The sequence below is a fragment of the Bradyrhizobium sp. HKCCYLRH3059 genome (assembly GCF_051168035.1).
In the GTDB taxonomy this organism is placed as follows: Bacteria; Pseudomonadota; Alphaproteobacteria; order Rhizobiales; family Xanthobacteraceae; genus Bradyrhizobium.
This window is the reverse complement of record NZ_JBNPUF010000002.1, coordinates 618,956-675,378: the sequence shown is the minus strand read 5'-3', so window position 1 is coordinate 675,378 and position 56,423 is coordinate 618,956. Positions and strand designations below refer to the sequence as shown.

Here is a 56,423-nt window from a genome sequence, read left to right as displayed (position 1 = left end):
CGCCGACGATGATGTCGCCCGACGTCGCGGATTCGTGGCCGGCGATCATGCGCAGGGTGGAGGTCTTGCCGCAGCCGGACGGGCCGAGCAGACAGCAATAGGAGCCGGCGGGAATCCGCAGGTCGATTGCGTCGACGGCGGTGACGTGACCGTACATCTTCGTCACCTTCACCAGTTCCAAGCTCGCGCCCGCCGCCATCCGCCCTCCGTCGTCCTGTCCCGTGTCGGTCATGATCGCAGCTCGCTCCGTCGGGCGCCCGCGATCCGGCCCGTCTGATGTCTGCAACGGATATGCCAAGGGTCGCCGTGGGCGCGGAGCAGCGCGTGAAGATTGCGCGCTGGATGAGATGCGTATGCAACGCTCGAAAGGGCATTCCCCGGTCCCGGCGTCAGTCCGCTCAGATGGGCCGCCGATCCGGCCAAACAGCCGCGCCCACGCCGATGTGGAGGCATTTTGCCCTGTCCTTTCGTGCTCCGGGCGTGCTCAGCGATAGGCTACAATCGATGGTGGAAGAGCGGGGCGCATCCTCGCGCCGCGGCAGCGATGAGCTGCCGGTGTTGTCCTTGCTCGACCGATCCGTCCCTGATTGCTGCCGAAGTCGCACTTTGCCTGAATATTAGGCATCGTTGTCCTCCCGAGGCAAGGCAGCTTGATGAGCGACAAGGCGGCGCAGGCTACCTCGCATGCAGGCCGGGCTGGCGGGACGCTAGATCCGCCGTGCCCGCGATCTCGCCTGCGCGGCGGCCACCAGCATGCGCTCGGCAATGCCGCGCAGCTCGCTGACCGCGATCGGATCAGAGGCGGCGAACGCGTCATAGGAGTCGGCTGCGATCGGAAACCAGCGATAGAAGCAGGCCTCCTCGTAGAGCACCCGGACAGCGGCATCGATTTCGGCCGGCGTTGTTGCGAAATATTGCATGCCCATCCATCCGCCGGCGGATCAGTGATGATCGTTGTGATCGGGCAGGGTGAGGCCGAAGACTTTGACCAGATCGTCGACCTGCTGCGGCGAAAGATGACGCGGGTTGAGCCCGCGCAGCAGCAGATAGAGCTTTGCGGTCTCCTCGAGCTCCTCCATCGCGAACACGGCGGCTTCCAGCGTGTCACCGGACACGACGGGCCCGTGATTTGCGAGCAGCACCGAGGCGTATTTGCCGGCGAGACCCTTGATGGCATCGGCTACCGCGGAATCGCCCGGACGATGATAGGGCACCAGCGCGGTCTGGCCGCAGCGCATCAAGTAATAAGGTGTCAGCGGCGGCAGCGCTGCGCGCGGATCGATCTCCGGCAGCATCGAGATCGCGACCGAATGGGTCGAGTGCAGATGCACGACGGCGCGCGCGGCGTCGCGCGTCTGGTACAGCGCCGTGTGCAGCGGCACCTCCTTGGTCGGTGCATCGCCCGAGACCAGTCGCCCTTCGGCATCGAGCCGCGACAAACGGGCCGGATCGAGGAAGCCGAGCGAGGCATTGGTCGGCGTCACCAGCCAGCCGCCATCATCGAGCCGCACGCTGATGTTGCCGGACGAGCCCGGCGTCAGTCCGCGCTCGAACAGCGAGCGGCCGAACCGGCAGATGGCCTCGCGAATCGCAGTTTCCGCCACGGGTCTTTCCTCGCATGTCGCTGTTTTGCCGCTTTGTCTCACGCTTTGGCAACGCGGCCAAGCCGTGATACCCAGGGTGCAGTCCGGGGCAACCGGACATTCTCCGGGAAACGCTTCAGGGATCTGCCGCATGCCGTCGCCATCGCAATTGAACGTCGCCGTGATCGGGCTTGGCTCGATGGGATTCGGCATGGCGACCTCGCTGAAGCGCGCAGGCTTCGAGGTGACCGGATGCGACGTCTCGGCGGACGCGGTGGCGCGTTTCGTGGCCGACGGCGGCAAGGGCGCGACGACTCCCGCCGAGGCGGCTGATGGCGCCGATATCGTGGTCAGCGTCGTGGTCAATGCGGCGCAGACGGAAGCCATCCTGTTCGGCCCGGGCGGTGCTGCCGAAACCATGCCGAAGGACGCCGTGTTCGTCTCCTCCGCGACCATGGATCCTGACGTTGCGCGGCGGCTGGCGAAGCAGCTCGAAGCCACCGGCCGGCACTACCTCGACGCGCCGATCTCCGGCGGCGCGCAGCGCGCCGCGCAAGGCGAGCTGACGATCCTGGCCTCGGGCAGCGCGGCGGCGTTTGCCAAGGCGCGGCCGGCGCTCGATGCGATGGCGGCCAAGCTCTATGAGCTCGGCGATGCCGCCGGGCAGGGCGCTGCGTTCAAGATGATCAACCAGCTTCTCGCCGGCGTTCACATCGCTGCCGCCAGCGAGGCCATCGCCTTCGCCGCCAAGCAGGGTCTCGATATCAGAAAGGTCTATGAGGTCATCACCGCCTCGGCCGGCAATTCCTGGATGTTCGAGAACCGCATGCCGCACGTGCTCGACGGCGACTACACGCCGCGCAGCGCGGTCGAGATCTTCGTCAAGGACCTCGGCATCATCCAGGACATGGCACGCAGCCATCGTTTTCCGGTGCCGGTCTCGGCCGCCGCGCTGCAGATGTTCCTGATGACGTCGGCCGCCGGCATGGGCCGCGACGACGACGCCTCTGTGGCGCGGATGTATGCGCAGGTCACCGGCACGACGCTGCCGGGCCCCTCCAAGTAGCAGCACGACGAGTCTTCACGCCATGCCCCGCTTCGCCGCCAATCTCTCGATGATGTTCACCGAGCATCCGTTCCTCGACCGCTTCGCGGCCGCCGCCAAGGCCGGCTTCACTGCGGTCGAATTCCTGTTTCCGTATGACCATCCGGCCGAGGAGGTCGGCCAACGGCTGCACGGCAACGGCCTGACCCAGGCGCTGTTCAACCTGCCGCCCGGCAATTGGGATGCCGGCGAGAGGGGCTTTGCGGCGCTGCCGGAGCGCTTCGACGATCTGAAGGCGAGCCTCGAGACCGCGCTGCCCTATGCCATGGCGACCGGCGTGAAGCGGCTGCACATGATGGCGGGGATCGCCGAGCGCAGCGATCCGAAGGCGGTGGAGGCGTACTACAAATCGGTCGCATGGGCGGCCGAGTTCTTCGCGCCCCACGGCCTCGACGTCGTGATCGAGCCGATCAATCCGCGCAACGTGCCCGGCTACTTCCTCAACGATTTCGGCTTCGCCCGCGATCTGGTCCGCGAGCTGAAGATTCCGAACCTGAAGCTGCAGTTCGACATCTATCATTGCCAGATCATCCATGGCGACGTCACGATGCGGCTGCGCGAGATGATGGACATCATCGGCCACATCCAGATCGCCAGCATTCCCTCGCGCAACGAGCCCGACGGCGAGGAGCTCAACTATCCGTTCCTGTTCGCGGAACTTGACCGGCTCGGCTATGCCGGCTTCGTCGGCTGCGAGTACAATCCGCGCGGCCGCACCGAGGACGGGCTCGGCTGGTTCGCGCCCTACAAGGGAGTGAAGCCGTGAGCCTGAAGCTCGGCTGCATCGCCGATGACTACACCGGCGCCTCCGATCTCGCCAACACCCTGACCCGCGCCGGCCTGCGCACGGTGCAGACCATCGGCGTACCGGCTGATGACCTCACGCTGCCCGAGGTCGATGCCGTCGTGGTGTCGCTGAAGAGCCGCTCGATCGAGGCGTCGCTTGCCGTGGCCCGCTCACGCGAGGCCGACACATGGCTGCGCGCACGAGGCGCCGACCACGTGCTGTTCAAGATCTGCTCGACGTTCGATTCCACCGACGCCGGCAATATCGGTCCTGTCATGGACGCGCTGGCGGGCGATGCCGGTGAAACGATCGTGCTGGTGACGCCGGCGTTCCCGGAAACCAGGCGGACCGTCTATCAGGGCAACCTGTTCGTCGGCGGCGTGCCGCTCAATGAGAGCCCGCTCAAGGATCATCCGCTCAACCCGATGCATGACGCCAATCTGGTGCGCGTGCTCGGCCGGCAGAGCCGACGGAAGATCGGTCTGGTCGATCTCGCCACCGTGGTGCATGGGCCCGAGGCGATCGGCCGCCGGCTGCAGGAACTGGCCGGGCAGGGCATGGGTGCCGCGATCGTCGACGCCGTGTTCGATGCGGACCTGACCGCGATCGGTGCGGCCGCCTTGAAGAGCCGGGTCTCCGTCGGCGCGTCCGGCATCGGGCTCGGTCTGGCGCGCGCTTTGGTCGAGGCCGGGCGCGTGCATTCCCACGGCTTGGCGCATCACGCCGATGCCCCCGTCGGCGGCTTGGCCGCCTGCCTCGCCGGCAGCTGCTCGCAGGCGACGTTGCAGCAGATCGCGCAGGCCGAGACCATCATGCCGGTGCTGCATCTCGATGCGGCGGGTCTGGTCGCCGGTCCGGACGAGGCGCAGCGCGCGCTCGCCTGGGCGCGTGAGCGCATCGCCAAGGGGCCCGTGCTGATTGCCTCCAGCGCGACGCCGGATCAGGTCAGCGCGCTGCAATCCAGGCACGGCCGCGAGGCGGCAGGGCACGCGATCGAGCAGGCGATGGCCGATCTCGCCGAGGGGCTGATCCAGGCCGGCGTCCGGCGGTTGATCGTCGCCGGCGGCGAGACCTCGGGCGCTGTCGTTGACCGGCTGGGGATTCCGGGCTTCCTCGTCGGTCCGGAGATCGCGGCCGGCGTGCCCGTGCTTCGCACGATCGGCGCCGACGCAGGCGACATGCTGCTGGCGCTGAAGTCCGGCAATTTCGGCGGGCCGCAGTTTTTCGCCGACGCGCTCGGGCTGATGCGCTAACTGCGCGTCAGCCGACTCCCGGCTGCGTCGGCCCGTGCCGGATTTTGGAACGACGTGCTTGGCCTCGGTCCCGATCTCATCATCTGCTTAGTTTGTGAGCCGTCGCTCGGCGCGGCAGCGCCGTCGTGCCGCCATAAGCATCGGGACGCACACTGAAAAAGCAGAAGTTTTTTGCGTGTAATGCCCGATAACTCCCGTAAATTAACGGTCTCTAGGGACCTCACCGCTATACCTCCAGTACGGACCGTCGCGTGACGCGTCCCTCTGTGGGTAGGGCAATGAAACTGAATCGGATCGGCTACAAACTCGGGCTCGCTGGCGCCATCGGCGCATCTCTCGCCGTCGGCATGATCGCTAACCAGTTGATGGCGGAAAGAGCGGTCAACCACGCCAATCAGCAGGCCGAGCGCGCGCGGCGCGTCGTCGAGAGCGTGCTGTCGGCCAGCATCAACATGCAGCAGACCCAGCTCGGTGGCCGTTCGGCGCGGCTGGCGCGTGCGCCGGCCGAGGCAGAGAAGGCAGCCGCCGACATTCAGCAGTTCTCGACCGGGATGGTGACCGACATCGACGCCGCGCTCGCCAACGTGTCGACCGCCGACAATCGCGCCCGGCTGACCCGGATCAAGGAGCTGATGACGAGCTATGCCGCGGGAGCGGTCGATCTCGCCGAGGCGCAGAAGAAGTTGCTGACGCAGATCGAAAAGCGCAGTGCTGTCTCCAACGACTGGAACACCAGCCTGAAGGCTCTGCTCGCCTCGCCGTCGCTGCCGAAGCTCGCCTTCCGCGAGCGGGTCGAGCGCCAGCTTCACGCTGCCGATGCCAAGTTGAACTACATGCGGTCGCAGGCCTGGCGGTTCGGTATGACTGGCGATGCCGCGACGATCCTGACGGTGAAGCAGACGGTGCCGGGGCTGAAGAGCTCGCTGACCGATGCCCGCATGCTGGCCGACGACCGCGAGATCCAGGCCACGATCACCAAGCTCAATGGCCTCGCCTCGGACTTCGTCGCCGCGAACGACGAGGTGGTGAAGACCGAGGGGATCAAGGAGGCCGTGCTGCGCGACCGCACGCTCATCTATCTCGGCGAGGCCGGCGAGCTGATGTCCTCTGCGATCCAGGACGCGCGCGCGCGCAACGCGAGCGCGCGGTTCGAGGCAGACCAGGTCGCCGCGCAGGCGAGCTATATCACGCTGTTTGTCGGATTGGCGGTTCTGTTGTCGGTGATCGGTTCGGTCGTGTTCTCGTTCCTCGGGATCGCGCGGCCGTTGACGCGGCTGAACGCGGCGCTCGGCGAGATGGCGCGCGGCCGGCTCGACATCGCCATTCCCGGCGCATCGCGGGGTGACGAAATCGGCGATCTCGCCAAGACCGTAACGGTGATCCGTGGCAATGCGGAGGAGAAGGCGCGCGCCGAGGCCGAGGAAAAGAGCGCGCAGGACGCGATCACGGCGCGCCAGCGCAAGGCCGACATGCAGCGGCTGGCCGAGCAGTTCGAAGCCGCGGTCGGCGAGATCGTGAACACCGTCTCGTCGGCCTCGAGCCAGCTCGAGCAGTCCGCCACCACGCTGACCCAGGCCGCGACGCGCTCGCAAGGCTTGACGACGGCGGTTGCGTCCGCCTCGGAGGAAGCCACGACCAACGTCCAGTCGGTGGCGTCTGCGACCGAGCAGATGGCCTCGTCGGTCACCGAGATCAGCCGCCAGGTGCAGGAATCGGCGCGCATCGCCAACGACGCCGTCGGCCAGGCCCGCACCACGACCGGGCGCGTCAGCGAGCTGTCCAAGGCTGCCACCCGCATCGGCGATGTCGTCGAACTGATCAACACGATTGCCGGCCAGACCAACCTGCTGGCGCTCAACGCCACCATCGAGGCCGCACGCGCCGGCGACGCCGGCCGCGGCTTCGCGGTCGTCGCCTCGGAGGTCAAGGCGCTGGCGGAGCAGACCGCGAGGGCGACTGGCGAGATCGGCCAGCAGATCTCGAGCATCCAGGTCGCAACGCAGGAGTCGGTCAGCGCGATCAAGGAGATCTCCTCCACGATCGAGAAGCTGTCGGAAATCTCCTCGACCATCGCAGCCGCCGTCGAAGAGCAGGGCGCGGCGACGCAGGAGATCTCGCGCAACGTCCAGCAGGCGGCGCATGGCACGCAGCAGGTCTCGTCCAACATCGCCGACGTCGAGCGCGGTGCGGCCGAGACCGGGTCGGCCTCGGCCCAGGTGCTCTCAGCGGCACAGGCGCTGTCCGGCGACAGCAACCGTCTCAAGCAGGAGGTCGCGAGCTTCCTCGGTTCGGTGCGGGCGGCGTAACGCCGAGACGCGGAAGCGGCCAACTCGGATTGCGCAGGGGATTAAACGGCCGGAGCATCGAACGCTCCGGCCTTTTGCGTTGTCTCGCGTTGCATCGACGCCGGCAAACTAACCTGCGTAGTCAATCTGCGTTTTTAACTTGTGTTAAGAATCGGCGCGTAGGGTCTGGACGTTCGCGGCCAACGCGCAGTCGAGTCCCACGGGCAGACGGCGCTTCTCTGGTTCGGTCGCATGGCACGAGACGACGCGTCGCACGGCAAGCCGGAGCGCGTTACCGATCTGGACGGGCAACGATCAGTTTTCGATCGTTGCTCCGTATTTGCACGGACATCGTCTTAACCAGACTTAATATTGGGTTCCGTAGCTTCCACGCGTGGGCTGCGGGCCCGTTTGCGTGACGACGAGGGCGAGCCCCCCGACCGTCGACGTGATCTGTCCCCGAGCGCCCCAAGCATGAGTCGCGCCCGTGGAGACTGACATGTCGTTTGCAATGCCTCATCGCCTCAAGCTCACCATCGGGATCAAGATCTACGCCCTGATCGGTCTGAGCTTCCTCGGTCTGATCGGCCTGACTGCCTTCAATTCCCGTGAGCTCGCTGCCGGCCTCAAGCAGCAGAAGCAGCTCGAGCTGCGGCATCTGACCGAGCTCGCGCTCGCCATCTTCGCCGAGGAGCATGCTGCCGCGCAGAAGGGGACGATCTCGGTCGCCGACGCGCAGAAGCGCGCTCTGGAGCGCGCCTCCCAGCTCCGCTATGGCGGCAACGAGTATTTCTTCGTCACGGACATGACCGCGAAGATGCTGATGCATCCGATCTCGACCAAGCTGATCGGGCAGGACGTCGCGGACATGAAGGATCCGAACGGCAAGAAGCTGTTCCAAGAGATGATCGACGTGGTTCGCCAGCATGGCCGCGGCTTCGTCGACTACGATTGGCCGAAGCCCGGCTCCGAGACGCCGCAGCCCAAGCTCACCCATGTCGCAGGCTTCGCACCCTGGAATTGGCTGGTCGGGACCGGCGTCTATATCGATGACCTCTCGGCTCAGGCCTGGGCCTCGACGCGGCAGTCGTTGATGGCGGCCGGGATCGTGCTGCTGATCCTGCTCGTCGTGTCGACGCTCGTCGGGCGCGGCATCACCAGCCCTCTGCATCGCATGACCAGCGCGATGAAGAGCCTCGCCGGCGGCCGTCTCGACGTCGAGGTCCCCGGCGTAGGACGCGGCGACGAGATCGGCGAGATGGCCGGCGCCGTCGAGGTGTTCAAGAGCAATGCGGTCGCACGTCACGCGCTGGAAGCGGAGCAGAAGGAAGCCGAGCAGCGGGCGCTGGCCCGCCGCAAGGCCGACATGCACAAGATGGCCGACGACTTCGAAAGCGCCGTTGGCGAGATCGTCGAGACGGTCTCGTCGGCTTCGTCCAGACTGGAAGTCTCGGCGGATACCTTGAGCAAGACGGCGGTCCGCGCCGGCGAGCTCGCAACCACGGTGGCGGCTGCGTCGGAGGAAGCGTCGACCAACGTGCAATCCGTCGCCTCGGCCACCGAGGAGATGACGTCCTCGGTCACCGAGATCGGCCGCCAGGTGCATGAATCGGCGCGCATGGCCAACGAAGCGGTCGAGCAGGCGAAGAAGACCAACGAGCGGGTGAGCGAGCTGTCGCGCGCGGCGAGCCGCATCGGCGACGTGGTCGAGCTGATCAACAGCATTGCCGGGCAGACCAATCTGCTGGCGCTGAACGCCACGATCGAGGCGGCGCGTGCCGGCGAGGCGGGGCGGGGCTTCGCCGTGGTCGCCGCCGAGGTCAAGGCGCTGGCGGAGCAGACCGCCAAGGCGACCGATGAGATCGGCCAGCAGGTGGCCGGCATCCAGGCGGCGACACAGGAATCGGTTGCGGCGATCAGGCTGATCTCCGGCAGCATCGAGCGGCTGTCGGAGGTTTCCTCGACGATTGCAGCCGCTGTCGAAGAGCAGAACGCCGCGACCAAGGAGATCTCGCGCAACGTGCAGCAGGCGGCGCACGGCACGCAGCAGGTCTCCGTCAACATCACCGACGTGCAGCGCGGCGCCACCGAGACCGGCTCGGCCTCGACCCAGGTGCTGGAGGCGGCCCAGGGGCTGTCGACAGACAGCAACCGCCTCAAGCGCGAGGTCAGCCGCTTCCTGCAGACGGTCCGCGCGGCCTGACAGGCCCGCGGCAACCTCATCAGCTCAATCAACGATCCGACCAGCGTGTCTCAACGAGTTCAAATCCCGTCATGATGGCCTTCCTTGACCTCCGGCCCCGCCACGAGGTGGTGAACCGGATGCGATCGCTCGCGACTTCCTCGGTGATCATCCTCACCCTCATGCTCACGACCTCGGTCGGTGCCGCGCCCGGCGACAACCTCGCCGTCGTGCGCGACCTCGGCGGCAGGATCGGTCCCGCCATCGGAGCGGCCCTTGCCTGCAGCGAGATCCCTCGGCCGCGGATCCAGGCCATCATCGGCAAGTTTCAGGCCGTCATCCGGGAGGCGTCGAGCGACGACGGCGATCGCAACGAGCTGACGCGCGAGTTCGACCGCTCCATCGCCGACGGTCGCGCGGCCGTGGCGAGTGGCCGCCAGGACTGCCGGCGGGCCGAGCTTCAGCTCGCAGACATCGAGCGATCGATCGGCGCGCCCGCAACGGCGGCCGGCGCGCTGCCGGACTCTGCGCCCTCCATCGCTGCGGCTGGTGCGACGAGCGCCGTGCCTGCTCCATCGGTTCGCGGCGTCACGGAGCGCGACATCACGTTCGGCAGCGTCTTGCCACTGTCGGGCGCGAACAAGGAATCGGGCCGGCTGCTCAAGGTCGGCATCGAAGCCGCCTTCAACCGCGCCAACGACGCCGGCGGGGTCAATGGCCGGATGCTCAAGCTCGTCGTCGCCGATGACGGCTATGATCCGAACCGCACGCTCGACGCCATGAAGCAGCTCTACGAAAAGGAGCGCGTGTTCGGCTTCGTCGGCAGTTTCGGGACCGCGACGGCGGCCGTCGCGATCCCATATTCGCTCGAGCGCCGGATGCTGTTCTTCAGCCCCTATACCGGTGCGAACGTCTCGCGCCACGATCCGCCGGACCGCTACGTCTTCAACTATCGTCCGAGCTATTCGGAAGAAGCCGATGCGCTGGTCCGTTACCTGGTGAAGCTGCGCCGCGTGCCGCCACGCCAGATTGCGCTGTTCGCGCAGGACGATTCGTTCGGCGATGCAGGCTTTGCCGGCGTGGCAAAGGCGTTTCGCGTCCTCGGCCTCAGCGACGCCGCGATCCTGCGCGTCAACTACACCCGCAACACCGTCGATGTGGAGCCGGCGATCAACCAGCTCAAGGCCCAGAAGGTGCCCGTCCGCGCGGTCATCATGGTCGCGACCTCGCGCGCGGCGGCGAAGTTCATCGAAAAGGCGCGCGACGCGCTTCCCGGCGTCCTCTTCGTCAATGTGTCGGCGGTCGGCGCATCGGCGCTTGCCAATGAGCTCATGCTGCTCGGTTCGCGCTACGCGGCCGGGGTCGTCGTGACCCAGACCGTTCCCGCCGTCTCCGGCTATTCGAGCGTGGTGCTCGACTACAAGGCCGCGCTGGCTCGACACTTCCCCGGCGAACCGCCGGACTACACCTCGCTCGAGGGCTACATCGAGGCGAGTATCCTGGTTCAGGCCCTGAAGCAGGCCGGTCCGCAGCTCGATACCGAGCGGCTGATCGATACGCTGGAGTCGATGCGCAACATCGATCTCGGTCTTGGCGCCTCGCTCAACTTCGGCCCCGCCGAACATCAGGCCTCGCACAAGATCTGGGGCACGGCGCTCGACGAGACCGGCGCCTATCAGCCGATCGAGCTGGAATGACGCGGCTATCGCCGGGGTGCAGCGCGGCTCCGGCGAGACCGGCTCGGCGTCGTCCCAGGTGCTCTCGGCGGCGCAAATGCTGTCCGGCGACAGCAACCGACTGAAGCTCGAGGTTGGACGTTTCCTGGACACCGTGCGCGCAGCCTGATTCCGGCGCGCAGATCCCGACCAGACCAGGGCGTGGCCGCGAGGCCGCGCCCTTTTTTCGTGGGCCGGTCGGCGCGGATGGCGGGCGAGGCAGCCGGCCAGGCGCGCGGGACCACCGATCGCCTCGGCGGGCTGTCGAAGGCCGCGACCCGCATCGGCAAAATCGTCGAGCCGATCAATATCACCGCCGGCCGAACCAACCTGCTGGCGCTCTTGCGCTTCCTGCAAACGGTTCGCACCGATTGATCCAGTTTCCTGCATCAACGGCGGCAACATGGTTGGGCCGTTCTGTCTGGCTCGTATCGAGGAGACACGCCGGCGACAGGTCTTGTGAGATTGCGGCCGTCCGTGAACGGGGTCCAGCGACCCGTATTTCAACGGTTGCGGCATTTTATCTTAGGTTAATCGGCGACTGCGACAATCGACGCATCGTTTGCAGCAAAATTAGTCATGCCGATGCCGGCATGACTCGCGGCCATCATCGTCGATTGAAAGACTCGCCATGCGTAAGAATTTGCCCGTCACCAACGTCGAGTATCCGATCACGGATGACACGCTGATCGTGTCCAAGACCGACACGAAGGGCAAGTTGACCTTCTTCAACCAGGATTTTGTCGATGCGGCCGGCTTCACCGAAGCCGAGCTGATGGGGCAGCCGCACAACATCGTGCGTCATCCGGACATGCCGCCTGAAGCTTTCGACAATCTCTGGACCACGCTCAAGGCCGGCCGTCCCTGGGTCGGAGCGGTCAAGAACCGCCGCAAGAACGGCGACTATTACTGGGTGCTGGCGACGGCGTCGCCGATCTGCAAAGACGGCCAAGTCGTCGGCTACACCTCGGTGCGCACCAAGCTGCCCGCCGACCAGCGCGCAGAGGCCGAGCAGGTCTATGCGGCGATCCGCGAAAAGCGGCCACATGGTTACAAGATCGACGACGGCATCGTCCGCCGCCGCTCGGTGTTCGACCATCTCTCGATGTTCACCGGCACGATCGCGGCAAGGCTGCGAACGCTGGTCGGATTGCAGACGCTGTTCCTGCTCGTGCTTGGTGTCATCTCGTTCGGGGAGGGCGGGCTCGCCGGAATGACCGCCGTGGTGATTGCTGCTACCGGTGTCGTGCTGTGTGGCCTGGTCGGGCTGCGCACAATGAACGTGATCGTGGCGCCGCTCGATCATGTGAACGAGACGATGGAAAGCATCACCCAGGGCAAGCTCGACACCCGCATGCACATCGAGCGCGACGACGAGATCGGCCGCGCCTTGCGTAACCTGCAGACCGTCCAGACGATGGTGCGGTTCAACGCCAGGGAGCTCGGTGAGCAGGAGCGGCGAGCAGCCGCCTCGCGCAAGCGGGAGATGTCGGAGCTCGCCAACAGTTTCGAAGGCGCCATCGGCAACATCGTCAATACGGTGTCCTCGGCCTCCAGCGAGCTCGAGAGCTCGGCCAACTCGCTGTCGAGCACCGCCGTGCGAGGGCAGGAGCTTTCCACCACCGTCGCCGCGGCCTCCGAAGAGGCGTCGGCCAATGTTCAGGCCGTCGCCTCGGCGACCGAGGAACTCACTTCGTCGGTCCGTGAGATCAGCCGCCAGGTGCAGGAGTCCGCGCGCATCGCCTCCGATGCGGTCGAGCAGGCACGCCGCACCAATGATCGTGTCGGCGAGCTGTCGAAGGCGGCGACCCGCATTGGCGACGTCGTCGAACTGATCAACACGATCGCCGGGCAGACCAATCTGCTGGCGCTCAATGCCACGATCGAGGCCGCGCGGGCGGGCGAAGCCGGCCGCGGCTTTGCCGTCGTCGCCTCCGAGGTCAAGGCGCTGGCCGAACAGACCGCCAAGGCGACCGGCGAGATCGGCCAACAGATTTCTGGCATCCAGGGGGCCACGCAGGAGTCGGTCGGCGCCATCAGGGAGATCTCGACGACGATCGAGCGGCTGTCGGAGATCGCCGCGACGGTGGCGGCCGCGGTCGAGGAGCAGGGCGCAGCAACCGCCGAGATCTCGCGCAACATCCAGCACGCCGCCGCAGGTACACAGCAGGTGTCCGCCAACATTTCCAATGTCCAGCGCGGCGCCAGCGAGACCGGCGACACCTCGGGGCAGGTGCTCAGCGCCGCGCGCCAGCTCTCCGGTGATAGCCAGCGTCTCAAGCTGGAGGTCAGCCGCTTCCTGCAATCGGTTCGCGCCGCCTGACCCAAGACAGTGACGAAGCGGAGGACAGCGGCCGAGATTGGCCGCTGTCGCATCCGATAGTCGAACGACACAGCCCTAACGATAGCCGCGGACAGAGCCGACGATGCCCCCGCGAACCACGTCGACGCTCATGCGTGCGCCGTTCGTCAGGCGGCGCCCCGCTCGACCGGATCATCCCCCACCGTTGCAGACTCCCCACACCTGATGCCCCGGCCAGAAAGGCCGTTGTCGCGCCATAATCCCGCTAAGGTGCGGAGATTAACTTGTGTTAGGCATTTATTCAACCGACGGTATATTTGAGTGGCAGGCAATGTGATTGCGGGTGGTTTTTCGCGAAGGACCCTGGTGCTATCGGCCGCGACGGCCGCGGCTGCTTTGGGTCTCGATGCGGGACTAGCCGTCGTTGCCGCCAAGCCGCACCGCCGCACTGAGGATCCCGCACGCGGCTATCGCCGGATCACGATCGGCGAGGCGGAGGTGATCGCCCTCTACGACGGCGTGTGGGAAAAGCCGCACGAGGCCGGCTTCATCAGCAATGCCAGCATCAGCGACGTGAAGGACGCACTGCGCGCCGCTGGTCTGAGCCCAGCCTTCGTCCCGGTCCCGATCTCCACCTTCGTGGTGCGGCTGAAGGGCAAGACGGTGCTCTGCGATGCCGGCGGCGGTGGTCAGGTGCAGGGCTACAATTCCGACTCGATCTTCGTTTCGGGTCGCATGCTGGACAATCTGAAAGCAGCCGGCATTCGCCCGGAAGACATCGACACCATCCTGATCTCGCACTTCCATCCCGATCATATCTTCGGCCTGCTCGGCGAGAACACCGACGCGCCGGTGTTTCCCACCGCCGAGATCATCGTGGCTGCGGCCGAGTACAAATTCTGGACCGATGCATCTCTGACCAGCCGGCTGCCGCCGTGGCGGCAGGCGCTGGCGCGCCGCATCCAGAGCGTGATCCCGGGCTGGAAGAACGTGCTGCCGGTCGAGGGCGAGGACGAGGTGGTGCCCGGCATCCGCTTCGTCAGCGTCCCCGGTCATACCCCGGGGCACACCGCGTTTCATCTCGGCTCCGGAGCGGAGCAACTGATGATCTCCGGCGACACCGCCTATGTGCCGGCGTTGTGCCTGCGCCATCCGGAATGGCACGGCGCCTATGACCAGGACGGCGCGGCTGCCGAGGTCAGCCGGCGCAGATTGCTCGATCGTATCGTTGCAGAAAAGATGTTGGTTTGTGGATCTCATTTTCCGTGGGCCGCGTTCGGTCGGCTCACCCGCGATGGCGCCCATTATGCGCTCGACCTGCTCCCCGCGTGATCCCGGACCGGCCTCGGAAGAGAGGTTCGGGATCGCGCCATGACGACGCATTATGAGGTGCTCGGCGTATCGCCGCGGGCCGATCTCGACACGATCAAGCGGGCGTTCCGCCAGGCCGCCAAGGCGCACCATCCCGACCTCCGGGGCAGCGCCGATGCGGCGTCGGAGCATCAGCTCAAGCTGATCATCGTCGCCTACAACGTGCTGCGCGACGCGGGCCTGCGTGCCGAATACGACGCCCATCTCGCCTCCGAGCGCGACCGCGTCCGCCGCGAACGCTGGGACGCCATCCTGCAGTTTACCGCGGCGACCGCCGTGCTCAGCGCGGTCCTGATCGGCCTCGAGATTCTGCTGTTGCCCTCCGCCGGTGACTGGATGAGCAGGCAGGCGACGCGCTCGATCGTGACACCGTCGCCGCAGGCCCGATCGGGGCCGCAGCGCAAGGTCGCAGGTGAGACCGTCCCGGCGCCTGCCGTCCAGGACGCGACCGGAGCCGTGCTCCCGGTGCCGCCTCCGGCGGCGGAGGCCCCCGCGCCGCCTCCGCCGGCAGAGCCGAAAGCGGCAGAGCCGGTCGTCCCGCCTGCGCCGATGACCGCCGCATCCTTGGTGAAGCGCGCGATGGACCGCAGCCGACAGGGCGATCTCGAGGGCGCCGTCGCCGATTTCGACGAAGCAATCCGGCTCGCGCCCCGCAATGCCGATCTCTATCACTACCGCGCCAAGGATCTGGTCCGCATGGGCCGCTTCGACCGGGCGCTTGGCGATTATGAGCGGGCGATCCGGCTGGATCCGCACAACCCGATGCTGTTCCACGATCGTGGACTTGCGTTCCAGGGCAAGGGAGATCTCGACGAAGCCCTTGTCGATCTCGACCACGCCGTGCGCATGGGCTTCAGCGATGCCGCAACGTACAGCGACCGGGGCACGGTGTGGCTGGCAAAGGGGCACTACGACCGCGCGCTCGCCGACTTCAACCAGGCGCTCAAGCTGGATCCGGAATTGGCGGTCGCGGCCGCCCGGCGTGACGAGGCGCTCGCGCGCAAGCGCGACCAGCAATTGGCGGGCGACGACAGCGCGCCTCCGGCGGCTGCGGAGACCACGGGCACGGTGCCTGCCAACGTGAAGCCCAGGCGAAGTGGGCGCTGAGCGCCGGCCCGTGATCCGCACTCGACATCCAGGACGCGGTGGGCAGCGTTGTGCTCACACCTGTCGGCGCGACCGTTCCATCGCGCGGCGGTTTGCGATCCAGGAGCGCGCCATGAGCGTCTACGTGTCCGTCACCGGCTTCCGCCCGCATCGCGGCCTCACGCGGCTGGCGCGATTCTGGTGGCACACGCTGCGCGCCGTCCGCCAGGCGCGTGCGGCTCCCGGAAATCTGCGCGTCGAGCTTCGTCCGGTGAATGGCATCTATCACACGCTGACGGTCTGGACCGACGAAGCCAGCATGCGCGCCTATGTCAGAAGCGGCGCGCACCGCCGCGCCATGATCGGCTTCCGCGACCTCGGCGGCGGCAGGACGCTCGGCTTCGCGGCGGAGCGCGATCCCGATTGGGAGACGGCCCATGCGCGCTGGCAGCACGAGGCGCGGGAGGTGTGAGGCGACGGAAGCGAACTAATTCGTTCGCCACTCCGGCACACCATCGGCGGCCATCGTGATCGTGCCGAGCGCGCCGACCGGCGACCTGTCCTGATCCATCAGCCGCGCCAGCGTGGCTGCGTCCTGCGCCGGCACGCGCGCCAGCGTGCGCGTGTCCTGCTCGGTGCGCAGCATCACCACGCCATGCTCGACCTCGCCGTTGCGATCGAACAGCGCGGTGAAGCTCTCGACCCTGCCGCCGCCGCCGGCCTCGCTGACGAACTCCGGCGTTGCGGCGCGATGCCGATCGGCCTCGGCCTGCACGCTCACCTCCTGCGACAGCGATGACGGCGGCTCGCGCGAGATCACCAGCGCATGATGCTTGGTGACGAAGCCGCCCTGGCCGTACAGCAGGCCGCGCCTGGCGCCGCCGCGCAGCCGCCGCACCATCGCGCAGGCGGCATGCGTCATGTAGGTGTTGAGCGGCGCGCCGAAGAAGGTCAGCCCGCCGGTGACGGTCGGCTCCACGTCAGCGCCGAGGCCGAGGATCCGCCGCGCCATCTTCGGCACGCAGGGAAAGCAGCTGTAGAGCTCGATGACGTCGAACGCCGCGCCGTTGCCGCCGACGATGTTCATTGCGGCCCGCAACACGGCGTTCTGCGGATGACTCTCGGCGAACTGATCGCGCGTGAGGTAGTCGCGCGGATCCTCCGCCGATGCGCCGCCGAGCGGATAGATCATGCGGCTGTCGGCAATGCCTGCCGCACGCGCCTTGGCCAGGCTGGTCAGGATCAGCGCCGCGCCCATGTTGACCATGGGATTGGCGACCATCAGCTTGGTGTAGGGCCAGGCGATCGGGCGGTTGTCGGCCGACGGCGTCGTGATCTCCTCGGGCGCGAAGTGCCGCTTCAGCCAGGCGTTGGGATTGTAGGCGGCAACCGCGGAAAAGCGCGACCACAGCTCGCCGGATTCCGCGAGCGCCTGCCGCGTCGTCTGGCCCCATTTGGCTGCGCTCGCGACTTCGTAGAACGGATAGACCGTGACCGGACGGAACACGCCGAGCTTCACCGCCAGCGGCTTCTGGAATGCAGCGCCGCGCTTCGGCTCCTCGACATCATGCGCGAACGGCGTCCACGGCAGGGTCACGCCGGCGCGTTCGGCCTTGGTCGCCGTCGATTGCGCCTCGGCGCCGCAGACCACGGCGACCTCGCATTCGCCGCGCGCGATGCGCAAGGCGGCCTCGTGCAGAAAGCGGATCGGGCTCTCGCCGCCGACGGGACCGTAGTGGCAGTGCGCCGGGCTCACGCCGAGCCGCTGCGCGAGAAGCTGCTCGGGATCGCGGTAGCGCCAGCTCAGGAAGTTGACGACGTCGAGCGAGCCGGTGTCCTGGATGAGCTTGGCGCCCGCGTCATTTTCCGCGCGGCGGATCGCCTGTTCGAGCAGCGCCAGCGGCTCGAGACCGTCGCCGATGTTCTTGGGGCGATCGACGATCTCGCCCACGCCGACGATCACGGGAATGCGGTCGGGGGGCAGGGGACTTGCAGCCATCGGCGTTTCCAGGAGCCGGCCCGCGACGGACCGTCATTGTTGTCTTGTCTCCGTTCTGTCATCGCAGGTTCGACCGCGCAATGCAGAAAATGCTGATGGCGCCCGCGCGCAGCGTGGCTTCCGCTCGACGGCATATGCGCCTAAAACGCTCGCTCCTGACGCTCACGCCGGAGTCTGCCGTGTCTGAACAGAACAGCTATGTGCCGCCCAAGGTCTGGACCTGGAACAAGGCCAGCGGCGGCCGCTTCGCCAACATCAACCGGCCGATCGCAGGTCCGACGCACGAGAAGGAATTGCCTGTCGGTCGTCATCCCTTGCAGCTTTATTCTCTGGGAACGCCGAACGGCGTAAAGGTCACAGTGATGCTCGAGGAGCTGCTGGCGCTCGGCCACAGCGGCGCCGAATATGACGCCTGGCTGATCCGGATCGGCGAGGGCGATCAGTTCGGTTCGGGCTTCGTCGCCATCAATCCCAATTCCAAGATCCCGGCGCTGCTGGATCGCAGCGGGCCGGAACCGATCCGCGTGTTCGAGTCCGGCGCGATCCTGGTCTATCTGGCCGAGAAGTTCGGCGCCTTCCTGCCGACCGAGCCGGCCAAGCGCGCCGAATGCCTGTCCTGGCTGTTCTGGCAGATGGGGGCTGCGCCCTATCTCGGCGGCGGCTTCGGCCACTTCTATGCCTATGCGCCGACCAAGATCGAGTATGCCATCGACCGCTTCGCGATGGAGGTGAAGCGCCAGCTCGACGTGCTCGACCGCCGCCTGGCCGAAAGCGAGTATCTCGCCGGCCCCGACTACACCATCGCCGACATCGCGGTGTGGCCGTGGTACGGCGCGCTCGCCAAGGGCCTGCTCTACGAAGGCGGCGAGTTCCTCTCGGTGCAGGACTACAAGAATGTCCAGCGCTGGACCGACCAAATCGCGCAGCGCTCCGCTGTGAAGCGCGGCCGCATGGTCAACCGCGTCTCCGGCGATCCCAAAAGCCAGCTCCACGAGCGCCACGACGCCAGCGATTTCGACACCAAGACGCAGGACAAGATCGGGCAGGGCACATAGTTGCGCGTGTAGGGTGCACAAAGGAGCGGCGAGCTCATTGCGGCGTGCAACAACCGTGGAGCGCGCCGTGCCCAACGTCGTCCCTCGCCAGCGCCGTCGGTGGGCACGCGCCGCCTGACGGCCCCGATTGCCCCCCTGCGGTTCGATGCACGATTGCTCTTGTTGCACGTGCGAAGTCTCGGCCGTTGCCGCGCTGCGATGCTATGATTGCGGACGTTCGCGGCTTTTCTCGCAGTGAGAGAATGTGCAACGATCAATTCGCAGCGGCCGTGCATGCCGCCAGATTTCGATGAGAGCCGGCGCTGATGACCGCGGGTTCCAAACGACCACTCCGGAGGGAGAGCCATGATCGACAGACGTGATCTGCTCAAGGGAGCAGGGCTGGCGGCGCTGCTGGGCGGGTTTGGCGCGACTCGCGCGCTGGCCGAGGACACCGTGACGTTGCCCTTCGCCAACGGCGAGCGCCCGCTGGTGAAGTATCCGCAGAAGCGGCCGATGATCGGCCTGACCAGCCGGCCGCCGCAACTCGAAACGCCATTCGGGGTGTTCAATGACGGCGTGATCACACCGAACAATGCCTTCTTCGTCCGCTATCATCTGGCGGGCCTGCCTTACGATCTCGATCCGGACAAGTTCACGCTCGCGGTCAAGGGGAAGGTCGACAAGCCGCTCAAGCTGTCGCTCAAGGACATCCGCAAGATGAAGGCGACCGAGATCGTCGCCGTCAACCAATGCTCCGGCAACAGCCGCGGCTTCTTCGAGCCGCGCGTCGCAGGTGGCCAGCTTGGCAACGGCGCCATGGGCAATGCGCGCTGGCGGGGCGTGCCGCTCAAGGCCGTGCTCGAGATGGCGGGCGTCCAGACGGGCGCGAAGCAGGTCACCTTCAACGGTATGGACGGCCCGGTGATCGACAAGACGCCGGACTTCGTCAAGGCGCTCGACCTCGATCACGCCATGAACGGCGAGGTGATGCTCGCCTATGGCATGAACGGCGAGGACCTGCCGTTCCTCAACGGCTTTCCGCTGCGCCTGATCGTGCCGGGCTATTACGGCACCTACTGGGTCAAGCACCTCAACGAGATCACCGTCATCGACAGCGTGTTCGACGGCTTCTGGATGAAATCGGCCTATCGGATTCCGGACACGCCGAACAATGCGATCGAGCCCGGGACCGCGCCGAAGGCGACGATTCCGATCAATCGCTTTACGGTCCGCTCGTTCATCACCAGCCTGGCCGATGGCGCGAAGCTGAAGGCGGGCACGGCGACGCTGCGCGGCATCGCATTCGACGGCGGAAGCGGGATCAAGCAGATCGCGGTCTCGACCGATGGCGGCCAGACCTGGACCGATGCCAAGCTCGGCAAGGACCTCGGGAAGTATTCCTTCCGGGAGTGGAAGCTGGCGGTGAAGCTTGCCCCGGGGTCCCACGATCTGAAGGTGCGGGCCACCAGCAATTCGGGCGAGACTCAGCCAGAGACGCCACGCTGGAACCCGGCCGGCTATCTGCGCAATGTCGTCGAAACCGTCCGCGTCACGGCCGCCTGAGGAGAATGACCATGCAACGGACGTCCTTCCTCCTCGTCATGCTGGCTGTCGGACTTGGCTGCCTTGCCGGCACATCCGTCTCCCTCACCGCAGCACCGGTCAACTACAAGGTTCCGCAGGAGACGGCGGCCTTCAAGCCGGGGCCCGATCTCGCCGTCGTGCAGGGCAATTGCGCGGCCTGCCATTCCGCCGACTACATCAAGACGCAGCCGCCGATGCAGAACAAGAAGGAGTTCTGGCAGGCCGAAGTCACCAAGATGATCAAGGTCTATGGTGCTCCGATCGATGAATCCGATGTCGGCAAGATCGTCGACTATCTCGCCGCGACCTACTGACGTTTCGCGCCGGCGGAAGCCATCGAACGCTCAGCTGGCGCCCTTGGCCGGCGGGAAATCCATCCGGTCGTCGGTGCGGCAATAGCGGTCGGCGAACATGCGCCCGACAGGATGGAACAACTCCATCTCGACCCGCATCTTCTCGGTGTCCCACAATTCGTCACGGATGTGGAAGGCGAGGCCTTCGCCGAGCACCAGCACGCGATCGCCATTGACGTCGATGAGCTGCCAGGTCTTGCACTCCATCGCGAACGGCGCCTCCGCCAACCGCGGAACGCCGATCATCCGGGACGGTGTGAGCTTGAGCCCAAGGTGATCCGGCTCGCCGATCTCGGGCGGAAAGTCGCCGCCGGTCTCGTGCATCGCCTGCGCCAGGGGCTCGTCGGTGATGTGGACCACGAACTCGCCTGAGCTGCGGATGTTGACCAGCGTGTCCTTGATCCGGCCGTCCGGCCGCAGGTTGATCGCGAACACGCACAGCGGCGGGTCCTCGCCGAGCACGTTGAAGAAAGAGAACGGTGCGGCGTTGACCACCCCGGTCTCGCCTCTCGTCGTAACCCAGGCGATCGGCCGTGGCAGCACGAAGGAGGTCAGGATCTTGTAGCGCTCGCGCGGGCTGAGATCGGTGGCGAGGTATTCCATGTAGAGGCCTCTGATGCGTCGGTTCCCCGACCGTAGTGGGCCGCGACGCGATCAGGAAGCCAATAAAGCGGGCAGGGGTGCGCACCTCGGCGTCGTCGCGGGAAATTCCATGTTTCCGGGAACGGCTCCGCCGGCGCCACGTTCGGACAGCACGGCAACTACAAATGGAGGTCGCCCATGAAGCCAATGATCGGTCTGATTGCTTGCGCATTCGTCGTCTCGGCCACGTCAGCGCTGGCGCAGGGCAGCCCACAGACCACGCCGCCGCCGAGTGCGCAGAATTCCGGAGCAGGCATCCAGGGCGCGCCTGGCAACAAGAACGGACCGGGCACTGAGACGAAAGGCGGCACCGTCGGCTCGTCCACGATCAACCGCCATAATCCGGACGTCAGCGCTCAGGACCCGTCGAACATCAAGGGCATGCCGGGGAATAAGAACGGCCCACCGGTCAAGAAACCGCAGTACTGACGCCTGCGATGGCAGCTGCGCGATTGCGCAGCTGCCATCGCACGCCAGCGCTGAGGTGTCGTCAGATCAGGGCAGGGCCGCTGCGCCGTTGGTCACGATCAGATTGTCGGTGTCTGCCGGGGCCAGTTCGCTCGTCGCATCGCCGCCGAGATATTTGTCGAGCGTCGCCTGGATCCGTTCCCGCGCCGTGTAGGGGCCGCGGTCGCTCATCCAGGTGTGCTGGAACTCGGTCTTGATGATGTCGATGCCGCTCTTCTTGTCGACATGCGTTGGCAGAACGCCGGGGTCGGTCTTGAACTGCGGATCATCCGAGCGGAACGACAGGATCTTGAGCTTGTCCCTGATAACGAAAGGAACGCGCAGATTGTCGAGCGTCACCACCTGCGAGACGATGTTCGGATGCTCCTTGGCGAAATACATCGCGGTATCGCCGCCATTGGAGTGGCCGACCAGGGTCAGGTGATCGTAGTCGGCATTCGGATGACGCTTCTTCATCTCGTTCAGCACGCAGAGGATGTTGGCCTCGCCTTTCCGGTAGACGTCGAGCCGGCCGACATAAGGCATCCCGACCTTGGTGACGAGCGGCGGATCAGTCGGAAGGTCCTGCTGGACGCTGGCGACAAGGTAGCCGCGCGCGGCGAACACGTTCGCGAGGAAGGAGTACTCGGTGTTTTTCACTGTGTTGCCGTTGCTGATGATGGCGACCGGCAGCCGCCACAGCCCGGCATTGGCCTTCATCTCGTAATCCGTGCGCACGGCCACGTCGACCGTGATCGGCCGCTGCCGCTCGGCGTCGAAAAATTCACGGCTCTCGTGCTGGATGCCCCACTTCGCAATGGCGAAATAGCCGGCCACAGTCAGGGCAGACACACAGGCCAAAACCGTCACGCCGCGCTTCATGGCTTCCTTCCCCTCGTCTTCTCCTCGTCATGTGATGAGGGACAACGCCGAGGTCACGAGGGCGTGGCAGCCCGGACAGCATTAAATTTCGGAAATCTTGGAATACGGATGTGGAACAAATCCGGGGTCGGCGGACCGGAGCACCGGCCCGCCGGTCGCTGCTGCCGGTCAGAATGCGGTATAGCCGCCGTCGATCACGAGGCAGTCGGCGGTGTGATAGGACGATGCCTTGCTCATGAGGTAGACGGCGATGCCGCCGAAATCCGACGGCTCGCCGAAGCGGCGCACCGGGATACGCGGCATGACGTTGGCAACGAACTTCTCGTTTCCCATGATGCCTGCGGTCATGTCGCTCTTGATCCAGCCAGGCAGGATCGCATTCGCGGTGACGCCGTGGCGTGCGAGTTCGACGGCGAGCGCGCGGCACAGCGCATTGATTGCCGCCTTGGTTGCCGCATAGTGCTCGTTCCGCGCGGTGCCGAACAGCGAGGCGAGGCTGGAGGTCGCGACCAGGCGGCCGAACGGATCGCCGGCTTCGGCGCGCGCGGTCATGTGCTTGGCGGCGGCCTGGAAGGCATGGAAGACGCCGTCGAGATTGGTCGCGAACATTGTGCGCCATTCCTCCTCGCTGCGCTCGATGAAGGGCTTGCGGCCGCCGCCGCCGATGCCGGCGTTGGCAAAGCAGCCGTCGACGCGACCGAAGGTGTCGAGTGTCGCCTTCATCGCCTCGTTGACGGAAGCAGGGCTTGTCACGTCGCAGACATGGGTATCGACCCTGCCGGGCCCCGCGGCCATCGACGCCGCAGCCGCCTTGTTCTTCTCGGCGTTGCGGCCCCAGATCGAGACGTTGCAGCCACTGGACGCAAGTGCCTGGGCGATTCCGAGGCCTATGCCTCCATTGCCGCCGGTGACGACGGCCACACGGCCGGTGAGGTCGAACATGCTCATGGGGTTCTCTTGGGCGTTTCCGTGATGATGTGAGCGCGCTGCGCGCCGCTTCGGTTATTGGGATGATCCAACCATGGACAAGCGAAGCGCAAAAATCAAATATGCTGACAGAACCATGCCGCGCTTCAAATTTCCGCGGCGAAGAATGCACTGACCGAAAAGCTCTTGAGAGGAAAACATGCAGTTCAAGCACGTCACGCTCGATTTCGACGGGCCCGTCGCCGTCCTCACGCTCGATCATCAGGAGGTCATGAACGCGGTCTCGATCGACATGCTTGGCGGGCTCGCCGAGGCGCTCGACGAGATCGAGGAGAAGAAGGCCGAGGTGCGCTGCCTGGTCGTAACCGGCGCGGGGCGAGCGTTCTGCACCGGTGCCAATCTGCAGGGCCGCAATGCGCAGGCCAAGCCCGGCCGCAGCAATGCGGGCGCCGCGCTCGAGACGGCCTTTCATCCGTTCCTGCGCCGCTTGCGCAATCTGCATTGCCCGATCGTGACGTCGGTCAACGGCCCGGCCGCCGGTGCTGGCATGAGCTTCGCGCTGATGGGCGACATGATCCTGTGCGCGAAGTCCGCGTATTTCCTGCAAGCCTTCCGCCGCATCGGTCTCGTTCCCGACTGCGGCTCGACCTGGCTGTTGCCGCGCCTCGTCGGCAAGGCGCGCGCGATCGAGCTGTCGCTGCTCGGCGAGAAGCTGCCGGCCGAGACGGCGCTGCAATGGGGCCTCGTCAACCGCGTCTATGACGATGCGGCCCTCAAGGAGGAAACGATGAAGCTCGCGCGCGAGCTCGCCAACGGGCCGACGGTGGCGCTGGCGCAGATCCGCAAGCTTTACTGGGACAGCCCGGAGAACTCATTCGAGGAGCAGCTCAACGCCGAATTCCAGTCGCAGCGCATCGCGGGCGGCACGTCGGATTTCAAGGAGGGCGTCACCGCGTTCCTCGAAAAGCGCCCGGCCAAGTTCAAGGGCCAATGATCGAGGCCGAGCTGTCGCGCTGCGTCGCCTCGTTCATGCCGGGGGCGACCGGCGTGCGCGGCGCCGCGAAACTCTCCGGCGGCGCCAGCCAGGAGACGTGGCGCTTCGACATCGTCCATCCCGGTGGTGATGTCGGCGCCATCCTGCGCCGCTCGCCGAAGGGCTACGGCGCCGCGCCCGGGCGTGCCGCCGGGCTCGACAACGAGGCGGCGCTGATGCGGCTCGCTTGTGCGGCCGGCGTGCCGTCGCCCGAGGTACTGCACGTGCTACGGCCGGAGGACGATCTCGGCGCCGGTTTCATCATGCGCCGCGTCGAGGGCGAGACCATCGCGCGCAAGATCCTGCGCGATGCTGAATTCGCCGAGGCGCGGCCACGCCTCGCGCGCCAGCTCGGCGGCATCGCTGCCGGCATCCACGGGATTCGACGCGAGACGCTGCCCGCGTTGCGCGAGATGAACGCGACCAGGGAGATCGCGGAGCTCGCGCGCGAATATCAAAGCTTCGACTGGCCGCGCCCGGTGTTCGATCTCGCGCTGCGCTGGCTGTCGCACAACGATCCCGGCCCCTCGGCGGAGGTGACGCTGGTGCATGGCGATTTCCGCAACGGCAATCTCATCATCGGCCCCGACGGGGTGCGCGCTGTGCTCGACTGGGAGCTCGCCCATCTCGGCGATCCCATGGAGGATCTCGGCTGGATCTGCGTCAACTCCTGGCGCTTCGGCGAGATCGACAAGCCCGTCGGCGGCTTTGGCTCGCGTGAGGAGCTGTACGCGGGCTACGAGGCCGCTGGCCGCAAGGTCGATGCCGGCAGGGTGAAGTTCTGGGAGGTCATGGGCACGTTGCGCTGGGGCGTGATGTGTTGCGGCATGATGCAGCGGTTTCGCTTGGGTCCCGACCACTCGATGGAGCGCGCCATGATCGGCCGCCGCGCGTCGGAGACAGAGATCGATCTGCTGCGGCTGCTGGCGCCGAGAGGAGAGGGCTGATGCAGGACGAACCGACGGCGACGGAGCTGGCGAAGGCGGTCGCGGATTTCCTGCGCACCGACATCGCGCCGCTGATCTCCGGGCACCCGGCGTTCAAGCTGCGCGTGGGAATCAACGCGCTCGATCTGGTGGTGCGGCAGTTGACGCAGGCTGCTCCGGCGGATGCCGCGGAGCACGCGCGGCTGAAACAGCTATTGAGACGAGACGGTGACTTGCTCGAACTGAATCGTGCGCTTTCCGAGCAGATCGCCAGTGGTGCCGTCGATCTCGGCACGCCGGGACTGAAGGACCACCTCTGGCAGACCACGCTCGACAAGCTCGCTGTCGATCAGCCCAACTACGCGTCCTACAGGCGCGAGGCGGGGAGGGGCACCAGCGATGCTTAGCTCTCCGCCGTCATTGCGAGGAGCGCCAGCGCCGAAGCAATCCAGACTGCTTCGGCGGTGGGACTCTGGATTGCTTCGCTTCGCTCGCAATGACGGCGGCGGGAGCTGGACAGGCGTTGCGATCACCTCGGCCGTCGTCCCGGGGCGCGACGCAGTCGCGAGCCTGGAATCCAGACTCCCGTTCGTGGTCACCGATTCCGGGCGCGCGCTCCGCGCGTCCCGGAATGATCACCTTGGCGATGCGCTACCGCCCCAGCCATTTCGGCGGTCGCTTCTCGGAAAACGCCTTCGGCCCCTCAATATAGTCCTGCGAGTGGATCATCGCCTGCACCGCCGCGTAGTCGCGCTGCTCGGTGATGGCCTGCTCCAGCGACACCGCGAGGCCCTTCTCGATCGCCTGTTTGGAGGCGCGGATCGACATCGGCGAGTTCTTGGCGATGGTCTCGGCCCAACGCTCCGCGGCCGCCAGCGCCTCGCCCTGCGGTACGACCTCGTTGACGAAGCCGAGCTCGTGGCCCTCGCGGGCGCCGACGTGGCGGCCGGTCAGGATCATGCCCATCGCGCGCTTCAGGCCGATCTGGCGCGGCAGCCGCTGCAGCCCGCCGGCGAGCGCGGCGAGGCCGACGCGCGGCTCGGGCAACGCGAAGGTCGCGTTCTCGGAGGCGATGATCAGGTCGCAGGCCAGCGCGATCTCGAAGCCGCCGCCCATCGCAACGCCGTTGACGGCCGCGATCAGCGGCTTGTCGCAATCGAAGCGCGAGGTCAGTCCACCGAAGCCGCTTTTGCCCCAGCCACGCGCGCCGCCGGCCGCCTGCCATTTCAGATCGTTGCCGGCGCAGAATGCCTTGTCGCCCTCGCCGGTGACGATCGCCACCCATTGCTCGGGATCGGCGGCGAAGCCGTCGAACACGCGCTCGAGCTCGTAATGCGCCTCGATGTGCAGGGCGTTGTAGACCTCGGGGCGCGCCAGGGTGACGATCGTGATCGGCCCCTTGCGCGTCACTCTCGAAAACTTCAGCTCCATCGGCCGTTCCTCCTGTTTTCTGATTGGTTGTCGCGCATCAACTTAGCGCCTGCGCAGGTGTCGCAGTCATCCAAATACGCAACGGCGCTGCGCGCCACAAGCGCGCGACGGGAGGTCGCGCCCATCAGGACCAAGAACAACAACGAAACGCACAGGGAGACACGCCATGGATTTTTCCTTGCCGAAGGAATTGGTCGCCTACCTCGACGAGCTCGATCGCTTCATCGCCGCCGAGATCAAGCCGCTGGAGCAGGCCGACGACAACATCCGCTTCTTCGATCATCGTCGCGAATGGGCGCGCACCGATTTCGAGAATGGCGGCCTGCCGCGGCATGAGTGGGAGCAGCTGCTGCGCAAGGCCAAGGATCGTGCCGACGCGGCCGGGCACCTGCGCTTTGCGATCCCGAAGCGCTACGGCGGCAAGGACGGCTCGAACCTCTGGATGGCGGTGATCCGCGAGCATTTCGCCTCGAAGGGCCTCGGCCTGCACAACGACCTGCAGAACGAGCACTCGATCGTCGGCAATCTGCCGATCGTCACCATGCTCGACCGCTATGGCCGCGACGACCAGAAAGCGATGGTCGACGGCTCGATCACCGGCAAGTACCGCATCACGTTCGGTCTCACCGAGCCGCATCACGGCTCGGACGCAACCCACATGGAGACGAAGGCCGTCCCAGCCACCCGCGACAACGTCAAGGGCTGGCTGATCAACGGCGAGAAGATGTGGACGACGGGAATGCACGTCGCCACCCATTGCGCGCTGTTCGCGCGCACCTCGGGCAATGACGGCGATGCGCGCGGCATCACCTGCTTCCTGGTGCCGGCCAAGAGCGAGGGCGTCAAGGTCGAGGAGTATCTCTGGACCTTCAACATGCCGACCGACCATCCGCGGGTCAGCTTCACCGACGTGTTCGTGCCGGAGGATGCGCAGTTCGGCGAAGTCGGTCGCGGCCTGTCGCTGGCGCAGTGCTTCGTGCACGAGAACCGCATCCGGCAGGCGGCGAGCTCGCTCGGTGCGGCCGTATTCTGCATCAATGAGAGCGTGAACTACGCGCGTGAGCGCAAACCGTTCGGGAAGGCGCTGGCCGAGAACCAGGCGATCCAGTGGCCGCTGGTCGAGCTGGCGACGCAGGCCGAGATGCTGCGGCTGCTGATCCGCAAGACCGCCTGGGAGATGGACCAGCTCACCCAGGCGCAGGTCGAGCACACACTCTCCGACAAGGTCTCGATGTGCAACTACTGGGCTAACCGTCTGTGCTGCGAGGCGGCCGACCGCGCCATCCAGGTTCATGGCGGTATGGGCTACTCGCGCCACAAGCCGTTCGAGCACATCTACCGCCACCACCGCCGCTACCGCATCACCGAAGGCAGCGAGGAGATCCAGATGCGCAAGGTGGCGGGCTTCCTGTTCGGGTATATGGGGGTGAACAAGAGGTGAGGCGGTTGTAGTTTGAAGGCGGCCATCGTGAGCGTCAGCCAGCAATCCAGACCTTGTTGTTTGGCCCCTGGATTGCTTCGGCGCAAGGGCGCCTCGCAATGACGGCGTGGAAGGAGCGTACCCTCTCTCCACGCCATCGCGAGCGTGGCGAAGCGATCCAGAATGTCTCAGCGAGCACCTCGTTCTTGATCAATTCACCTGCCGATCCTTGCCCGCCCAGTACGGGTCGCGCAGATTCCGCCGCAGGATCTTGCCGGACGGATTGCGCGGCAGGGCGTCGAGGAAGTCCACGCTCTTCGGCGTCTTGAAGCCGGCGATGCGGGTGCGGGTGAAATTGATGATGTCGGTCTCGGTGGCGCGCTTGCCGGGCTTCATCACGACGATCGCCTTGACGGCCTCGCCCCATTTGTCGTCGGGAATGCCGATCACGGCGGCCTCGGCGACATCGGGGTGGTCGCAGATCGCGCTCTCGACCTCGGCCGGATAGATGTTCTCGCCGCCGGAGATGATCATGTCCTTGATGCGGTCGTGGATGTAGACGTAGCCGTCCTCGTCCATGTAGCCGGCATCACCCGTGCGCAGCCAGCCGTCCTTGCCGAGCGTGCGTGCGGTCGCCTCCGGCAGGTTCCAGTAGCCGGTCATGTTGGAGCCGGAGCGGGTGGCGATCTCGCCGACCTGCCGCGGCGGCAGCGGGTTGCCCGAGGGATCGATGATCGCGACTTCGACGCCCGGCAGCGGCTTGCCGGCCGAGCGCATCCGCTCCAGCCCTTCGACGTGATCCTCGGGCGGCAGCGCGATGATGGTGCCCGTGGTCTCGGTCATGCCGTACATCTGCACGAAGCCGCATTTGAACACCTCGATGCATTCCTTCAGCAGCGCCGCCGGGATCGGCGAGGCGCCGTAGAGCATGTATTTGAGCCGCGAGAAGTCGACCTGCCGCGCTCGCGGCTGCCGGACCACGAACTGCATCGCGGCGGGCACCATGAACAGCTTGGTGATGCCGGACTGTTCGAAGAAGTCGAGGATCTTCGTGGGATCGAACTCGCGCGCGATCACGCCGCGGGCGCCGTGGTAGAGGCTCATCAGGCCCCAGCCGGAGCCGCCGATGTGGAAGATCGGCATCGCGATCAGCGAGACGTCGTCGGTCGTCCATTTATTCCAGTCCGGCTTCTCCTCGGGATTGCCGGTGTTGACGAGGTTGAGGAAGTTGGCGTGCGACAGCATCGCGCCTTTCGGCTTGCCGGTGGTGCCGGAGGTGTAGAGCTGCAGCGCGATGTCCTGCGGCGTGATCGCCTCGCCGGGATCGTCGGCGCTCTGCGCGTCGCGCCAAGCCGTGTAGTCCTGCCATTCCGGCGCGCCGCCTTCGGTGGTGATGATGTGCCGCACGCTCGGAATCTGGTCGCGGATGTTGCGGATCATCGTGACGAACTCGGGACCGACGAACAGGGCAGGCGCCTTGCAGTCCTCGACGATGAAGGCGACCTCGGGACCGGCGAGGCGCCAGTTTACCGGCGCCATGACGACGTTGGCCTTCATGGCGCCGACCAGCAGCTCGAAATAGATGTCGCTGTTCTTGCCGAAATAGGCGATTCGCTCATGCGGCTTGATGCCGATCGCCTTCAGCGCGTTGGCAACCTGGTTGGTCTTGCGGTCGAATGCGGCGAAGCTGGTGAGGCGGCCTTCGAACTCATAGGCGGTGGCGGAGCCAAGCGCTTCCGCCTGCCTGCGCACGACGTCGACGAGCGTCGACGCTGCCGTCGTGACGGACATGTTTCCCCTCCGATTGCGTCTTGTTCTTTGTTCGATGTCTTGTCGTGGTCCTCGCCCCGGATTGCGCCGGAGCAAGCATCTCTCGATCAGTCTACAGGGAGCAGGTCGCCGATCAACAGGGTGATTGAGCCATCAGCTCGTGCGCGTCGCGCGATCCTTTTCGTTCTGCGCCTTGATCGACTCCTTGGCCTTGGTCCAGTCGTCGTCGCTCCAGTCGCGCAGCTGATAGAAGTTGCCGCCCATCGCCAGCGCCTGGGCACCGTCCATCGCGATTGTCTCGCCGTTGATCCAGTTGCAGCCGCCGGAGATCAGGAACACCGCGAGGTTCTGCAGCTCCTCCATGGTGCCGACGCGACCCATCGGGTTCATCGCCTTGGTCCGCGCGCCGGCCTCGTCACCGGGCTTGATGCGCTTGCTCATGCCTTCGGTCGGGATTTCGCCGGGTGCGATGGTGTTGAGGCGGATGCCGTAGCGGCCCCATTCAGTCGCGAGCGACATCGTCATGGCGTGGATCGCTGACTTGCTCATCGCCGAGGGCACCACGTAAGGCGAGCCGTTGCGCACCCAGGTCACCGTGATCGACACGACGTTGCCCGGCTGCTTCGCGGCGATCCAGCGCTTGCCGACGGCGTGCGTCACGTAGAACGTGCCGTGCATCACGATGTTGGCGACGGCATCGAAGCCGCGCGGGCTCAATTCCTCGGTGCGGGAAATGAAGTTGCCGGCCGCGTTGTTGATGAGATCGGTGAGACCGCCTTCCTGGAAGATGGCCTCGATCATGTCCTCCACCGCCATGGCATTGCGGATGTCGACGCCATGGCTGGTCACACGGCCGCCGTAGAGGTCCATCAGTTCGGTCGCGGTCTCGTCGCAGACGATTTTCCGCCGGCCGCAAATATGCACTTCGGCGCCGAGTTGCAGGAAGCGTGCAGCCATCGCTTTGCCAAGGCCCGTGCCGCCGCCGGTCACCAGAATGCGTCGACCTTCGAGGAGATTGTCCTTGAACATGGGAGTTTCCGCCTGACATGTTGTGAGTTAATTGGTCGATTGACTAAATCGCTCCGACAGCCTTCTGTAAAGTCACAAAGACATCCGTAGGGAGACCGCTCGATGGACAACCGCCTCGCGATCGAGATCAAGGACGGCGTCGCCGATGTTCGCCTGGTTCGCGCCGACAAGATGAATGCGTTGGACATGGAGATGTTCGAGGCGCTGGTCGCGGCGACCGACCGGCTGTCGAAGGAGAAGGGCCTGCGGGCGGTGGTGCTGTCCGGCGAGGGCCGGGCCTTCTGCGCTGGCCTCGACATGGGCCGCTTCGCGGCGATGAAGGATTCCGGCGGCAACGGCATACCCGGCGGCGAGAAGCGCGACCTCACCATTCGCACCCACGGCAAGGCCAACTTCGCGCAGCAAGCGGTATGGGGCTGGCGGCAGTTGCCGGTGCCGGTGATTGCTGCAGTGCATGGCGTCGCCTATGGCGGCGGCTTCCAGCTCGCACTCGGCGCCGACATGCGCTACGTCGCGCCGGACACCAAGATGTCGATCATGGAGATCAAGTGGGGTCTGGTGCCCGACATGGCGGGCACGCCGATCCTGGCCACCCTGATGCGCGACGACATCCTGCGCGAGCTGACCTACACGGGCCGGGTGTTCTCGCCGGAGGAAGGCCAGTCCTACGGCCTCGTCACCCGCATCTGCGCCGATCCGCGCGCGGCTGCGCTGGAGACCGCGCGTGAGATCGCCGGCAAGAATCCGGATGCGATCCGCGCCGCCAAGCGGATGCTGAACAATCTCTCGGTCGATCCGGGGCCGGCGCTGCTCGCCGAATCGGTCGAGCAGCAGAAGCTGATCGGCAGCCCGAACCAGCTCGAATCGGTGCGCGCCAACATCGAGAAGCGCGCGCCGAAGTTTGCGGATTGAGTCCGTCATTCCGGGATGCTCCGAAGGAGCAGGCCCGGAATCTCGAGATTCTCCGGTGCGCAACTGCGCACCTGAGTTCGATGCTCCGCGCAAAACGGCACCGCCGTTTTGTCGCGGCGCATCGCCCCGGATTGATGGCGGAAACTCAAACCGACGCCAGATCGGATAACAAAGAAAATGGAAACGTCCTCCCTGTTCTGCGGCATCATCTCCGGCGAGCGCCGGCGCAGCCACGCCGAAATCGCCGACCGCGCCGCGCGGATCGCCAGCGGCCTCGCGCAGCTCGACGTACGCCAGGGCGATTGCGTCTGCATGCTGATGCGCAACGACATCGCCTTCATCGAGGCGGCCTATGGCGCGATGCGGCTGGGCGCCTATGGCGTGCCGGTGAACTGGCACTTCAAGCCGGAGGAGATCGACTACATCCTCAAGGACTCCGCGACCAAGGTGCTGATCGGTCACGCCGATCTGCTGCATCAGCTTCGCGGCCTGATTCCACCTGGAGGCACCGTGCTCAGCGTGCCGACGCCGCCGGAGATCCTGTCCAACTACAAGATCGACGCGGATCTGCTCGCAACACCGGAGTTCGCGACCGACCTGGAAAGCTGGCTGACACAGCAGAGCCCTTACGAAGGGCCGCAGGTGCCGCAGCCGCAGAACATGATCTACACCTCCGGCACGACCGGTCATCCCAAGGGCGTCCGCCGCAATGCGCCGACGGTGGAGCAGGCCGCCTCGGCCGAGCGCATGCGCGCGTTGATCTACGGGCTGAAGCCGAACGCGCGCGCGCTGCTGCCGGGGCCGCTGTATCATTCGGCGCCGAACGCCTTCGGCCTGCGGGCGGGCCGGCTCGGCGGCGCGCTGGTGCTGATGCCGCGCTTCGAGCCGGAGGCGTTTCTCGACGTCATCCAGACAGAGCGGATCGATACCATCTTCATGGTGCCGACCATGTTCATCCGGCTGATGAAGCTGCCGGAGGAGGTTCGCCGCCGCTACGACGTCTCGTCGTTGCGCCATGTCATTCACGCTGCCGCGCCGTGCCCGGCCGACGTCAAGCGCGCGATGATCGACTGGTGGGGGCCGGTCATCTACGAGTTCTACGGCTCGACCGAATCCGGTGCCGTGACCTTCGCGACCTCCGAGGACGCGCTGCGCAAGCCCGGCACCGTCGGCAAGGTCTCGCCGGGCGCGGAGCTGCGCTTTCTCGGCGAGGACGGTCGCATCCTGCCGCAGGGCGAGATCGGCGAGATCTATTCGCGCATCGCGGGCAATCCGGATTTCACCTATCACAACAAGCCGGAGAAGCGTGCCGAGATCGACCGCGACGGCTTCATCACCTCGGGCGATGTCGGCTACATGGATGCCGAGGGCTACGTCTTCCTGTGCGACCGCAAGCGCGACATGGTGATCTCTGGCGGCGTAAACATCTATCCCGCCGAGATCGAAGCCGTGCTGCATGCCGTGCCCGGCGTGCATGATTGCGCCGTGTTCGGCATCCCAGATGCCGAGTTCGGAGAAGCCCTGATGGCCGTGGTCGAGCCGCAGCCGGGCGTGACGCTTGACATTGGGGAGATGAGGGCCCGGCTGAGAGCGTCGCTGGCCGATTACAAGGTGCCCAAGCACATCGAGATCCACGAGAAGCTGCCGCGCGAGGACTCCGGCAAGATCTTCAAGCGGCGGCTGCGCGATCCCCATTGGGAGCAGGCGGGGCGGAAAATATGATGATGGGCCCGCACTTGGCGGCGAAAGGAGGCGAGACCGACATTGAATAGGGCAGGCGACGCCTCTTTCTTGATCTTGCGCTGCGGTATAGATACGGCAGACTGACCCGTAAATGGGCAGCTGCTGGAGAGCGCATCCATGTCGCCGCAAGCCATGACAGAGGAAATCCGTCCCAACCGCGCCGCCGAGGCGCAGGCCATGGAGGAGGACGCGCGGCTCCGGGACGATATCCGGCTGCTCGGCCGCATCCTCGGCGATACCGTCCGCGACCAGGAAGGCGCCGAATTGTTCGACCTCGTCGAGCGCATCCGCCAGACCTCGGTGCGCTTCCACCGCGACGAGGACCGCCAGGCGCGGCGCGAGCTGGAGCAGATCCTCGACGGCATGACGACGGCTGAGACGGTCCGCATCGTCCGCGCCTTCAGCTATTTCTCGCACCTCGCCAACATTGCCGAGGACCAGAACAACATCCGACGCATGCGTGCCAGGAGCGACTCCAATGGCGGGGCCGGCATGCTGGCGGCGACGCTCGCTCACGCAAAATCCGCCGGGTTCGAGGCTTCCGATCTGCGCAAGTTCTTCTCGACGGCGCTGGTCAGTCCGGTCCTGACCGCGCACCCGACCGAGGTGCGGCGCAAGAGCACGATGGATCGCGAGATGGAGATCGCGATGCTGCTCGACCGCCGCGAGCGGATGCAGTTGACGCCGGACGAGCGCGAGGCCAATGACGAGGCGCTGCGCCGCGCCGTGCTGACCTTGTGGCAGACCAACCTGCTGCGCCGGACCAAGCTGACGGTGCTCGACGAGGTCACCAACGGCCTGTCGTTCTACGACTACACGTTTCTGCGTGAGGTGCCGCGTCTGCTGTGCTCGCTCGAGGATCGGCTCAATGACGGAGCGGAGGTGGCAGGCGATCTCGCCTCGTTCCTGCGAATGGGGAGCTGGATCGGCGGCGACCGGGACGGCAATCCGTTCGTCACCGCCGAGGTGATGCGCGGGACGCTCAAGCTGCAATCCAGCCTGGCGCTGCACTACTATCTCGAGGAACTGCATCTGCTCGGCAGCGAGCTGTCCATCGCCGCGCATCTCGCCGATGTCTCCGAGGAGCTGCGTGCGCTGGCCGAGCGCTCGCCGGACACGTCGCCGCATCGTCGCGGCGAGCCATATCGTCTGGCGGTGTCCGGCATCTATGCGCGCTTGGCGGCGACGGCGAAGAAGCTCGGTATCCAGATCAGCCGGCTTCCCGTGGCGGCGGTGGCGCCTTACGACAGCGTCAAGCAGATGCAGGATGATCTCGACGTGCTGCATCACTCGCTGATCGCCAACAATGCCGAGGTGATCGCCCGCGGGCGGCTGCGGCTGCTGCGGCGTGCAGTGGATTGCTTCGGCTTCCATCTGGCCCGGCTCGACATCCGCCAGAATTCGGCGGTGCACGAGCGCACCGTCGCCGAGCTGATCGACACCGCGATGCCGGGCATGTCCTACATGGCGCTGAGCGAGGATGCCAGGGTCGGCCTGCTTGTCAGCGAGCTGCGCAATGCGCGGCCGCTGGTGTCGCAATTCGTCAAGTACAGCGACGAGACCGTCGGCGAGCTCGCGCTGTTCCGCGCGGCCGCCGAGGCGCACGCGACGTTCGGTGCCGACGTGATTCCCCAGTGCATCATCTCGATGTGCAAGGGCATGTCGGACATGCTCGAGGTGGCACTGCTGCTCAAGGAGGTCGGCCTGATCGACCCTTCGGGCCGCTGCGCCGTCAACATCGTGCCGCTGTTCGAGACGATCGAGGACCTGCAGGCGTCCAGCGGCATCATGGACCGCATGCTGGCGCTGCACGATTACCGCCGCCTGGTCGACAGCCGCGGCGCCGTGCAGGAGGTCATGCTCGGCTATTCCGACAGCAACAAGGACGGCGGTTTCGTCACCTCGGGCTGGGAGCTCTACAAGGCGGAGATCGGCCTCGTCGACATCTTCGAGCGCCACGGCATCCGGCTCAGGCTGTTCCACGGCCGCGGTGGATCGGTCGGCCGCGGCGGCGGACCGAGCTACGACGCCATCATCGCCCAGCCGGGCGGCGCGGTGAACGGCCAGATCCGCATCACCGAGCAGGGCGAGATCATCTCCAGCAAATATTCCAACGCCGAGGTCGGACGTAACAATCTGGAAATTCTCGCCGCCGCGACGCTCGAGGCCAGCCTGCTGCATCCGCGGCAGCCGGCGCCGAAGCGCGAATATCTCACCGCGATGGACCGGCTCTCGGAGCTCGCGTTCAAGGCCTATCGCGGCCTGGTCTACGAGACCGACGGCTTCGTCGACTATTTCTGGGCCTCGACCGTCATCAACGAGATCGCGACCTTGAACATCGGCAGCCGCCCGGCCTCGCGCAAGAAAACCCGCGCGATCGAGGACCTGCGTGCGATCCCCTGGGTGTTCTCCTGGGCGCAGTGCCGGCTGATGCTGCCGGGCTGGTACGGCTTCGGCAGCGCGGTCGAGACCTGGATCGCGGAAAATCCGGAGCAGGGCATGCCGTTCCTGCGCGAACTTTATCAGGAATGGCCGTTCTTCCGCATGCTGCTGTCGAACATGGACATGGTGCTCGCCAAGAGCTCGATCGCCATAGCCTCGCGCTATGCCGAGCTGGTCCCGGACGAGGCCCTGCGCGAAAAGATCTTCGGCCGCATCCGGCGCGAATGGAATCTGGTGATCGAGACTTTGCTCGACATCACGGGGCAGGAGCGGCTGCTGCAGGGCAACCCGCTGCTGGAGCGCTCGGTGCGCAACCGCTTTCCCTATCTCGATCCGCTCAACCACGTGCAGGTCGAGCTGCTCAAGGAGCATCGCGCGCAGAACCCGGACGAGCAGGTGCTGCGCGGGATTCAACTAACGATCAACGGCATCTCGGCGGGGTTGAGAAATACGGGATGAGGGCGAGTGGCGAGTAGCGAATAGAGGGTCTATTCGCTACTCCCTATTCGCCATTCGCTATCTTCAGGGCTTCAGCGCACCCTGCGCACTCGTATAGACCGCATAGAGCGACGTCGAGCCGCAGATGTAGAGCCGATTACGCTGCTGGCCGCCGAAGCACAGATTGGCGACGGTTTCCGGAATGTGAATCTTGCCCAGCAACGTTCCGTCCGGGGCATAGCAACGTACGCCGTCCTCGTTCGGATCGCCCCAGCCGACCGAGCACCAGACCCGCCCGTCGCGATCACATCGGACGCCGTCGGAGATGCTGGGCTTAGGCATTTCGGCGAAGACCTTGCTGTTCGTCAGCTTGCCGGCGGCGTGATCGACGTCGAACACGCGGATATGCGCGGGATTGTCGGGCCCGTCAGTGAAGCCAGTGTCGATGACGTAAAGCTTCGTTTCGTCGGGTGAGAAGGCGAGCCCATTGGGCTCGACGAAGTCGTCGGCAACGACCTTGACCTCTCCCGATTTCGGATCGACCCGATAGACATTGTGCTTGTCCTGCTCGGGCGCCGCCTTGAGGCCCTCATAGAAGCCACCGATGCCGTAGACCGGATCGGTGAACCATATTGCGCCGTCGGCCGCGACCACTGCATCGTTCGGCGAATTCAATCGCTTTCCATTATAGCTGTCGGCGATGATCGTGATCGAGCCATCGAGCTCGGTGCGAGTGACCCGCCGACCGCTATGTTCACACGTGATCAGCCGTCCTTCTCGATCGATGGTGTTGCCGTTGGAATTCATCGACGGCTGCCGATAGACGCTGAGGTGACCATCGTCCTCGGAGAACCGCATGATGCGATTGTTCGGGATGTCGCTGAACAGCAGATAGCGACCGGCGGCAAAATAGACCGGGCCTTCGGCCCAGCGCATTCCGGTCGCGACGCGTTCTACGGCCATCGTGCCCGCGAAGGCAGGAAACTCCGCCGGCCCGAATGACAGCTTGGGTTTTTTCGACGACTCCAGGTGAGAGTCCGGATAGCGGCTGCCCGGCAAGGGACCGAGAGGCAGCGGATCTGTCGAGATTGTCGGTGCCCCGGTCTGGCCGAAGGGCGTGACGGTTGCAGCCGATGCTGACGTCACGGTTGCCGCGGCAGCGGCGAATGCCGCGGCTCCTTTCAGCAATCTGCGCCTGTCGAAGCCATCTGCTCCGACCAGCGAGTTCTGCGCGACGTCGTGTCGTGGAGTCGTCATATGTGTCCTCCCATTTTTTTGTTGGGAGGCGACCATACGACAGAATCGTGGCGACGTGCGGGTCGTCTCGATAAAAAGCAACTTGAGAGTGTGTGCGCTGCGAATGGACTTTGCGCGCTGCAAATCTCAGATCGGGTCCCAGCCGAACACGTCGGCGGAACGATCGAGCTTGTAGAACGACGGCTTCAGTGCCGGCATGCCATGCTCCGCAATGGTCTGCGGCGTCCAGCCTTCGCCGCGGTGCACCGAGCGCAATGGGCGCGACTGGCTCATCAGGAAGATCTCGTTCATGCGAACGGCGAAGATCTGGCCGGTGACGTCTTTCGAGGCATCGCCGAGCAGATAGGCGACGACGGGCGCGATCTTCTCGGGCCCCATCCGCTTCATGCGTTCGACGCGTTCCTTCTCGGCCTCGGTCTCCGCCGGGATGGTGCCGATCATTCGGCTCCAGGCAAACGGCGAGACGCAATTGGAACGCACGTTGAAGCGGCCCATGTCGAGCGCGATCGACTTCGACAGGCCGACGATGCCGAGCTTCGCCGCGGCGTAATTGGCCTGGCCATAATTGCCGATCAGGCCCGAAGTCGAGGTGAAATGGACGAAGGAGCCGCTCTCCTGCTCGCGGAACAGCCGCGCGGCGGAGTGAGCGACATAGAACGACCCCATCAGGTGCACCTTGATGACGGCTTCGAACGCCTCGATGCTCATCTTGTGGAAGATCATGTCGCGCAGGATGCCGGCATTGTTGACCACGCCGTCGAGCTTGCCGAAGTGGTCGGTCGCGGCCTTCACGATCCTGCTGGCCGGGATCGCCTCGGACACGCTCTCGAAATTCGCCACCGCCGTGCCGCCGCGCTTCTTGATTTCCTCGACCACTTCCTCCGCCGGCGCTGCGCTGGTGCCCGAGCCGTCGGAGGCGACGCCGGGATCGTTGACCACGACCTTGGCGCCTTCGGCGGCGCACAGCAGCGCGATCTCGCGGCCGATGCCGCGGCCGGCGCCGGTGACGATGACGACTTTGTCCTGGAGCGATTTGGTCATGAGAGGCTCTCCTTAGCGTGATGTGCTGTTCATCCTGCCCCGTTTGCGTCAGGGCTATTGCATTTGACGAGACGGCTCAGATCAGCCGGGCTGCCTGCCAATATGTTGCTCCGTCATGCCCGGGCTTGTCCCGGGCATCCACGTCGTTCCAAGGGCGCCGGACGACGTGGATGGCCGGGACAAGCCCGGCCATGACGACAAAACGAAAGAGAGCGACCGGAACGGCGAGCGTCGTTACCTCTCGTTCGTAAAGATGATCGTCCCCGATGCGGCGAACATGCCGCCGACGCCGTGACACACCGAGATCTTGGCTCCTGGTACCTGCGCCGGGGCGATGCCACGCATCTGGCGCACGCTCTCCTGCAACGCATACATGCCGTACATGCCCGAATGCATGTAGGACAGGCCGCCGCCATTGGTGTTGAGCGGCAGCTTGCCGCCGGGCCGTGTGTGTCCGGCGGCGATGAACGGTCCGGTCTCCTCATGCGGCATGAAGCCGAGATCACCGAGACCGAACAGCGGCAGATGCGCGAACGCGTCGTAGATCATGAGATGGTCGACGTCGGCATGGCCGATGCCGGCCTCCTTGAAGGCGAGGGGGCCCGCGACCTTGAAGGCGCGCGATGAATTGAACGTCTCCATCTGGCTGACCATCGGCGTCTCCACGCTTTCGCCGGTGCCGAGAACATAGACTGGCCTCTGCGGAAAATCCTTGGCGCGATCGGCCGAGGTCAGGATCAGCGCGCCGCCGCCATCGGTGACGAGGCAGCATTGCAGCAGCCGGAACGGGTAGGCGATCATGCGCGAGTTCAGCACGTCCTCGACGGTGATCGGGTCCTTCATCATCGCGCGCGGGTTCTTTGCCGCCCATTCGCGCTGTACGACGGCAACCATCGCCAACTGCTCATGGGTGATGCCGTACGTCTTCATGTAGCGCAGCACGGGGATCGGGAACATGCTGGGCGGCCCTGAGATGCCGAACGGCGCCTCGAACTGGCCCTGCAGGCTGTCCGGCGGGATCGAGCGCGGCAGCTTGCCGATCATCGATTTGCCGCTCTCGGCGTGGGTGATCAGCACGGTCTTGCATAGCCCGGCTTCGATCGCAGCCGCGGCGTGGCGGACATGCAGCATGAAGGAACAGCCGCCGACCGAGGTGCCATCGACCCAGGTCGGTGTGATGCCGAGATAATGGCAGATCTGCTGCGGCGTCTCGACCGCGGTGGCGAAGCCGTCGATGTCCGACAGCTTGAGCCCGGCATCGGCGATGGCATTCAGTGCCGCGTCCGCATGCAGCTGGATCTGCGACATCGTCGGGATGATTCCGAGCTCGGTGGTCTCGGCCGCGCCGACCACGGCCACCTGGTTTCGACGCATGGCGCTATCCTTTCGCCGGCCGGAACAGGGGCAGGGTGATCTGCTCGTCCATTTTCTCGAATGTGACTTCGAGGGCCATGTCGAGCTCCAATGCCTCCGGTGTCTGCGGGCAGCCCGTGATGTTGCTCATCATGCGCGGGCCCTCTTCGAGCGCCACGACGGCAATGGCGTAGGGCGGCGTGAAGCCGGGCGCAGGGGGACGATGGTTGATGACGTAGCTGTAGAGCGTGCCTTTGCCCGTGGCCTTGAAGACGCTGACCTTGCGGCTGGCGCAGGCCGGACAGAACGGGCGCGGCGGGAAGTAGACGTGGGTGCAGGCGTCGCAGCGCTGCAGCCGCAATTCGCCGGCGCGGGTGCCGTCCCAGAAATGCTGCGTCTCGGGTGTCGGTTTGGGGCGTGCACGCATCGGCTCGGCCATCCCGGTTGATCCTCCCTGCGGCGGGCTCCGTCGCCCGCTCCTTTGTATCCGTGATGCGCCATTTGACGCAGACGCGTCAACGGTCCATCACGCCACGCATGCGGCCCTCCGGGAGGCGCAGAGGTGTTTGGACGGCAATTGCCGCCTGATGAAAATTGGTCTTTGATGCTGGGAGTATGATCGGAGCCGAGATGAAGCTGCGTGACATCGCCCATTCCAGAACTGGCGACAAGGGTGACACCTCGAACATCTCGGTCATCGCCTACGACCCCAAGGATTACCCGCTGCTGCTCGCACAAGTCACGGCCGAGCGGGTGAAGGCGCACTTCGCCGGCATTGTCCAGGGCGGGGTGGTCCGCTATGAGCTGCCCAACATTGCGGCGCTGAATTTCGTGATGAGCCGGGCGCTCGGCGGCGGGGTCACCCGGTCGCTCGCGCTGGATGCGCACGGCAAGTCGCTGAGTTCCGCGCTGCTCGATCTGGACATCGCGGCCGATGCCGCAGACACGCGATAGGATGCCATGACCGTTTCGAATCCGACCCTGGCCGCGCTGGCCGACGATCTCGCCGCCGGTCGCACCACGTCCCGCAAGCTGGTGGAGGAGTGTCTCGCCCGGATCGCCGATCCCGCCGGTGAGGGCCAGCGCGCCTTCATCCATGTCGACAAGGAGGCCGCGCTGGCGGCGGCCGACGGCATGGACGCGCTGCGCAAGGCCAATGCGGCGCCGTCGCCCTACGCCGGCATTCCGGTCTCGATCAAGGACCTGTTCGACATCAAGGGCCAGGTCACCCGCGCCGGCTCGCGGGCGCTGGAGGATTCCGCGCCGGCCGAGGCCGATGCGCCGGCGGTGGCGCGGCTGCGCCGGGCCGGCTTCGTCGTGATCGGCCGCACCAACATGACCGAGTTCGCTTATTCCGGCATCGGCATCAACCCGCATTACGGCACGCCGAAGAGCGCCTGGAAGCGCGACGTCGGCCATGTGCCCGGCGGCTCGTCGTCGGGCGCCGCGGTCTCGATCGTCGATCGCATGGCCTATGGCGCGCTCGGCACCGACACCGGCGGCTCCTGCCGCATTCCCGCGGCCTTCAACGGCATCACGGGCTACAAGCCGACGCAGGCCCGCGTGCCGCTCGACGGCGGCGTGCCGCTGTCGACCACGCTCGACAGCTTTGGGCCGCTCGCCAACACGGTCGCCTGCTGTGCCGTCCTCGATTCCGTGCTGGCCGACGAGCCGGTCCGCCCGCTCGCGTCGCGCCCGGTGAAGGGTTTGCGGCTTGCGGTGCCCACCACGGTCGTGCTCGACGAGCTCGATGTCGAGGTCGCCGAGACCTTTGAGCGGGCGCTGCAGACGCTGGCGAAGCAGGGGGCGCTCATCGAGCGTATCGAATTCCCCGAGTTCCTCGACGTCGGCCTGATCGGCATGAAGGGCGGCTTCGCCGCCGCCGAGAGCTACGCCTGGCACCGCTTCCTGCTGACAGCCAAGGGCGACGTCTACGATCCGCGCGTGTCCGTCCGTATCATGCGCGGCGAGGCGATCACCGTGCCGGATTACATCGAGATGCTCAACGCGCGCCGCTCGCTGGTGAAGCGCGCCGCTGCACGCATCGCGCCCTACGATGCGCTGGCGATGCCGACCACGGCCAACGCGCCGCCTGTCATCGCCGATCTCGCCGACGACCAGGCCTTCGCCCGCGAGAACATCCGCGCTTTGCGCAATTGCACCTTCATCAACATGATCGACGGCTGCGCCATCTCGCTGCCGGCGCACCGCCACGGCGAGGTCCCGGTCGGCCTGATGCTGGCGCAGTCCGGCGGCCAGGACCGCAAACTGCTGGAGATCGCGGCTGGGGTCGAGGGCGTGGTGCGGGGCTGAGTAGGGAAAGAGCCCGGCGTTCCGACGCCGGATGGGAACCTGTCGTCGTTACGGTATCATCGACATGGATGCTACCGGAAATCGGGTGGTGCCCCGCTGGCCACTCCGTAACACTGTCGTCATTCCGGGATGCGCGCCCTTGCGCGCAGGCGCGGAATACATGACCACGATCGTACGTATGGATTCCGGGCTCGTCGCTTCGCGCCGCTCCGGAATGACAGCTGGAATGTCCGAATGACCAGGCTCAAACAGGCTGCGCTCGACATCGATACTCCCGCCGCGATCGGGATCGACCAGCTCGATTGGGCGATGGTCGAACGCGATCTCGATTCCAGCGGCTGCGCCGTGTTGACGCAGCTGCTGTCGTCGGAGGATTGCCGCGCCCTGGCGGCGCTCTATCCGGACGACCGGCACTTCCGCAGCCGCGTCATCATGGCGCGGCATGGTTTCGGCCGCGGCGAGTACAAATATTTCAGTTATCCGCTGCCCGATCCGATCGCGCAGTTGCGGCCGCGGCTCTATTCGCATCTGGTGGCGATCGCCAACCGCTGGAATGCGACGATGGGGATCGACATCCAATTTCCCGCCGAGCACGACGACTTCCTGGCGCGCTGTCATGAGGCCGGCCAGACGCGGCCAACGCCGCTCTTGCTGCAATATGTCGAGGGCGACTACAACTGCCTGCACCAGGATCTCTATGGCGAGCACGTGTTTCCGCTGCAGGTCGCGATCCTGCTGTCGGAGCCGGGGCGCGATTTCGAGGGAGGCGAGTTCGTGCTGACCGAGCAGCGGCCGCGCATGCAGTCGCGCGCCGAGGTGGTGCCGCTCCGGCAGGGCGATGCGGTGGTGTTCGCGGTCCACAATCGCCCGGTCCAGGGCACGCGCGGCAGCTACCGTGTCAACATGCGTCATGGCGTGAGCCGGCTGCGTTCCGGCCGGCGGCATACGCTCGGCGTGATCTTTCACGATGCGAAGTAGCATATGACGGATCTGTTCGATGGATTTGAGATCGCCGGACCGGCGCGCGAGCCGCTCGCGCCCGGCGCGGTGCTGCTGCGTGGTTTTGCGCAGCCACATGCGACGGAGCTTCTGGCCGCGATCGAGGCGATCACCGCGCAGGCGCCGTTCCGCCGGATGATCACGCCCGGCGGGCACCAGATGTCGGTGGCCATGACGAATTGCGGCTCGGTCGGCTGGGTGACGGACCGCAGCGGCTATCGCTACGATCCCGTTGATCCAGACAGCGGACAGAGGTGGCCGGCGATGCCGCCGCTGTTGCGACAGCTCGCCGAGCAGGCGGCGAGCGAGGCAGGCTTTGCCGCCTTCGCGCCCGATGCCTGCCTGATCAATTGCTACGAGCCCGGCGCCAAGATGTCGCTGCATCAGGATCGCGACGAGCGCGACGTCGGCGCGCCGATCGTCTCGGTGTCATTGGGCCTTCCCGCGACGTTCCTGTTCGGCGGCCTCAAGCGCTCCGACAAGACGCAACGCTATCGGCTGGCCCATGGCGACGTCGTCGTCTGGGGCGGCCCGGCGCGGCTCGCCTTTCACGGCGTCGCGCCGCTCGCCGATGGCGAGCATGCTCGGCTCGGCCGCCGGCGCATCAACCTGACGTTCCGCCGCGCCCGATAGTCCTGGCCGCTCTGTGACGTTCCTCATTTTGCAGCGGGCATCCCTGGCTCTATGCTGCGCCCGGGAGAGGGGCCATGAGCACTGTCGAACTTGCGGACGAGCGGGCGCCTGCGGCGGCGCGAATAGGACTTCACCTTGCGCTGCTGCAGCTGGTGCTCACGCTGCTGTGGACGACCTACGTGATCTATCTGCCGAAGCTCGCCGCCCAGGCCGGCATCGCGCCCTCCGCCGTCGTTCTGATCCTGATGCTGGACCAGGCGATCTTCACATTGTCCGATACCGCGATGGGACTTGCGGCCGATCGCATCGGGCGCGCCGCCGCGCGGTTCGGTCTCTTCATCGGCCTGCTGACTGCGGTATCCTGCGCCGCCTTTGTCGCGCTGCCTTTCGTGGCGGCGTCCGCAGGTCCAGCGGTCTTCATCGGACTGATCGCGATCTGGGCGCTGACCTCGTCGGTCTTGCGCGCGCCGCCCTTGACGCTGCTCGGGCGCCATGCGGCCCGGCCGGCCATTCCGTTCCTGGCAGCGCTGGTCATGCTCGGCTATGGCGTGGCCGGCGCCGTGTCGCCCTATCTCGGCGTGATCCTGCGCGACTACGATCCGCGCCTGCCGTTCGTCATCTCATCGGCCGTGCTGCTGCTGACGGCGCTCGGTCTCTCGCGCATTCCGCAGGATAGCGGTCGGGCAGCGCAAGCAGCTGCCAAGCTCGAGCCCAGGCCACTGCGGGGACTGCCCCTGCTGTTCATCGGCGCCATGGTGATCCTCGCGCTCGGCTACCAGCTGCATTTCAGCATCAACAGCTCGGCCTTCTATCTCCGCTTCGCCAGGCCGGAGGACCTTTCCTGGCTGATGCCGGTGTTCTGGATCGGCTTCAACCTCGTGCTGTTCCCGGCCAGCGTGGTCGTCAAGCATCGCGGCGGGCTCATCGTGATGGGATTCGCCGGTCTGCTCGGTGCGCTCGCGATCGTGATCGCCGAGCTCGCGGGCGCATTGACCGTGCTGATCGTGGCGCAGTTCATCGCCGGGGCGGCCTGGGGCTGCATGATGATGAGCGCCATTTCCGCGGCGCTCGCGATCGGGACGAACGGCGCCGAGGGCAAGGTGACCGGGCTCGTGTTCTCGGCGCTGGCGCTGGCAACCTTCGCGCGGATCGCTGCCGTCGCCGGCGGTCTGCAGAAGTTGCCAGACTATGCGCCGCTGGTGCAGTGGGCGCCGGTCGCGTGCTGGCTCGTGGCCGGCGCGGGCCTGCTGGCGATGGCCGCCGCCGGATTGCAGGGACGCCGCGCGTCCCCGCCGTGAGGTCGATCAGATCCCTGGAGGCTTCGACGGATGGATGAAGGCCCAGGGCGAGACCTCGGAGTCGCGCGGCACCTCGATGTCGATCAGATATGGCCCGCCATGCGCCAGCGCCGTCTCAAGCGCGGATTTGAACTGATCGGGTGACGTGACCTTGCTGGCGGCGACGCCGAAGGATTCGGCGAGCGTGACGAAATCCGGATTGACGAGATCGGAGGCGACGACGCGGCCGTCGAAGCGTTCACGCTGGTCGCGCCGGACATTGCCATAGGAATTGTTGTTGAACACCAGGGTGACGACGCCGATGTTGTATTGCACGGCAGTCGCCAGCTCCTGCACGGCGAACATGAAACCGCCATCGCCGGTGATCGCGACCACAGGTCTGTCGGGATGCGCCACCTTGGCACCGAGCGCGGTGGGAAAACCCGCGCCGAGCGTGCCCTGATAGCCCGAGGTGATGAAGGTGCGCGGCTCGTAGACGGGAAAGCCGTACCAGGAGGCGAAGCCGACCTGCGACAGTTCGTCGGTGACGATGGCGTCGCGCGGCAGCACCTCGCGGAGCACGTTCAGATAGGCCATCTGCGGCTGTACCTTCTGGATCTCCTGCAAGGTCGCTGCGGTGACCTCCCGGATCGCGGCGCGGCGTCCCGAGCTCTTGCGGTACCCCGCCTTGCTCACAGCCGCGATGAGCGCGGCCGTGCCCGCCTTGGCATCGGCGACGATGCCGGCGTCGACGATCAGGCGCCGCATCTCCACCGGGTCGATGTCGATGCGGATCGACTTCAATCCATCCGGCTTGAACGGCCAGCGGAACGTGGTCGGCAGCTCCATGCGGGTGCCGATGCCGATCATCAGATCGGTGGTCGGCCACAGCTTGTAGGCTGAGGCCATGGTAAGCCCGAGCTCGTGTGCATTGGAGACGATGCCGCGTCCTGACCGGAAGGCGACGACCGGCGCGTCGATCATCTCGGCGAGCTCGAGGATGTCCTCGCGCGCCTCGATTGCGCCTGAGCCGACGAAGATCATCGGCGCCTTCGCGGACGTGATCAGCCCGGCCGCCTTGGCGATGCGGTCGGGATCGGGCTGCGGCGGCGCGAACTGTGCCAGCGGCATCGCCGCGGCGGTGGCCGCCTTCTGCGTGAACACGTCCCACGGCATCTCGAGCGCAGCGGGGCCGCGCCGCCCCGACATCATCTCCTGGAACGCGCGCGCGACCTGCGTCGGCGCGCAGTCGGGATATTCGATGCGCTCGGCCCATTTGACGAAGGTGCGCAGGGTCGCGAGCTGGTCCGGCATCTCGTGCAGATGGCCGCGGCCGCGGCCGAGATAGTCGGTCGGCACCTGGCCCGTGAGGCACAGCACCGGCTCGTTGCAGCCGAAGGCGGTGAGCAGTGCCGCGCCGGCGTTGAGCACGCCGGGACCCGGCACGACGCTGAACACGCCGGGCCTGCCGCTGGCGCGGGCATAGCCGAACGCCATGTAGCCGCAGGCCTGTTCGTGGCGGGCGCCGACGACCTTGAGCTGCGCCTGGTGGAAGGCATCGAACAGGCCATAGACCTGCGCTCCAGGCAGGCCGAACACGGTGTCGACGCCGTGGGCGACGAGCCCGCTGACGATGGCTTCGCCGCCGGTCATGGTGGTCATGCTGACATTCCGTTGCTGACTTTACAGAGCTTCGTCGACGACGCCATTGCGCAAGGTGCCGACGCCCTCGGCTTCGATCTCGATGACGTCGCCGGGCTTCAGATAACGCGGCGGATCGAACCGTGCACCGGCGCCGGTGGGCGTGCCCGTCACGATCACGTCACCGGGGACGAGCGTGGTGAAGGTCGAGATGTAGTTGATGAGGTAGCGGAAGCCGAAGATCAGCCGTGACGTGCGGTCGTCCTGGCGCAACTCGCCATTGACGCGCGTCGTCAGCCGGATATCGGCAATCTGGCTCTCATTCGTGTAGGGCACGATCCAAGGCCCGAGGCTGCCGGTCGAATCGAAGTTCTTGCCTTGTGTGACGTTGAACTTGGCATGCCGCACCCAGTCGCGGATGGTGCCCTCGTTGCAAAGCGTGAGTGCGGCGATGTGATCCAGCGCCTGGGCCTCCGGGATGTGACGGCCGGCCTTGCCGATGATCAGCACGAGCTCGCCTTCATAGTCGAGCTGCGGCGAGGCGCGGGGACGCACCAGGGGCGTTTCATGGCCGACGAAGGAGCGCGGCGTCCGCATGAACATCGACGGATATTTCGGCGCGTCCTGGCCATCCTTGTATTCGGCATTGCGGTCCGGATAGTTGACGCCGATGCAGATGATCTTCTCCGGCGAGGGGATCGGCGGCTGCCAGGTGATCGCGTCGAGGCCGTGATCCGGCGACAAGCCGGCTGCAGCATCGATCAGCCGGGGCAGGGCGCCGGCGGCAATCGCTTCGCGCAGGGTCGGATAGTCCTTGGCAAAGCGCGCGGAGAGATCGACGAGGCCCTTGTCGGTCACGAGCCCGTAGCGGACCGAACCATCGACGGCATAGGTGGCGAGGCGAGGGGAGGTCATGGGCAGTTCTCCTTAGACGCCGAGCCGCTGGATCTTGTGGGTGCCGCGCGCGAGCGAAACGTGCTTGGTCTCCATGTAGAAGTCGAACGAATAGTCGCCGCCGTCGCGGCCGATGCCCGATGCCTTCATGCCGCCGAACGGGGTTGGCAGGTGGCGGACATTCTCCGAGTTCAGCCAGATCATGCCGGCTTCCAGCGCGTCGGCGACGCGCAGCGCGCGGCCCATGTCGCCGGTCCAGACATAGCCGGTGAGGCCGTATTGCACGTCATTGGCGACCGCGATCGCGTCAGCCTCGTCGCGGAACGGGATCACGGTGAGGAACGGCCCGAACACCTCTTCTTGCGCCACGCGCATGGTCTGGCGCGCGCCGGTCACCAGTGTCGGCTCGACGTAATGCCCGCCGCCCGGGCCGTCGAACCGCTTGCCGCCGACGGCGATGATCGCACCGTCCTCGCGTGCAACGTCGACATAGGAGCAGACCTTGGCGAGATGCCGCTCGTGGATCAGCGGCCCGATCTCGGTGGCGGGATCGAGCGGATGACCCACTTTCAGCGCACGCACGCGCGCCGCAAGCTTGGCCGTGAAGGTCTCGGCGATGCTCTGCTGCACCAGCAGGCGGCTGGATGAGGTGCAGCGCTCACCGTTGAGCGAGTAGATCATGAACACGACGGCGTCGAGCGCGCGGTCGAGATCGGCATCGTCGAACACGATCACCGGGTTCTTGCCGCCGAGCTCGAAATGCACCCGCTTCAGGGTCGGTGCGCCCTGCGCCATGATCGCAGATCCCGTCGAGCTCTCGCCGACGAAGCCGATTGCCTTGATCGCGGGATGCTCGGTCAGCGCCTTGCCGGCCTCCTCCCCGAAGCCATGAACGGTGTTGAGGACGCCGTCGGGAATGCCGGCGTCCTTGGCGAGCTTGGCCAGCCACTGCGCCGTGATCGGCGACCATTCCGCCGGCTTGTGTACGACCGTGCAGCCGGCCGCGAGCGCCGGGGCGATCTTCCAGGTCGACAGCATGAACGGCGTGTTCCATGGCGTGATCACGCCGACCGGGCCGATCGGCACCCGCGTCGAGATGTTCCAATGCTCGTCGCTCGGCGTACTCAGGCCGTCACGCGCCTCGGTGCATTTGTCGGCGAAGAAGCGGAAGTTTTCCGCCGCGCGGACCGCGGCCTTGGCCATGAAGCGATAGGCCTGCCCGGTGTCGATGCATTCGAGCACGGCGATGTCGTCGGCATGGTCCTCGATCGCGTCGGCCACGCGATGCAGCAGCTTGCGCCGCATCGCCGGCGCCATGTCGCGCCAGGATCTGAAGGCGAGTGCGGCCGATGTCGCCGCGCGGTCGATGTCCTCTGCATTGCCGCGAGCGACCTTGGCCAGAACAGTGCCGTCGATCGGGGACTTCGTCTCGAACGTCGCGCCCGAGATCGCCGGCACCACCTTGCCGTCGATGAAGTGGCCGATGCCCTCGTCCTTCAGCTTCGCGAGCAGGGGAGCGGCACGGTCGAGATTGGCCTTGTAGATGTCGGTCTTGGGGCTGGCCTTATCCATGGGATGCCTCCGCTTTCAGGGCGTCGTGGATGTTGTTGCGCTTCCAGCTGGTCGCGGCGTCGTTGATCTGCATGTCGAAGGACAATGCGAACTTGGTGCTTGCGAAGACCGGATCGAGATACGCCGAGAGTGCCTTGAAGACGTGCTCGCCGGCCTTCTGCCGTGCCGCGAGGTCGCGGCCTTCGCCGAGCCGCAGCAGCATGGCGAGGAAGGCGGAGTCGGGCTTGCCGTCGGCGATCGCGTAGTGCTCGCAGCGGATCGCGCGCACGCGGATGCCGCCGATCGGAAAGATCCCGGTCTCGCTGGCGGCCTTGCGGACCACTTCGCAGACGTTGGCCATCACGACAAAGGCGTCGAGATTGGCGGAGTATTCGATGCTGAAATGCGGCATGATGCGGTCGCTCCGGGGCAGGCTTCAGGCGAAGTAACAGCTCACCGTCCCATACGGGCCGTAGTCGGCCTGGATCGTGTCGCCCTTGCGCGCCTCGATCGGCCGGATGAACGAGCCGGCAAGGACCACCTGTCCCGGCTCCAGCGCGAATCCATTTGCCGCGATCTTGTTGGCGAGCCACGCAACGGCCGTTGCCGGGTTGTTCAGCACGCCGGCGGCCAAGCCGGTCTCTTCCAGTTGACCGTTCTTATAACAGAGTGCGCCGATCCAGCGCAGGTCGGCATCGAGCGGCCGCAGCGGCCGGCCGCCGAGCACGATGCCGGCATTTGCGGCGTTGTCGGCGATCGTATCGAAGATCTTGCGGGTCGCCTTGGTCGCGGGATCCACCCGCTCGATCCGCGTATCCAGGATCTCGAGTGCCGGCACCACGAAATCCGTCGCGTTGAGTACGTCGAACAAGGTGCAGTCCGGTCCAGACAGACGGTGCTTCATGACGAAGGCAAGCTCCGCCTCGATACGCGTCGCGATGAAGCGGTCGGACGGCACCAGCCCGCCATCGGCAAAGAACATGTCGTCGAGCAGCACGCCCGAATCCGGTTCATCGATGTTCAGCGCGCTCTGCATCGCCTTCGATGTCAACCCGATCTTGTGACCCTTGATGACGCGGCCCGCGGCCACCTTGATGCTGATCCAGGCCTCCTGGATCGCATAGGCATCTGCGATGGTGATATCGGGAAACTCCTGCGACAACTGCCTGATCTGGCGGCGGCTCTTTTCGGCCTGATCCAGGCGTAAGGCGCAGCTATGAATCTGGTCGCTCGCAAGAGGCATGGTCTATCGCTCAGAAAAGAGATGGCGACAGATGATTAACATGTTAAGTTTCAGTCGGCAAACCGAAAGGACGTTTGCTGCAGTGCAAATGTTCAGGATGGCCCACGGGAGATTGAGGAGATTGATGTGAGCGAGACCAGGGCCAAGGTCGCCAGGCAGGCTGCGAAGGAAGCGCGCAAGGTGCCGATGCGCGACTTCTCGCAGTCGCTGCCGATGGCCTTGTTGCGGGCGCGTGAGGCCGTGATGCGGCAGTTTCGCCCCAATCTGCGACAGCACGGCCTGACCGAGCAGCAATGGCGTATCTTGCGCGCGCTGGCGGCGGTCGATGTGATCGAGGTGACGGAGCTGGCGAGGGTCGCGTTCCTGCTCGGGCCCAGCCTGTCCCGCATCCTGCGCGATCTCGAGGCGCGCGGCCTGATTCAGCGCGAAGTCGATAGCCGCGACATGCGCAGGGGCGTGTTGTCGATCTCGGCCAAGGGCATGAAGCTGATCGCACAGGTCGCGCCGAGCTCAGAGGCGATCTATGCATCGATTGCCAGTCGGTATGGCGCCCGCAAGCTTGCCGCATTGCACAAGATGCTGGGCGAGCTGGAGCAGAGCATCGGCGGCGATCTCGACGCCTCCGAAGACGGCGATGGCTGATCTGCCGCGGACCAAGCGCAATGACGCGGTCTCATGCTTGGCAGGCCGTTCGGCGTTTTGATAAGAAGCGATGCAGTCGAGCGGAGAGGGCGTGCGTCGCAGGCATGGCAAACCATGCTAACTCTGTTTTCGCATGCTGATCGAACCCGCGAGTTGTCATGGTCACTATCAAGGTTGCGCATCTCATCGATTTCGTTGCCGACGTCTTCGAACACGCCAATTCCTCGCCGGAGGAGGCCCGCCGGATCGCGACCTATCTGACGACGGCCAACCTGACAGGGCATGACAGCCACGGTGTGATCCGCGTGCCCGTCTATATCCGTTGGCAGAAGATGGGTTCGATCGTGCCCAACCAGACCGCAGAGGTCGTGGTCGACACCCCGTCGCTGGTGGTCGTCGACGGCAAGTTCGGCTACGGTCAGACCGTGACACCACAGGCCGTGAGGATCGGCATCGAGCGTTGCAAGAAGGGCGGCTTGGCTGCGTTGGCGCTGCGCAATTCCGGCCATCTCGGCCGGGTCGGCGACTGGGCGGAAATGGCCGCCGCCGAGGGGCTCGTCTCCATTCATTTCGTCACGGCCGCAGGTTCACTGCTGGTGGCGCCCTATGGCGGAGTCGAGAAGCGGTTCTCCACCGCGCCATATTGTGTCGGCATTCCGCGCCAGGGAAAGGATCCCATCGTGCTCGATTTCGCGACCTCGATCGTGGCCGAGGGAAAGGTCTTGGTGGCGAGCCGCGGCGGCAAGAAGCTGCCCAAGGGCGCCTTGATCGATGCCGACGGGACGCTCAGCGAGGATCCGGCGGTGCTCTATGGACCCTATGAGGCCGAGGGGACGCGCGACCACACCAAGGGGACGGGAGCGATCCGCGCCTTCGGCGAGCACAAGGGCTCTGGTCTCGCCTTCATCTGCGAGCTGCTCGGCGGCGCCTTGACCGGCACCGGGGCGACGTCGGCAAATCGGCGCTTTGCCAACGGCATGCTCGCGATCTACATCGACCCGAAGGTGGTCGATCCGGCGAGCTTCTTTGATGGTGAGATCAGCCGCTATACGGATTTCATCCGGGCGACCAAGCCGGTCTCCGGCGTTGATCAGGTGCTGGTGCCGGGCGATCCCGAGCGCAAGATGCGGGCCGAACGTACGGCCAATGGCGTGCCCTTGCCCGATGACACCTGGGCGGCAATAGTGAACACGGCACGCGAAGTGGGTGTCAGCGAAGCGAGCATTCAGCGGGCGACATCGTGAAATCAGTGTGACTGCGGGTGGTGCGAAGCATCCATGCTCAGATTGAGCGGGATTGCATTGCGTTGCGCCATCGGCGAGAACGAATTCTAACGAGACGGATCGGTTGAACAACAAGGGAAGGAAACGCAGTCGTGGCGAACAATAAGGTCAAGCAACTCTGGGCCGAAGGCAAGACGGTGGTGAATGCCTGGCTCGCGATCCCCTCGGGCTTCTCCGCGGAGGTCGTGGCTCAGTGCGGCTTCGACAGCGTCACCGTGGACATGCAGCACGGGGTGCAGGACTATCTGTCGATGGTGCAATGCTTCCAGGCCATGCATGGCCATCCGGTCACGCCGATGGTGCGCGTGCCGTGGAATGAGCCCGGCATCATCGGCAAGGTGCTCGATGGCGGCGCCTATGGTGTCATCTGCCCGATGGTCAACACAGCGCAGGAAGCGCGCAACCTCGTTTCCTATTCCAAATATCCACCGAAGGGTGTGCGCTCCAACGGTCCGATCCGCTCGGGCATGTATGGTGGTGCGGGCGAGTATCAGAAGACGGCCAACGACGAGATCGTGCTGCTGCCGATGATGGAGACCAGGACCGCGGTCGAGAACATGGAAGCCATTCTCGATGTCGAAGGCATCGACGGCGTCTATATCGGGCCCTCCGATCTCGGCTTTTCCTATGGCCTGGTGCCGAAGCTCGATCGTGACGAGCCGGAAATCCTCAAGATCTATGAGAAGATCGTGAAGGAGTGTGGCAAGCGTGGGCTCAATCCCGGCATTCACTGCAGCGGCGCCGAGGGTGCGGTCCGCGCCATCAACATGGGCTTCAAGCTCGTGACCTTGTCGAACGAGGTCGGCCTGATGCAGGTCTATGCCCGCCAGCAGGTCGCGCAGACCCGCAAGGAATCCGGCGGCAAAGCGTAACGAGAAAGGCGAATGGCGAGGAGGGCGTAGCGAACGGGGATCCGTCCATTCGCTATGAGCCGCTCGCCATTCGCATATGTGTTCGCGATCGACGTATTGATACGAGAGAGACAGCCATGGCTCCCACCCCCGTCATCCGTCTTCATCCCGAGGACAGCGTCCTGATCGCGCGCGCCAGCCTGCCCCCGGGGCTGTCGATCGCCGATGGGGTCACCACGACCGACCGGATTCCGGCCGGTCACAAGGTCGCGGTGCGTCCGATCGCACAGGGCGAGCCCATCCGCCGCTACGGCCAGATCATCGGCTTCGCGACCGCGCCGATCGCGCCCGGGCAGCACGTTCATACGCAGAACTGCGGCATGGGCGATTTCGCCAAGGACTACGCCTATGGCGTTGACGTGAAGCCGACGCCGAATTTCGATCTTCCGGCGACGTTCGAGGGCATTCGCCGGCCCGATGGCCGGGTCGCGACCCGCAACTACATCGGCATTCTGACCTCGGTGAACTGCAGCGCGCATGTCGCGGGCCTCGTTGCCGACGTGTTCAAGCGCAATCCCTTCACCGGTGACGATCCGCTCGCCGACTTCTCGAACGTCGACGGCGTCGTGGCGCTGACGCACAAGACCGGCTGCGGCATGACGCTCGACGAGCCGTTGAAGCTGCTGCGGCGAACCCTCGGCGGCTACGCGCGGCACGCGAACTTCTCTGCGGTGATCGTGCTCGGCCTTGGTTGCGAGGCCAATCAGATCGGCGGATTGATGGAGGAGCAGAAGCTCGCCGGCCGCCTGCGCGCCATGGACATCCAGGAGGTCGGCGGCACCCGCAAGACCGTCGAGGCCGGCATCGCTTTCGTCAGGGAAGCGCTCACCGACGCCAACAGGGTTAAGCGCGAGACGGTTCCGGCCAGCGAACTGACGGTCGCCCTTCAATGTGGTGGGTCCGACGGCTATTCCGGCATCTCGGCCAATCCGGCGCTCGGTGCGGCAAGCGATCTGCTGGTGCGACATGGTGGCACAGTGATCCTGTCGGAGACACCCGAGACCTACGGCGCCGAGCATCTGCTGACGCGCCGCGCAGTCAGCCGCGACGTCGGCGAGAAACTCGTCTCCCTGATGCGCTGGTGGGAAGAGTATACCGCGCGCGAGGGCGCGGAGATGAACGCCAATCCCAGCCCGGGCAACAAGGCCGGCGGCCTGACGACGATTCTTGAGAAGTCGCTCGGCGCGATGGCCAAAGCCGGCAGCACCAATCTGGTCGACGTGCTGCACTATGCCGAGGCCGTCACCAAGAAGGGCTTCGTGTTCATGGACACGCCCGGCTACGACCCGGTTGCGGCGACGGGGCAGGTGGCCGGCGGCGCCAATCTCGTCTGCTTCACCACCGGCCGCGGCAGCGTATTCGGCTGCAAACCGGCGCCGTCCATCAAGCTCGCGACCAACACGCCGATGTACAAGCGGATGGAAGACGACATGGACGTGAATTGCGGCACCATCCTCGACGGCGAGGAGACGGTGCAGGAATGCGGCCAGCGCATCTTCGAATTGATGTTGAAGACCGCCTCGGGGCAGCCGACCAAGAGCGAGAGCTTCGATTTCGGCGGTGCCGAGTTCGCGCCCTGGGTGCTCGGCGCGACGATGTAGCTGGATCACTCAGCTATTCGGCGGCCCCTATCGGGGCTGCGGTCCGGTGTCCCGGCATCTGATCGCAGCTGAGATCGCAAGTTAACTGAGACTGGATCGCAACTGAGATCAGATGACAGGTGAGCGCGCCGCCATGGGCTGGCTGTCGTGGGCAGTCCGTCATGGGCTGGCCCTGCCGACGCTCGCGCGACAGCGGCGCCGAGCAATTTACCGCTGGTGGCCCAGGCCGATGCCGAGCGCCAGAGCCTTCTGACGGAGCGAGCCTTCGGTCCGCTTCATCGCCTTGGCGATCTTGGCGACCGGGGTCTTGGACTTCGAGTGCTGCTTCAGCAGCTTGATGTCGGCGGGCGTGTAGGGTTTCCGCGCCAACTTCTTGGTAGCTGCCTTCTTAGCTGTCTTCGCCACTTGATTCTCCTTTTGGCAATGATGGTCCTAAATAGCATGTGTAGTCGAGCTATCAAGCGATTGCGGCAAATGCAACGCTATTAGTTCTTGTTAGTTCATCATTCGGGGTTAATCCCTGCTTTGAGGGACTGGTCAATCTTCCGTGAGCGCCTGCGCGCCTTCCTGTGGACAACTCTCCGCGTGCTGCCGGATAGGTTGTTTGTTCTTCTCTCGTTCTTCGTGACGGGCCTGATTGAGGCGCGCAGCGGCCGGAAAAGCGACCGGTGCGTGCAGCGGAGACACCTGATAGGGCGGCTCAACTGGACCGGCGCGGTCCAAATGCCGCCTTTTGGGCTTAGGATCGTCCAATAGGCAGCTCTGCCCTTTGTTAGTGCTTGATCCCTAAGCACAGCAATGTTCTGCTTAAAAAAGTTGCTGGAGCGCCGAAGCCTCGTGTCAATCTACGTCGCATTACATCACGTCACCCATTACAAATACGATCGTCCGGTCGAACTGGGCCCGCAGACCATCCGCCTGCGTCCTGCACCACATACCAGGACCCCCGTGCTGAGCTATTCGCTCAAGGTCACGCCGCCCAACCATTTCGTGAACTGGCAGCAGGATCCGCAAGGCAATTGGCTGGCCCGCTACGTTTTCCCTGAGAAGGTGAACGAACTCAAAATCGAGGTCGACTTCACGGCGCAGATGACCGTGAT

Annotated in this window: 53 protein-coding genes (2 of these 53 running past the window's edge); 33 read left to right on the top strand and 20 right to left on the bottom strand. The window is 65.6% G+C overall.

Annotated features, from left to right (window positions below):
- From ACQR13_RS10030 to otnC, 3 genes are all read right to left on the bottom strand, one after another.
- Positions 1–199, bottom strand: the beginning of a protein-coding gene (locus ACQR13_RS10030) for an ABC transporter ATP-binding protein (RefSeq protein ID WP_316185385.1). 836 nt of this gene lie to the left of the window's left edge; the window shows 199 of its 1,035 coding nt (coding positions 1–199); its start codon is at positions 197–199; its stop codon lies off the left edge, out of view.
- A gap of 508 nt (positions 200–707) precedes the next feature.
- Positions 708–920, bottom strand: coding sequence for a hypothetical protein (locus ACQR13_RS10025; RefSeq protein WP_316185170.1), 213 nt, complete (start codon positions 918–920; stop codon positions 708–710).
- A gap of 21 nt (positions 921–941) precedes the next feature.
- Positions 942–1,604, bottom strand: a complete 663-nt coding sequence (gene otnC, locus ACQR13_RS10020) for a 3-oxo-tetronate 4-phosphate decarboxylase (protein ID WP_316185171.1) — start codon at positions 1,602–1,604, stop codon at positions 942–944.
- A gap of 130 nt (positions 1,605–1,734) precedes the next feature.
- On the opposite strand from otnC, the gene ltnD reads away from it, so the two are divergent.
- From ltnD to ACQR13_RS09960, 12 genes are all read left to right on the top strand, one after another.
- On the top strand, positions 1,735–2,649 hold the full coding sequence (ltnD, locus tag ACQR13_RS10015; protein WP_316188164.1) for an L-threonate dehydrogenase: 915 nt from the start codon (positions 1,735–1,737) through the stop codon (positions 2,647–2,649).
- A gap of 22 nt (positions 2,650–2,671) precedes the next feature.
- Entirely contained in the window at positions 2,672–3,454 is a 783-nt protein-coding gene (gene otnI / locus ACQR13_RS10010) for a 2-oxo-tetronate isomerase (protein ID WP_434841571.1), read from the top strand.
- Complete coding sequence (otnK, locus tag ACQR13_RS10005; RefSeq protein ID WP_434862790.1) at positions 3,451–4,728, top strand: 3-oxo-tetronate kinase; 1,278 nt, start codon at positions 3,451–3,453, stop codon at positions 4,726–4,728. Before otnI ends, otnK begins: the two co-directional genes overlap by 4 nt.
- Positions 4,729–5,006: 278 nt before the next feature.
- Positions 5,007–7,034: a methyl-accepting chemotaxis protein gene (locus ACQR13_RS10000; protein WP_315749165.1), complete on the top strand. Its 2,028-nt coding sequence runs from the start codon at positions 5,007–5,009 to the stop codon at positions 7,032–7,034.
- 478 nt (positions 7,035–7,512) lie between these two features.
- Positions 7,513–9,216: a methyl-accepting chemotaxis protein gene (locus ACQR13_RS09995; RefSeq protein ID WP_315714951.1), complete on the top strand. Its 1,704-nt coding sequence runs from the start codon at positions 7,513–7,515 to the stop codon at positions 9,214–9,216.
- A gap of 119 nt (positions 9,217–9,335) precedes the next feature.
- Positions 9,336–10,892 carry an ABC transporter substrate-binding protein gene (locus ACQR13_RS09990; RefSeq protein WP_316194553.1) on the top strand — a complete coding sequence of 519 codons (1,557 nt, stop codon included), beginning with the start codon at positions 9,336–9,338 and terminating at the stop codon, positions 10,890–10,892.
- A gap of 16 nt (positions 10,893–10,908) precedes the next feature.
- A complete protein-coding gene (locus ACQR13_RS09985; RefSeq protein WP_409999235.1) occupies positions 10,909–11,040 on the top strand; it encodes a hypothetical protein in 132 nt (43 codons plus the stop codon).
- A gap of 77 nt (positions 11,041–11,117) precedes the next feature.
- On the top strand, positions 11,118–11,285 hold the full coding sequence (locus ACQR13_RS09980) for a hypothetical protein (protein ID WP_409999222.1): 168 nt from the start codon (positions 11,118–11,120) through the stop codon (positions 11,283–11,285).
- A gap of 256 nt (positions 11,286–11,541) precedes the next feature.
- Positions 11,542–13,233: a methyl-accepting chemotaxis protein gene (locus ACQR13_RS09975; protein WP_315826370.1), complete on the top strand. Its 1,692-nt coding sequence runs from the start codon at positions 11,542–11,544 to the stop codon at positions 13,231–13,233.
- 345 nt (positions 13,234–13,578) lie between these two features.
- The gene (locus ACQR13_RS09970) at positions 13,579–14,544 is read left to right on the top strand and encodes an MBL fold metallo-hydrolase (RefSeq protein ID WP_315714948.1); all 966 of its coding nucleotides are present in this window, start codon (positions 13,579–13,581) and stop codon (positions 14,542–14,544) included.
- A gap of 39 nt (positions 14,545–14,583) precedes the next feature.
- Positions 14,584–15,690 carry a J domain-containing protein gene (locus ACQR13_RS09965; RefSeq protein ID WP_434862789.1) on the top strand — a complete coding sequence of 369 codons (1,107 nt, stop codon included), beginning with the start codon at positions 14,584–14,586 and terminating at the stop codon, positions 15,688–15,690.
- Between the two features lie 112 nt (positions 15,691–15,802).
- Positions 15,803–16,141, top strand: coding sequence for an antibiotic biosynthesis monooxygenase (locus ACQR13_RS09960; protein ID WP_316164368.1), 339 nt, complete (start codon positions 15,803–15,805; stop codon positions 16,139–16,141).
- Positions 16,142–16,156: 15 nt separating this feature from the next.
- Here ACQR13_RS09960 and ACQR13_RS09955 read toward each other — a convergent pair whose 3' ends face one another.
- On the bottom strand, positions 16,157–17,668 hold the full coding sequence (locus ACQR13_RS09955; RefSeq protein ID WP_434862788.1) for an acetyl-CoA acetyltransferase: 1,512 nt from the start codon (positions 17,666–17,668) through the stop codon (positions 16,157–16,159).
- Between the two features lie 179 nt (positions 17,669–17,847).
- On the opposite strand from ACQR13_RS09955, the gene yghU reads away from it, so the two are divergent.
- The 3 genes from yghU to ACQR13_RS09940 all read left to right on the top strand — a co-directional run bounded on the left by yghU (position 17,848) and on the right by ACQR13_RS09940 (position 20,603).
- Entirely contained in the window at positions 17,848–18,723 is an 876-nt protein-coding gene (gene yghU / locus ACQR13_RS09950) for a glutathione-dependent disulfide-bond oxidoreductase (RefSeq protein ID WP_434862787.1), read from the top strand.
- Positions 18,724–19,068: 345 nt separating this feature from the next.
- Positions 19,069–20,268 (top strand): molybdopterin-dependent oxidoreductase, encoded by a 1,200-nt coding sequence (locus ACQR13_RS09945; RefSeq protein ID WP_434841566.1) that lies wholly within the window; start codon positions 19,069–19,071, stop codon positions 20,266–20,268.
- Between the two features lie 5 nt (positions 20,269–20,273).
- Entirely contained in the window at positions 20,274–20,603 is a 330-nt protein-coding gene (locus tag ACQR13_RS09940) for a cytochrome c (protein ID WP_315749181.1), read from the top strand.
- 30 nt (positions 20,604–20,633) lie between these two features.
- Here ACQR13_RS09940 and ACQR13_RS09935 read toward each other — a convergent pair whose 3' ends face one another.
- Positions 20,634–21,245, bottom strand: a complete 612-nt coding sequence (locus ACQR13_RS09935; RefSeq protein ID WP_315749182.1) for a flavin reductase family protein — start codon at positions 21,243–21,245, stop codon at positions 20,634–20,636.
- Between the two features lie 177 nt (positions 21,246–21,422).
- On the opposite strand from ACQR13_RS09935, the gene ACQR13_RS09930 reads away from it, so the two are divergent.
- A complete protein-coding gene (locus tag ACQR13_RS09930; RefSeq protein ID WP_434841565.1) occupies positions 21,423–21,713 on the top strand; it encodes a hypothetical protein in 291 nt (96 codons plus the stop codon).
- A 66-nt stretch (positions 21,714–21,779) separates the two neighbouring features.
- On the opposite strand, the gene ACQR13_RS09925 is transcribed toward ACQR13_RS09930, so the two are convergent.
- Both ACQR13_RS09925 and ACQR13_RS09920 read right to left on the bottom strand, forming a co-directional pair.
- Positions 21,780–22,613, bottom strand: a complete 834-nt coding sequence (locus tag ACQR13_RS09925) for an alpha/beta hydrolase (RefSeq protein WP_316202260.1) — start codon at positions 22,611–22,613, stop codon at positions 21,780–21,782.
- A 168-nt stretch (positions 22,614–22,781) separates the two neighbouring features.
- Entirely contained in the window at positions 22,782–23,561 is a 780-nt protein-coding gene (locus ACQR13_RS09920) for an SDR family NAD(P)-dependent oxidoreductase (protein ID WP_315749184.1), read from the bottom strand.
- A gap of 178 nt (positions 23,562–23,739) precedes the next feature.
- Here ACQR13_RS09920 and ACQR13_RS09915 point away from each other — a divergent pair, with 178 nt between their 5' ends.
- Genes ACQR13_RS09915 through ACQR13_RS09905 form a run of 3 tightly spaced genes read left to right on the top strand, consistent with a single transcriptional unit; the run spans position 23,740 to position 25,906 of the window.
- On the top strand, positions 23,740–24,534 hold the full coding sequence (locus tag ACQR13_RS09915) for an enoyl-CoA hydratase/isomerase (protein ID WP_315749186.1): 795 nt from the start codon (positions 23,740–23,742) through the stop codon (positions 24,532–24,534).
- The gene (locus tag ACQR13_RS09910) at positions 24,531–25,520 is read left to right on the top strand and encodes a phosphotransferase family protein (RefSeq protein ID WP_316170574.1); all 990 of its coding nucleotides are present in this window, start codon (positions 24,531–24,533) and stop codon (positions 25,518–25,520) included. Before ACQR13_RS09915 ends, ACQR13_RS09910 begins: the two co-directional genes overlap by 4 nt.
- Positions 25,520–25,906 (top strand): DUF6285 domain-containing protein, encoded by a 387-nt coding sequence (locus tag ACQR13_RS09905; protein ID WP_315749189.1) that lies wholly within the window; start codon positions 25,520–25,522, stop codon positions 25,904–25,906. Before ACQR13_RS09910 ends, ACQR13_RS09905 begins: the two co-directional genes overlap by 1 nt.
- A 244-nt stretch (positions 25,907–26,150) precedes the next feature.
- Here the strand turns inward: ACQR13_RS09905 and ACQR13_RS09900 are convergent, their stop codons facing one another.
- Positions 26,151–26,930 (bottom strand): enoyl-CoA hydratase-related protein, encoded by a 780-nt coding sequence (locus tag ACQR13_RS09900; protein WP_315749190.1) that lies wholly within the window; start codon positions 26,928–26,930, stop codon positions 26,151–26,153.
- Between the two features lie 166 nt (positions 26,931–27,096).
- Here ACQR13_RS09900 and ACQR13_RS09895 point away from each other — a divergent pair, with 166 nt between their 5' ends.
- Positions 27,097–28,371: an acyl-CoA dehydrogenase family protein gene (locus ACQR13_RS09895; protein WP_434841564.1), complete on the top strand. Its 1,275-nt coding sequence runs from the start codon at positions 27,097–27,099 to the stop codon at positions 28,369–28,371.
- Positions 28,372–28,560: 189 nt separating this feature from the next.
- Here the strand turns inward: ACQR13_RS09895 and ACQR13_RS09890 are convergent, their stop codons facing one another.
- Together ACQR13_RS09890 and ACQR13_RS09885 are read right to left on the bottom strand one after the other, a co-directional pair.
- Positions 28,561–30,141: a fatty acid--CoA ligase gene (locus ACQR13_RS09890; RefSeq protein ID WP_434841563.1), complete on the bottom strand. Its 1,581-nt coding sequence runs from the start codon at positions 30,139–30,141 to the stop codon at positions 28,561–28,563.
- Between the two features lie 132 nt (positions 30,142–30,273).
- Positions 30,274–31,149, bottom strand: coding sequence for an SDR family oxidoreductase (locus ACQR13_RS09885; RefSeq protein ID WP_315749193.1), 876 nt, complete (start codon positions 31,147–31,149; stop codon positions 30,274–30,276).
- 102 nt (positions 31,150–31,251) lie between these two features.
- Between ACQR13_RS09885 and ACQR13_RS09880 the strand changes: the two genes are divergently transcribed.
- The 3 genes from ACQR13_RS09880 (at position 31,252) to ppc (ending at position 36,705) form a co-directional block, all read left to right on the top strand.
- Positions 31,252–32,061: a crotonase/enoyl-CoA hydratase family protein gene (locus tag ACQR13_RS09880; RefSeq protein WP_315749194.1), complete on the top strand. Its 810-nt coding sequence runs from the start codon at positions 31,252–31,254 to the stop codon at positions 32,059–32,061.
- 177 nt (positions 32,062–32,238) lie between these two features.
- Positions 32,239–33,783, top strand: a complete 1,545-nt coding sequence (locus ACQR13_RS09875; protein WP_315749195.1) for an acyl-CoA synthetase — start codon at positions 32,239–32,241, stop codon at positions 33,781–33,783.
- Positions 33,784–33,921: 138 nt separating this feature from the next.
- A complete protein-coding gene (ppc, locus tag ACQR13_RS09870; protein WP_315749197.1) occupies positions 33,922–36,705 on the top strand; it encodes a phosphoenolpyruvate carboxylase in 2,784 nt (927 codons plus the stop codon).
- A gap of 63 nt (positions 36,706–36,768) precedes the next feature.
- Here ppc and ACQR13_RS09865 read toward each other — a convergent pair whose 3' ends face one another.
- The 4 genes from ACQR13_RS09865 to ACQR13_RS09850 all read right to left on the bottom strand — a co-directional run bounded on the left by ACQR13_RS09865 (position 36,769) and on the right by ACQR13_RS09850 (position 40,774).
- The gene (locus ACQR13_RS09865) at positions 36,769–37,647 is read right to left on the bottom strand and encodes an SMP-30/gluconolactonase/LRE family protein (protein WP_315714998.1); all 879 of its coding nucleotides are present in this window, start codon (positions 37,645–37,647) and stop codon (positions 36,769–36,771) included.
- A gap of 420 nt (positions 37,648–38,067) precedes the next feature.
- Positions 38,068–38,982, bottom strand: coding sequence for an SDR family oxidoreductase (locus tag ACQR13_RS09860; protein ID WP_315749198.1), 915 nt, complete (start codon positions 38,980–38,982; stop codon positions 38,068–38,070).
- 234 nt (positions 38,983–39,216) lie between these two features.
- On the bottom strand, positions 39,217–40,356 hold the full coding sequence (locus ACQR13_RS09855; protein WP_316185188.1) for a thiolase C-terminal domain-containing protein: 1,140 nt from the start codon (positions 40,354–40,356) through the stop codon (positions 39,217–39,219).
- A gap of 4 nt (positions 40,357–40,360) precedes the next feature.
- Positions 40,361–40,774 carry a Zn-ribbon domain-containing OB-fold protein gene (locus ACQR13_RS09850; protein WP_434862786.1) on the bottom strand — a complete coding sequence of 138 codons (414 nt, stop codon included), beginning with the start codon at positions 40,772–40,774 and terminating at the stop codon, positions 40,361–40,363.
- Between the two features lie 191 nt (positions 40,775–40,965).
- Here ACQR13_RS09850 and ACQR13_RS09845 point away from each other — a divergent pair, with 191 nt between their 5' ends.
- From ACQR13_RS09845 to ACQR13_RS09825, 5 genes are all read left to right on the top strand, one after another.
- Entirely contained in the window at positions 40,966–41,289 is a 324-nt protein-coding gene (locus tag ACQR13_RS09845) for an AtuA-related protein (protein WP_315714924.1), read from the top strand.
- Positions 41,290–41,295: 6 nt separating this feature from the next.
- Positions 41,296–42,648 carry an amidase gene (locus ACQR13_RS09840; protein WP_315714923.1) on the top strand — a complete coding sequence of 451 codons (1,353 nt, stop codon included), beginning with the start codon at positions 41,296–41,298 and terminating at the stop codon, positions 42,646–42,648.
- Between the two features lie 234 nt (positions 42,649–42,882).
- Positions 42,883–43,626, top strand: coding sequence for a 2OG-Fe(II) oxygenase (locus ACQR13_RS09835; RefSeq protein ID WP_434862785.1), 744 nt, complete (start codon positions 42,883–42,885; stop codon positions 43,624–43,626).
- A 3-nt stretch (positions 43,627–43,629) separates the two neighbouring features.
- A complete protein-coding gene (alkB, locus tag ACQR13_RS09830; protein ID WP_315714921.1) occupies positions 43,630–44,280 on the top strand; it encodes a DNA oxidative demethylase AlkB in 651 nt (216 codons plus the stop codon).
- A gap of 74 nt (positions 44,281–44,354) precedes the next feature.
- A complete protein-coding gene (locus ACQR13_RS09825) occupies positions 44,355–45,578 on the top strand; it encodes an MFS transporter (RefSeq protein WP_434862784.1) in 1,224 nt (407 codons plus the stop codon).
- Between the two features lie 6 nt (positions 45,579–45,584).
- Here ACQR13_RS09825 and ACQR13_RS09820 read toward each other — a convergent pair whose 3' ends face one another.
- From ACQR13_RS09820 to hpaH, 5 genes are read right to left on the bottom strand one after another with little or no spacing between them, the layout of a single operon-like run.
- A complete protein-coding gene (locus ACQR13_RS09820; protein ID WP_316185192.1) occupies positions 45,585–47,219 on the bottom strand; it encodes a thiamine pyrophosphate-dependent enzyme in 1,635 nt (544 codons plus the stop codon).
- Between the two features lie 21 nt (positions 47,220–47,240).
- Positions 47,241–48,113: a fumarylacetoacetate hydrolase family protein gene (locus tag ACQR13_RS09815; protein ID WP_315826359.1), complete on the bottom strand. Its 873-nt coding sequence runs from the start codon at positions 48,111–48,113 to the stop codon at positions 47,241–47,243.
- Between the two features lie 12 nt (positions 48,114–48,125).
- On the bottom strand, positions 48,126–49,664 hold the full coding sequence (gene hpaE / locus ACQR13_RS09810) for a 5-carboxymethyl-2-hydroxymuconate semialdehyde dehydrogenase (protein ID WP_316202250.1): 1,539 nt from the start codon (positions 49,662–49,664) through the stop codon (positions 48,126–48,128).
- Positions 49,657–50,055, bottom strand: coding sequence for a 5-carboxymethyl-2-hydroxymuconate Delta-isomerase (locus ACQR13_RS09805; RefSeq protein ID WP_315826358.1), 399 nt, complete (start codon positions 50,053–50,055; stop codon positions 49,657–49,659). The genes hpaE and ACQR13_RS09805 overlap by 8 nt, the downstream gene beginning before the upstream one ends.
- A 24-nt stretch (positions 50,056–50,079) precedes the next feature.
- A complete protein-coding gene (gene hpaH / locus ACQR13_RS09800; RefSeq protein WP_316164391.1) occupies positions 50,080–50,886 on the bottom strand; it encodes a 2-oxo-hept-4-ene-1,7-dioate hydratase in 807 nt (268 codons plus the stop codon).
- 186 nt (positions 50,887–51,072) lie between these two features.
- On the opposite strand from hpaH, the gene hpaR reads away from it, so the two are divergent.
- The 4 genes from hpaR to ACQR13_RS09780 all read left to right on the top strand — a co-directional run bounded on the left by hpaR (position 51,073) and on the right by ACQR13_RS09780 (position 55,323).
- Positions 51,073–51,528, top strand: coding sequence for a homoprotocatechuate degradation operon regulator HpaR (gene hpaR, locus ACQR13_RS09795; RefSeq protein ID WP_409999230.1), 456 nt, complete (start codon positions 51,073–51,075; stop codon positions 51,526–51,528).
- A 158-nt stretch (positions 51,529–51,686) separates the two neighbouring features.
- Positions 51,687–52,772, top strand: a complete 1,086-nt coding sequence (locus ACQR13_RS09790; RefSeq protein WP_315749216.1) for a malate/lactate/ureidoglycolate dehydrogenase — start codon at positions 51,687–51,689, stop codon at positions 52,770–52,772.
- A gap of 131 nt (positions 52,773–52,903) precedes the next feature.
- Positions 52,904–53,683: an HpcH/HpaI aldolase family protein gene (locus ACQR13_RS09785; RefSeq protein ID WP_315749218.1), complete on the top strand. Its 780-nt coding sequence runs from the start codon at positions 52,904–52,906 to the stop codon at positions 53,681–53,683.
- Positions 53,684–53,799: 116 nt separating this feature from the next.
- A complete protein-coding gene (locus ACQR13_RS09780; RefSeq protein ID WP_316185197.1) occupies positions 53,800–55,323 on the top strand; it encodes a UxaA family hydrolase in 1,524 nt (507 codons plus the stop codon).
- Between the two features lie 207 nt (positions 55,324–55,530).
- Here the strand turns inward: ACQR13_RS09780 and ACQR13_RS09775 are convergent, their stop codons facing one another.
- The gene (locus ACQR13_RS09775) at positions 55,531–55,728 is read right to left on the bottom strand and encodes a hypothetical protein (RefSeq protein ID WP_008964013.1); all 198 of its coding nucleotides are present in this window, start codon (positions 55,726–55,728) and stop codon (positions 55,531–55,533) included.
- 432 nt (positions 55,729–56,160) lie between these two features.
- Between ACQR13_RS09775 and ACQR13_RS09770 the strand changes: the two genes are divergently transcribed.
- Positions 56,161–56,423 carry the start of a DUF2126 domain-containing protein gene (locus ACQR13_RS09770; RefSeq protein WP_434862783.1) on the top strand. The gene runs 3,052 nt beyond the window's last position, so the window shows 263 of its 3,315 coding nt (coding positions 1–263); it begins with the start codon at positions 56,161–56,163; the stop codon falls past the right edge of the window.

Coding starts and splice junctions, on each gene's coding strand:
- ACQR13_RS09910 (WP_316170574.1), top strand. CDS start 24,531: ATGATCGAGGCCGAGCTGTCGCGCTGCGTCGCCTCGTTCATGCCGGGG.
- ACQR13_RS09855 (WP_316185188.1), bottom strand. CDS start 40,356: ATGCGTCGAAACCAGGTGGCCGTGGTCGGCGCGGCCGAGACCACCGAG.
- ACQR13_RS09995 (WP_315714951.1), top strand. CDS start 7,513: ATGTCGTTTGCAATGCCTCATCGCCTCAAGCTCACCATCGGGATCAAG.
- ACQR13_RS09920 (WP_315749184.1), bottom strand. CDS start 23,561: ATGAGCATGTTCGACCTCACCGGCCGTGTGGCCGTCGTCACCGGCGGC.
- ACQR13_RS09815 (WP_315826359.1), bottom strand. CDS start 48,113: ATGACCTCCCCTCGCCTCGCCACCTATGCCGTCGATGGTTCGGTCCGC.
- ACQR13_RS09975 (WP_315826370.1), top strand. CDS start 11,542: ATGCGTAAGAATTTGCCCGTCACCAACGTCGAGTATCCGATCACGGAT.
- ACQR13_RS09930 (WP_434841565.1), top strand. CDS start 21,423: ATGAAGCCAATGATCGGTCTGATTGCTTGCGCATTCGTCGTCTCGGCC.
- ACQR13_RS10000 (WP_315749165.1), top strand. CDS start 5,007: ATGAAACTGAATCGGATCGGCTACAAACTCGGGCTCGCTGGCGCCATC.
- ACQR13_RS09875 (WP_315749195.1), top strand. CDS start 32,239: ATGGAAACGTCCTCCCTGTTCTGCGGCATCATCTCCGGCGAGCGCCGG.
- hpaE (WP_316202250.1), bottom strand. CDS start 49,664: ATGGATAAGGCCAGCCCCAAGACCGACATCTACAAGGCCAATCTCGAC.
- ACQR13_RS09955 (WP_434862788.1), bottom strand. CDS start 17,668: ATGGCTGCAAGTCCCCTGCCCCCCGACCGCATTCCCGTGATCGTCGGC.
- ppc (WP_315749197.1), top strand. CDS start 33,922: ATGTCGCCGCAAGCCATGACAGAGGAAATCCGTCCCAACCGCGCCGCC.
- ACQR13_RS09880 (WP_315749194.1), top strand. CDS start 31,252: ATGGACAACCGCCTCGCGATCGAGATCAAGGACGGCGTCGCCGATGTT.
- hpaR (WP_409999230.1), top strand. CDS start 51,073: ATGCGCGACTTCTCGCAGTCGCTGCCGATGGCCTTGTTGCGGGCGCGT.
- ACQR13_RS09845 (WP_315714924.1), top strand. CDS start 40,966: ATGAAGCTGCGTGACATCGCCCATTCCAGAACTGGCGACAAGGGTGAC.
- ltnD (WP_316188164.1), top strand. CDS start 1,735: ATGCCGTCGCCATCGCAATTGAACGTCGCCGTGATCGGGCTTGGCTCG.
- ACQR13_RS09940 (WP_315749181.1), top strand. CDS start 20,274: ATGACCATGCAACGGACGTCCTTCCTCCTCGTCATGCTGGCTGTCGGA.
- ACQR13_RS09890 (WP_434841563.1), bottom strand. CDS start 30,141: ATGTCCGTCACGACGGCAGCGTCGACGCTCGTCGACGTCGTGCGCAGG.
- ACQR13_RS09960 (WP_316164368.1), top strand. CDS start 15,803: ATGAGCGTCTACGTGTCCGTCACCGGCTTCCGCCCGCATCGCGGCCTC.
- ACQR13_RS09780 (WP_316185197.1), top strand. CDS start 53,800: ATGGCTCCCACCCCCGTCATCCGTCTTCATCCCGAGGACAGCGTCCTG.
- ACQR13_RS09790 (WP_315749216.1), top strand. CDS start 51,687: ATGGTCACTATCAAGGTTGCGCATCTCATCGATTTCGTTGCCGACGTC.
- ACQR13_RS09820 (WP_316185192.1), bottom strand. CDS start 47,219: ATGACCACCATGACCGGCGGCGAAGCCATCGTCAGCGGGCTCGTCGCC.
- hpaH (WP_316164391.1), bottom strand. CDS start 50,886: ATGCCTCTTGCGAGCGACCAGATTCATAGCTGCGCCTTACGCCTGGAT.
- ACQR13_RS09905 (WP_315749189.1), top strand. CDS start 25,520: ATGCAGGACGAACCGACGGCGACGGAGCTGGCGAAGGCGGTCGCGGAT.
- ACQR13_RS09840 (WP_315714923.1), top strand. CDS start 41,296: ATGACCGTTTCGAATCCGACCCTGGCCGCGCTGGCCGACGATCTCGCC.
- ACQR13_RS09945 (WP_434841566.1), top strand. CDS start 19,069: ATGATCGACAGACGTGATCTGCTCAAGGGAGCAGGGCTGGCGGCGCTG.
- ACQR13_RS09990 (WP_316194553.1), top strand. CDS start 9,336: ATGCGATCGCTCGCGACTTCCTCGGTGATCATCCTCACCCTCATGCTC.
- ACQR13_RS09935 (WP_315749182.1), bottom strand. CDS start 21,245: ATGGAATACCTCGCCACCGATCTCAGCCCGCGCGAGCGCTACAAGATC.
- ACQR13_RS09885 (WP_315749193.1), bottom strand. CDS start 31,149: ATGTTCAAGGACAATCTCCTCGAAGGTCGACGCATTCTGGTGACCGGC.
- ACQR13_RS09895 (WP_434841564.1), top strand. CDS start 27,097: ATGGATTTTTCCTTGCCGAAGGAATTGGTCGCCTACCTCGACGAGCTC.
- ACQR13_RS09900 (WP_315749190.1), bottom strand. CDS start 26,930: ATGGAGCTGAAGTTTTCGAGAGTGACGCGCAAGGGGCCGATCACGATC.
- ACQR13_RS09965 (WP_434862789.1), top strand. CDS start 14,584: ATGACGACGCATTATGAGGTGCTCGGCGTATCGCCGCGGGCCGATCTC.
- ACQR13_RS09860 (WP_315749198.1), bottom strand. CDS start 38,982: ATGACCAAATCGCTCCAGGACAAAGTCGTCATCGTCACCGGCGCCGGC.
- ACQR13_RS09925 (WP_316202260.1), bottom strand. CDS start 22,613: ATGAAGCGCGGCGTGACGGTTTTGGCCTGTGTGTCTGCCCTGACTGTG.
- ACQR13_RS09850 (WP_434862786.1), bottom strand. CDS start 40,774: ATGGCCGAGCCGATGCGTGCACGCCCCAAACCGACACCCGAGACGCAG.
- ACQR13_RS10025 (WP_316185170.1), bottom strand. CDS start 920: ATGCAATATTTCGCAACAACGCCGGCCGAAATCGATGCCGCTGTCCGG.
- ACQR13_RS09805 (WP_315826358.1), bottom strand. CDS start 50,055: ATGCCGCATTTCAGCATCGAATACTCCGCCAATCTCGACGCCTTTGTC.
- ACQR13_RS09825 (WP_434862784.1), top strand. CDS start 44,355: ATGAGCACTGTCGAACTTGCGGACGAGCGGGCGCCTGCGGCGGCGCGA.
- otnI (WP_434841571.1), top strand. CDS start 2,672: ATGCCCCGCTTCGCCGCCAATCTCTCGATGATGTTCACCGAGCATCCG.
- ACQR13_RS09915 (WP_315749186.1), top strand. CDS start 23,740: ATGCAGTTCAAGCACGTCACGCTCGATTTCGACGGGCCCGTCGCCGTC.
- alkB (WP_315714921.1), top strand. CDS start 43,630: ATGACGGATCTGTTCGATGGATTTGAGATCGCCGGACCGGCGCGCGAG.
- ACQR13_RS09980 (WP_409999222.1), top strand. CDS start 11,118: ATGGCGGGCGAGGCAGCCGGCCAGGCGCGCGGGACCACCGATCGCCTC.
- ACQR13_RS09835 (WP_434862785.1), top strand. CDS start 42,883: ATGACCAGGCTCAAACAGGCTGCGCTCGACATCGATACTCCCGCCGCG.
- ACQR13_RS09865 (WP_315714998.1), bottom strand. CDS start 37,647: ATGGCCGTAGAACGCGTCGCGACCGGAATGCGCTGGGCCGAAGGCCCG.